A 55,399-nucleotide genomic window follows, 5' to 3' on the forward strand; every position below is an offset into this window, starting at 1 on the left:
CGCTACGCGCCGGGTTCCACGGGCGCGTCCGTGACGGGGTGCACCTGCAGGTCGCAGGCGTCGATGGTCGCCGGCACGGTGACAGTCGCGATAGTGCCCGGTGGGTTGACGGTCAGGTCTGTGTAGGCGGTGCATGCATTGCCGGTAGCGTCGACGGCCGTGCCCTCCACCACCGACTGCGCTCGGTGCGACGGCGACACGGTGACGGTTGGCGGGGTGGTCACGGTGCTCGGCAGCCCGCCCAGATAGCCGCGCAGTGTGGGCCGGGCATGAATCGAGTGGCTGCCGCCACCCGAATCGACCCCGGGATAGCCCCTCAGCGTGCACGGCGCGGCCCCGTCGGCCAGCGCGAACATCAAGCTCAGAGCGCGGTGGCCGACCCCGCCCTCGGTCCCCGACGCGGTAACCACGAGCTGATCCGCCGCGCACGGCGCCGGTGCAGGGTCCGCCATCGCCGGTGCGGCCGGCACCGCGACAACCGCCGCGGCGATTGCGAACACAGCAAGCCTCATAGGTAAGAAAATATCCGGAAGGTGGACCCCTGGTGACGGCAAAACGCAGGCGCACGTATGCCCCGCCGCAGGGACTAGGCTCACACGCGTGACCGAGACCACAACCGAACACCCCTCGTCGTACCCACCCCCCGAACACTTCACCCAGCAGGCCAATGCCGACGCCGAGCACTACCGCGAGGCCGAGGCAGACCGGCTGGCATTCTGGGGCAAGCAAGCCGACCGGCTTTCATGGGCGACACCGTTCACCGAAGTCCTGGATTGGTCGGAGGCGCCTTTCGCCAAGTGGTTCGTCGGCGGCAAGCTCAACGTCGCGTACAACTGCGTGGACCGCCACGTCGAGGCCGGCCACGGTGACCGGGTCGCCATCAACTGGGAGGGCGAGCCCGAAGGCGACCGCCGCACACTGACGTATTCCGACCTGCAGAACGAGGTTTGCAAGGCGTCCAACGCGTTGACCGACCTCGGGCTGGTGCCCGGTGACCGTGTCGCCATCTACCTGCCGTTGATCCCCGAGGCCGTGATCGCCATGCTGGCCTGCGCACGGTTGGGGGTCATGCACAGCGTGGTCTTCGGCGGGTTCACCGCCCATGCGCTTCGCGCCCGGATCGCCGATGCCCAGGCCAAGTTGCTGATCACCGCCGACGGACAATTCCGGCGTGGCAAGCCGGCTCCCCTCAAGGACGCGGCCGACGACGCGGTTTCCGATCCGGAGAGCCCGATCGAACACGTTCTGGTGGTGCGGCGCACCGGGATTGACGTGACCTGGAACGACGACCGCGACGTGTGGTGGCACGATGTCGTGGACTCGGCCTCCCCCGAGCACACCGCGGAGGCCTTCGACGCCGAACACCCGCTCTTCCTGCTTTACACGTCGGGCACCACCGGCAAGCCCAAGGGCATCATGCACACCAGCGGCGGCTACCTGACCCAGGCCTCCTACACCATGCACGCCATTTTCGACGTCAAACCGGAGCGCGACGTGTTCTGGTGCACCGCCGATATCGGCTGGGTCACCGGCCACACCTATGGCGTGTACGGGCCGTTGTCCAACGGCGTCACCGAAGTCCTCTACGAGGGAACGCCCAACACACCCGACGAGCACCGGCATTTCCAGATCATCGAACGATACGGCGTCACAATCTATTACACGGCACCTACCATGATCCGGACGTTCATGAAATGGGGCCGCGAAATACCCGACGCCCACGACCTGTCCAGTCTTCGGCTGATCGGGTCGGTCGGTGAGCCCATCAACCCCGAGGCGTGGCGCTGGTACCGCGACGCGATCGGCGGGAACCGCGTCCCGGTCGTGGACACCTGGTGGCAGACCGAGACGGGCTCGGCGATGATCTCGCCGCTGCCCGGAGTCACCGCCGCCAAACCGGGTTCGGCGATGACCCCTCTGCCCGGAATCTCGGCCAAGATCGTCGACGACCACGGCGAGCCACTGCCCGCCGACGCCGAGGGCGAGACGCATGCCACCGGGTACCTCGTCCTGGACCAGCCCTGGCCGTCCATGCTGCGTGGTATCTGGGGCGACCCCGAACGCTACCGAAACACCTACTGGTCCAAGTTCGCCGAGCAGGGCTATTACTTCGCCGGCGACGGCGCCCGCTTCGACCCCGACGGCGCCATCTGGGTGCTAGGCCGCATCGACGACGTGATGAACGTGGCCGGGCACCGGATCTCCACCGCCGAGGTGGAGTCGGCGCTCGTCGGGCACTCCGCGGTCGCCGAGGCCGCGGTGGTCGGCGTCACCGATGAGATCAGCGGTCAGGCGATCTGCGCGTTCGTCGTCCTTCGGGGCAACTACCAGGTACACGACGGCACCATCGACGAACTGCGCGGCGAGGTGGCCCGGGAGATTTCGCCGATCGCCAAGCCACGCGAGGTCCACGTGGTGCCCGAGTTGCCCAAGACCCGCAGCGGCAAGATCATGCGCAGGCTACTGCGCGACGTCGCCGAAAAACGCGAGCTGGGTGACACCTCAACGCTGGTCGACGCCAGCGTGTTCGACGCGATCCGCAACGCCAAGTAGCGACCGGCCGCCGGCTCAGGCCGGCACCGGTACGAATCCCGCGCCTGGCCGGTTCTTGGCGTTGACGTCGGCCAGGATGGCGTTGAAGTCCATCACCACGGCCGGGGTGTGCAGGGGGATGTATTTGATGACGCACTCCGGCAGGTTGTCGCTGAAGGCGCCGTGGATCATGCCGACCAGCAGGTTATCCACCGTCACCGGTGCACCGGAGTCACCCGGTCGCCCGCAGACCTGCATGAGGATGGTCCCCGGCGTCTGGCCCATCCCCCACGTCACGCCGCACGAATTGCCGGTGGTGCGGCCCTGCTTGCACGCGACCGCGCCGAACGTCGGATCGGGACCAACCCCGTTGATCACAAAGCCGTTGTAGTTGGCCACCGGCGCCACCTTGGCCGGGTCGAACTTGATGACCGCATAGTCCAGGTTGTCGTTGCCGGCGACCATGGTGCCCAGCGTGCCCCTGGCCTGCGCGGCCTCGGCGGCGACCTGTGCGCCCGGACCTCCGCAGTGTGCGCTGGTGAAGCCGATCAACTCCCCCGCGGTGTCGGTCCCAATGGTGGTCAGGGTGCACATCGTGTCGCCGTTGATGACGATCCCCGCGCCGCCACCCATCGGCAGCCTGTCGTCGGCCGCCGCCGTTTCGGCGGGCAAACCCACCAGGGCGTGGAGGGCGGCCACCATCACCGCCGCAAAGCACCGGTGTGCCCACTGCAAGGCAGTACTCCTGTCGAAGTGGGTCAAAGCGGGGGTCAGAGAACAGATCCGTCAGTCTACGGTCCGGGCGGAAACTGACCTCGTACCGCACCGCCGCGCATGGCAACATAAACCGCGACGATGAAAGGGAGAGGACCTCTGTGAGCAAAGCTGATCGCACGAACGGCGTACCGAGCACCTTGACCACGATCCCGCTGACCGATCCGCATGCCCGGGCCGGCGAGCCCTCGATCGGTGAGCTGATCAAGGACGCCACCACCCAGGCGTCAACTCTGGTGCGTGCCGAGGTCGAGCTTGCCAGGGCCGAGGTCACCCGTGACATCAAAAAGGGCCTCACCGGCAGCGTGTACTTCATCGCCGCGCTGGTGGTGCTGTTCTACTCCACCTTCTTCCTGTTCTTCTTTGTCGCCGAACTGCTCGAAATCTGGCTGTGGCGCTGGGCGGCGTACCTCATCGTCTTCGGCATCATGGTCGTGGTCACCGCCGTGCTGGGCCTGCTGGGTTACCTGAAGGTCCGTCGGATCCGTGGCCCACGGGAGACCATCGAGTCGGTCAAGGAGACGCGCACCGCGCTGACCCCGGGCCACGACAAGGTACCGACTGCCAAAGCCATCTCGGCCGAGTCCTCCTCCCCGGCCGAAGCCACGGCGCCCGCTGATCCCTCGGGTTGGTAGATGGCAGCACCAGATCCGTCCGTGACCCGGATCGCCGGGCCATGGCGCCATCTGGACGTGCATGCCAACGGCATCCGGTTCCACGTCGTCGAGGCACTTCCAGATGCCCCCGACGAAACCACTCCGGCCACGGCACGGCCGTTGGTGATCCTGCTGCACGGATTCGCTTCCTTCTGGTTGTCCTGGCGTCATCAGCTGCGCGGGCTGGGCGGGGCGCGGATGGTCGCGGTCGACCTGCGCGGCTACGGTGGCAGCGACAAACCTCCTCGCGGGTACGACGGCTGGACACTGGCCGGCGACACCGCCGGGCTCATTCGCGCGCTCGGACACTCGTCGGCGACGCTGGTCGGCCATGCCGATGGTGGGTTGGCCTGCTGGACCACCGCACTCATGCATCCGCGGCTGGTGCGTGCCATCGCCTTGATCAGCTCGCCGCATCCGGCCGCACTGCGACACGCAACGCTGATGCGCCGCGATCAAGGTCGCGCATTGCTGCCCACGTTGTTGCGGTACCAGTTGCCAATCTGGCCCGAACGCTTGCTGACTCGCCACAATGCGGAGGAGATCGAGCGCCTGGTCCGCAACCGGAGCAGCGCCAAATGGGTTGCCTCCGAGGATTTCTCGGCCACCATTGGCCACCTGCGTCAGGCGATCCAGATTCCGGGGGCGGCGCACTGCGCGCTGGAGTACCAGCGTTGGGCGGCGCGCAGCCAGCTGCGCGACGAAGGCCGTCGCTTCATGAGATCGATGTCCCAGCAACTGGCCGTCCCGCTGCTGCACCTGCGTGGGGACGCTGATCCGTACGTGCTGGCCGCACCGGTCGAGCGGACTCAGCGCTACGCGCCGCACGGACGCTACGTATCTGTCGCCGGCGCAGGACATTTCAGCCACGAAGAGGCGCCGGGCGAAATCAACAAGCACCTGAGGCGGTTCCTCGAACAGGTGCACGGACCCCGAGTCAGCTGACGCAGGCCCCCGTACCCACCGCCTGGGTAGCGCCGATTCGGGACATCTGGCTGGACACCTCGCCGGCGGTCAGCACGAAACCGGTATCCGCGTCGTCGACGGCCGCGCCGAACACCACGCCGAGCACCTTGCCGTTCATGTCGATCAACGGCCCGCCCGAATTGCCTTGCTCCACATTGGCTCTGATGGTGTACACGTCGCGGGTTACCGGCGCCGCGTCGCGGTAGATGTCGGGGCCGCTGAGTTTGATGGCCTCGCGAATCCGGGCCGGGGTCGCCGTGAAGTTGCCGCCGCCGGGGTAACCGAGCACCACCACGTTGGCACCCGATTTCGCCTCGGTCTCGGCGAACACCAGCGGCGGTGGCGGCAAGTTCGGGACGGCCAGGATCGCGATGTCCACCGACGGGTCGTAGGACACCACCGTGGCGTCAAAAGGCTTGCCGCTGGCGAACACCTGGACGCTGCCGGACCCGGCCACTACGTGCGCGTTGGTCATCACCCGGTCCTGTGCCACCACAAATCCGCTGCCCTCCAACACTTTCTGACAGCTGGGCGCCAGGCTGCGGACCTTGACGACGCTGGGCGCGGTGGCGTTCACCACCGGGTTGTTGGCCAGCGCCGGGTCCGGTGAGGCGACCGGGATCACCGGGGTGCGACTGAACGGCTCCAGCACGGCGGGCAGCCCGGAGGTGTTCAGCAGCGCCGAGAGCCGTTTGGGCACCGTCTTCAGCCACGGCGGCGCAACCTCGTTGACCTGAGCCAGCACGCGTGAACCCTTTACCGCGGAAGCCAATTCGGGTTGGTCCTTCGATTGTGTCAACGGCGTTGCCAACAGCCACGCCGCGGTCAGGACCACGACGAGCTGCACCGCCACCCCGATAACCGAGTCGATGGTGCGAACCGAGCGATTGCGGATCGCGCTGCGCACCGCCCGTCCCAGCACCACTCCGGCCACCTCACCCACCACGACCAGCGCGAGGATCAGGAACAGCGCGGTGAACAGTTTGGCGCGTGGCGCCGCGATGTGGGCAACGATGTGCGGGGCCAGCAGCACACCGGCCACCGCGCCGAGCAGCACACCGACGAACGACAGCAGCGAACCCAGCGCACCCGAACGCCAACCCGAGATGGCTGCGATGAAGGCGACCGCCAGCACCGCAATATCCAGCCACTGCGACGGGGCCATCGAATTCATCGCGGCTCACCCTTACCGACCAGCACCATCGCCTCGTCGAGTTCGCGAAGATCGGTGGCGTCCCAGGGCTTTGCCCAGCCCGCGACGTCGAGCACCGCGGAAATCACCTGGCCGGTGAATCCCCAAACCAGCATCTGGTTCAACAGAAACGCCGGGCCGGCCCAGCGGCTGCCGAGGTCGCCGCGGTACACCATCATCCGGTTGTCCGGATTGACGAAGGCGCGCACCGGAACCCGCGCTACTATCGCCGTTTCCGCCTCGTTGACGACGTACACCGGACCGGGATCCGACGAGTAGGCCAACACCGGGACGACATGGAACCGCGACGGCGCGATGAACGTCCGTTCCATCGTGGCAAGCGGACGCAGCCGAGACAGGTCGATGCCCGTTTCTTCGTGGGCTTCGCGGAAGGCGGTGGCCACCGGCCCGTCGTCGCCGGGATCTGACGCGCCCCCCGGGAAGGCCGCCTGGCCGGCGTGGTGGCGCAATGTCGAGGCCCGCACGGTCAGCAGCAGGTCGACATCGTCGGGCAGGCTGCCGTCGGTCGGACCGGACTCGGGTCCGGAGAACAGCACCAGCACCGCGGCCTCTCGATCGCTGCGGCGGACCGATGACAGAGCGCGAGCCGCGGTCACCATCGCCAGCACGTCGGCCGGCAGCCGACGCCGGTACGCGTCCGGTATTTCGCCGATGTTGTCGACCAGCGGACGCAACCAGGACGGGCCCAGGTCAGGCGTCAGGGGTACAGCGGTACTCACGGCGCCTCCCTCGCGTCCAGGCCGCTGCGCGGCGCTCATTTTCCGCGTCACTTCCTATTGCGCTTCTACCGCAGCCGCGACCTCGTCGGCATCGGCGAAATCCCGCGGCAGGATTCGGGCAACGCTACCGTCCGACCGCAGCACCACCGTCGCGGGCATCACATTTGGCACCCGTAGTGCTGCGGCCACCAAACGGCGACCATCCTGCAACGTCGGCAAGCGAACATTGAGGTCCGCCAGGCGAAGCAGTGCCGCCTCCTCGTTCTCGTCCTGGTGTACGGTCAGCACCATCGCGTCAGAGCCCACCCGACGCTGATACTCCGCCATCGCGGGTAATTCGGCCGTGCAGGCCGTACACCAGTACGCCCACAAGTTGAGCACCACCCGGCGTCCGGCCAGCGCGCTCGCGACATCCACGGCCGAGCCGTCCGCGGCGCATTCCACGACCACGCCGATCAATACCGCAGGGCCGGGTCCGTTACCAGCGCCGGGACACGACGGCAGGTTAGCGCGCTGCCGAGGCGCCTCCAGCGCCGCCGAGGTGTCGAAGTCGCGATGCCCGCGGGCGGTGGGCGGTGAGGGACCAGTGGTCCCGAAAATCCCGGCATCGTCGCGCAGCTGAGCCGCCAGCGCCACGATCAAGGCGACCACCACCGCCAGGACCGCGACGGTCCAGCGGGTCCTCGCGGTCAAGCTTTACCGTCCCGCTGTTAGAGCCCGGCCAGGGCCAGCAGGTGCTCGGTCTCCGGGCCCTGGACGAGAGGCGCGGCGAGCAGCGCTTCAGTGGGACCGAGACCGAAAGACGGGCAGTCCTTGGCCAGCACACAGACACCGCACGCGGGTTTGCGAGCGTGGCACACCCTGCGGCCGTGGAAAATTATTCGATGACTCAGCAAGGTCCACTCCTTGCGTTCGATAAGTTCACCCACCGCCTGCTCCACTTTGACCGGGTCCTCCTCGGCGGTCCATCGCCACCGCCGGACCAATCGTCCGACGTGGGTGTCGACGGTGATTCCGGGAATGTCGAAGGCATTGCCCAAAATGACGTTGGCGGTCTTGCGGCCCACCCCCGGCAGCGTCACCAGCTGTTCCATGGTGTTGGGCACCTCGCCGTCGAACCTCTCGACAAGGGCTTGGCCCAGGCCGATGAGCGCGGTCGCCTTATTACGGAAGAAACCGGTGGGACGGATCAGCGTCTCCAGTTCTTCACGGTCCGCCTTCGCGTAGTCCAGCGCGGTGCGGTATCTCGCGAACAGCGCGGGCGTCGTCAAATTCACCCGCTTGTCGGTGCTCTGCGCCGAAAGAATGGTGGCCACAGTCAGCTCCAGCGGCGACGTGAAATCCAACTCGCAGTAAACATGCGGAAACGCTTGCGCCAGTGTGCGATTCATCCGGCGTGCCCGGCGCACCAGGCCGGTGTGGGTCTCCTTGGACCAGCGCGCGGTGATCTTGACCCCAGGCGTGTCCGATATCGACTTAGAGCGCCCGCTCGACTTGGCCACCGTCACCTACGACAGAGTACTGATTTCGTGATCTCACTGAGACCTCGTGTTGATTCAAGGCCATGTTTACTCTCCATGTGTCGTGGTTGCTGGTGGCCTGCGTTCCCGGGTTGCTGATGCTGGCGACGCTCGGGTTGGGACGGCTGGAAAAGGAGTTGTCCCACAACACCGTCACACCGACGGACGTCGCCGAATTCCTCGAGCACGCCGAAGCCGTGGACATGCGCACACTGGCCCGAGCGGGCATGCCGGAGGCATTGGACAATCTGCACAGACGTCAGGCCCAGCGACTCGCCTCGGCCCCGCTGCCAGGGCCCAGGAGCGGGAGACATCACGCCGATCCGTTCGTTGCCGCGCAGTTCGCTGCACCCCGCACGGGCGGCCTGCCGACGCGAATGCCCTAGGGTTCTGGAGGGAATCCGCAGTTTACGGCGACTCGATACATCAATCGTGTGTAGCGTTGGCAGGTCGAGCTAATTGGCCTACCTTTAGACTCGTGTCACCTTCAATAGGTTGGCCTGCCGGTATCACATCTATCACATCGTTGGAAAGCTGAAGAGGCAACGTGGACGAGATCCTGGCAAGGGCAGGAATCTTCCAGGGGGTTGAACCCAACGCGGTCGCGGCCCTGACAAAACAGCTGCAACCCGTCGACTTCCCTCGCGGACACACGGTATTCGCCGAAGGCGAGCCCGGCGACCGCCTGTACATCATCATCGCGGGGAAGGTGAAGATCGGTCGCCGCTCGCCGGACGGCCGGGAGAATCTGCTGACCATCATGGGGCCGTCCGACATGTTCGGTGAGCTCTCGATCTTCGACCCGGGACCGCGGACGTCCAGCGCCACCACCATCACCGAGGTGCGCGCGGTGTCGATGGATCGCGACGCGCTGCGCGCGTGGATCGCCGATCGCCCCGAGATCGCCGAGCAGCTGCTGCGGGTCCTGGCCCGACGGCTGCGTCGCACCAACAACAATCTGGCCGACCTCATCTTTACCGACGTGCCCGGTCGGGTGGCCAAGCAGCTGCTGCAGCTCGCGCAGCGTTTCGGCACCCAGGAAGGCGGCGCGATGCGGGTCACTCACGACCTGACGCAGGAGGAGATCGCCCAGCTGGTCGGCGCGTCCCGGGAGACCGTCAATAAGGCGCTGGCCGACTTCGCCCACCGCGGTTGGATCCGGCTGGAGGGCAAGAGCGTGCTGATCTCGGACTCCGAACGCCTGGCCCGCCGAGCGAGGTAAGCGCGGGCGCAGTAAGCGCGGGCGCAACCGAGCGAGCGTGACGCCGAGATTGCCGTGAGGGCTGTGCATGCGGCCCCGACCACGACCACCACGGCAATCTCGCGGCGAGTTCAGCGGCGCAGGTAGTCCAGTTGCGCCTGCACCGACCATTCGGCCGCATCCCAGAGCTTCTCGTCAACGTCGACATAGACGTGTTCGACGATCTGCCGCGCACTGGCGTCGTCACCAAGCGTCCGCAGCGCCACCCGGACCTGGTCCAACCGCTGTTCCCGGTGCGCCAGGTACTCCGCCGTAACCGATTCGAGGTCGTCCAGGTCCGGCCCGTGCCCGGGCAATACGACACGGCTGCCCAGGCCGCGTAAGCGCTGTAGCGACTCCAGGTAATCGGCCAGGCTGCCGTCCTCGTTGTCGATGACGGTGGTGCCGCGGCCCAACACGGTGTCCGCCGTCAACACGGCGTCGTCGAGCACAAACGACAGCGAGTCCGCGGTGTGGCCGGGGGTCGCCATCACCCTGATCTTCAGACCGGCCGCATCGATCACCTCACCGTCGATCAGCTCACCGCTGAGACCACGCAAGAAGCCGCTGCCCGCCGAGCGCACGGGCGCCCCCGTCAGCTCGACGAGCTTGTCGATGCCGTCGGTATGGTCGCCATGCCGGTGGCTGATCAGCACCAGGGTTATACGGCCCAGCGCGGCGATTCGTCCGATGTGCTCGTCGTCGTCCGGTCCGGGGTCCACCACGACCAACTCGTCGCTGCCCTTGCCGCGCAGCACCCACGTGTTGGTGCCCTCCAGCGTCAGCAAACCGGGGTTGTCGCACAACAACACCGACGCACTGTCGGTTACCGCCCGCACCCGACCGTAGGCGGGGTGGGTCAGCGACTCGGCAGCCGCTGTCACGGCCGTCACTCGACCCTTACGATCAACTCGACTTCCACCGGCGCGTCCAAGGGCAACTCGGACACGCCGATAGCCGAACGCGCGTGCGTGCCGTTGTCACCGAACACCTCGCCGAGCAGCTCCGAGGCACCGTTGACAACGCTCGGCTGCCCGTTGAATCCCGGCGCGGAGGCCACAAATCCGGCGACCTTGACTACCCGGGTCACCGCATCGATCCCCACCACGGCATCTACCGCGGCCAAGGCGTTGAGCGTGCAGATCCGCGCCAAGGCCTTGCCCTCTTCCGGACTGACGGCGCCACCTACTTTGCCGGTCCGCGCCAGCCTTCCGGCCACGAACGGCAACTGGCCCGACGTGTAGACCACGTTTCCGCTGTGAACCGCGGGAACGTACGAGGCCAGCGGAGGCGCCACCTGCGGCAGCTCGATACCCAATTGGTCTAGCCGAGCCTTGATGGATCCAGCGCTCATTTCGGTCGCTTCAGGTACGCGACATGTTGTTCCCCGGTGGGGCCAGGCAAAACGGCCACCAGCTCCCAACCGTCAGCGCCCCACTGGTCGAGGATCTGTTTGGTGGCGTGCGTCAGCAACGGAACCGTGGCGTACTCCCACGTGGTCGGTTGGGTCATAAATGTGAGCTTATCTGGGAGCTTGTGACCGAGACGTGCACGGCTCTGGCCACGCCGCCCGACGGAGACAGCGGCCCAGATAGCATGCTGTGGTGGCAACCACACCTAGCGGGAACAGTTCCGTCGGCTGGCCCTCTCGTCTATCGAAGGCGCGCTTGCATTTTGTGACCGGTAAGGGCGGCACCGGGAAGTCGACGATCGCGGCCGCGCTGGCGCTGACGCTGGCGGCCGGCGGTCGCAGGGTCCTCCTGATCGAAGTTGAAGGGCGCCAAGGTATTGCGCAACTCTTCGACGTCCCACCGCTGCCCTACAAAGAACTGAAAATCGCCACCGCCGAGCGCGGCGGTCAGGTCAACGCCTTGGCGATCGACATCGAGGCCGCGTTCCTGGAATACCTGGACATGTTCTATAACCTGGGCCTGGCCGGTCGAGCAATGGGGCGCATCGGTGCGGTCGAGTTCGCGACGACGATTGCGCCCGGTCTGCGTGACGTGCTGCTCACCGGCAAGATCAAGGAGACGGTGATACGCACGGACAAGGGGGCCAAGAATCCGGTCTATGACGCGATCGTCGTCGATGCACCCCCGACGGGGCGCATCGCGCGCTTCCTCGATGTCACCAAGGCGGTTTCCGATCTGGCAAAGGGCGGACCGGTGCATTCCCAGGCCGAGGGTGTGGTCAAGTTGCTGCACTCCGACCAGACCGTCATTCACCTGGTGACCCTCCTGGAAGCTCTGCCGGTGCAGGAAACCCTGGAAGCGATTGATGAACTCGCGGAAATGAAGCTGCCCATCGGCAGTGTGATCGTGAATCGCAACATGCGTACCTACTTGGAACCGAAGGAGCTAGCCAAGGCAGCAGAGGGCGATGTGGACGCCGACGGGGTGAGAGCCGGATTAGCGCAGGTCGGGATCGAGCTCGCCGATGTCGACTTCGCCGGCCTGCTGACAGAGACCATCGAGCATGCCACCCGCATCGCGGCGCGCACCGAGACTGCTCAGCAGCTCGACGCCTTGCACGTACCGCGACTGGAACTGCCGACGATTTCCGACGGTGTCGATCTCGGCAGCCTTTACGAGCTCTCGGAATCACTTGCACACCAGGGTGTTCGATGAGCACAACACCGAAAACCCTTGACATGGCTGAGATTCTGGCTGACACATCCAACCGCGTCGTGGTGTGCTGCGGCGCCGGAGGCGTCGGAAAGACGACGACCGCCGCTGCGATGGCGTTGCGTGCGGCCGAATATGGGCGCACTGTGGTGGTTTTGACGATTGACCCGGCCAAGCGGCTCGCACAAGCGTTGGGCGTCAACGACCTTGGGAATACTCCGCAGCGCGTGCCGCTAGCCCCCGAGGTCCCCGGCCAGCTACACGCGATGATGCTCGACATGCGTCGCACCTTCGACGAGATGGTGTTACAGTACTCCGGATCTGAACGGGCACAATCGATTCTGGACAATCAGTTCTACCAGACAGTGGCCACTTCACTCGCTGGAACGCAAGAGTACATGGCGATGGAGAAGCTCGGTCAGCTGCTCGCCGAGGACCGCTGGGACCTGGTTGTGGTGGATACGCCTCCGTCGCGCAACGCCCTGGACTTCTTGGATGCGCCAAAACGGCTGGGCAGCTTTATGGACAGCCGACTGTGGCGGCTACTATTGGCGCCTGGACGAGGTATCGGTCGATTGGTAACTGGCGCAATGGGTTTGGCGATGAAAGCGATTTCCACCGTGCTCGGTTCGCAGATGCTTGGCGACGCCGCGGCGTTCGTGCAGTCCCTCGACGCGACGTTCGGCGGTTTCCGTGAGAAGGCGGATCGCACTTACGCACTGCTGAAGCGGCGTGGTACCCAGTTCGTCGTGGTGTCGGCAGCCGAACCCGACGCACTGCGCGAAGCAGCGTTCTTCGTCGACCGGCTGTCGCAGGAGAGTATGCCGTTGGCCGGCCTAATCTTGAATCGCACCCACCCGACGCTCTGTGGGCTACCGGTCGAGCGGGCGATCGACGCGAGCGAGAAGTTAGAGGCCAACAGCAGCGACGATGCGGCGGCCGCTTTGGCGGCGGCCGTGCTGCAGATACATGCCGACCGCGCCCAGACCGCGAAGCGGGAAATCCGGCTGTTGTCCAGATTCACCGGTGCAAACCCGAATGTTCCGGTCATCGGGGTTCCTTCGCTGCCGTTTGACGTGTCTGACATGGAGGCATTGCGCGCGCTCGCCGACCAGATCACTTCCGTCGGTGACGATGCGGGCCGAGCAGCGGCCCGCTGAGGAGCCGGCGCATCCGATCCCGTCGGTGACGATGCGGGCCGAGCAGCGGCCCGCTGAGGAACACCAGCCGTTTAGATCGCAAGAGCTGTAATGGTCGCGTAATTGGGAGGAAGGGAAACCCTGAGGTTTACACCCCTGCGGAAGCTAACGTCCGTCCTCGGCCAAATCAGCTGATGCCGCGCTGTTTGCGCCTTTCGAAGAAGGCCGACCAAGACACGACCTCGGGGTGCTGTTTGAGCAGCGCCCGGCGCTGACGTTCGGTCATCCCACCCCACACACCGAACTCGACCTTGTTGTCCAGGGCGTCCGCCCCGCACTCCTCCATTACGGGGCAGTGACGGCAGATCACAGCGGCCTTGCGCTGAGCGGCTCCCCGTACAAAAAGTTCATCCGGATCGGTCGTGCGGCACAGGGCCTTGGACACCCAGGCGATCCGTTCTTCGGTTCCAACGGCGCGAAGATTGCTGTTAACCGCAACAAGGTTCGTTCTGCGCGCTGCAGGTCGTGTTCCTGACACGAGCCGATCCCTTCCTTCCGGCCGCGACGGCGACCGCCCTCTTCGGGTACCAGCCGATGCTGAGAAGTACGCCACACTATGCACATCGGTGTTACCTGAATCTCACTGTCTGTCTAAGTTAGGTGGTCAGGTAGCAATTGCGCAACAGTCTGATAACGCTTTTTCTGGGACGCGCGTGCCGACTTTTGGTCTGGACGGGGCTCGAGACCGGGGCTTCGGACCCGTTTTATGGGCCTGACCTGTGATGCAGGCGCCAAATAACGGCGGCACGGTGAGAAACGCGCTGATCAGCGGCCGGCCAGGATTTTAGAGGTTACTTATGCGACTGGACGGCGTGGCCACGTCGGTCGAGGTGGCTACTGTAGTACGCATGTCCGAGCGCCCGCCGGCCGTACTCACGGTTCTCAAGCTTGCCGGGTGCTGCCTATTGGCCAGTGTCGTGGTCACCGCCCTGATGTTTCCGCTCGCTGGTGGCGTCGGCCTGATGTCCAACCGCGCTTCCGAGGTGGTCGCTAACGGCTCGGCCCAGTTGCTCGAAGGCCAGGTGCCTGCGGTGTCGACGATGGTCGATGCGAAAGGCAACGTCATCGCATGGCTGTACTCGCAGCGCCGGTTCGAGGTGCCCAGCGACAAGATCGCCAACACGATGAAGCTGGCCATCGTTTCGATCGAGGACAAACGGTTCGCCGAGCACAACGGTGTGGACTGGAAAGGCACGCTGACGGGATTGGCCGGCTATGCGTCCGGTGACGTGGAGACCCGCGGCGGTTCGACGATCGAACAGCAATACATAAAGAACTACCAATTGCTGGTGACGGCTCAGACCGATGCTGAGAAGCGCGCAGCCGTCGAGACGACTCCGGCGCGCAAGCTGCGCGAGATCCGCATGGCGCTCACGCTGGACAAGACATTCACCAAGCCCGAGATCTTGACCCGGTATTTGAACCTGGTGTCCTTCGGCAACAACTCGTTCGGCGTGCAGGACGCGGCACAGACCTACTTCGGCGTGGACGCCTCCGACTTGAACTGGCAGCAGGCTGCGCTGCTGGCCGGCATGGTGCAGTCCACCAGCACGCTAAACCCGTACATCAACCCCGAGGGTGCGTTGGCACGGCGGAACCTGGTGCTGGACACCATGATCGACAACATCCCGCAGGAGGCCGACGCGCTGCGCGTCGCCAAGACGCAGCCGCTGGGCATATTGCCGCAGCCCAACGAGCTGCCGCGCGGTTGCATCGCGGCCGGTGACCGCGCCTTCTTCTGCGACTACGTCCAGGAGTATTTGGCGCGCGCCGGGATCAGCAAGGAGCAGCTGGCCAAGGGCGGCTACCTGATCCGCACCACGCTGGACCCGGACGTACAGGTCCCGGTCAAGGCGGCCATCGACAAGTTCGCCAGTCCCACCCTGGCAGGCATCTCCAGCGTGATGAGCGTGATCCAGCCGGGCAAGACGTCGCACAAGGTGATGGCCATGGCCAGCAACCGAACCTACGGACTGAACATCGACGCCGGTGAAACCATGCGGCCGCAGCCGTTTTCACTGGTTGGCGACGGCGCCGGCTCCGTCTTCAAGATCTTCACCACCGCCGCGGCGCTGGACATGGGCATGGGGATCAACGCCACGCTCGAGGTGCCGGGCCGGTTCCAGGCCAAGGGCATGGGCAGCGGCGGGGCCAAGGGCTGTCCCAAGGACACCTGGTGCGTCATCAACGCCGGCACCTACCGCGGGTCGATGAACGTGACGGATGCGCTCGCCACTTCGCCCAACACCGCGTTCGCCAAGCTGATCCAGCAGGTCGGGGTGACACGCACGGTGGACATGGCGATCAGGCTGGGACTCAGGTCCTACGCCGATCCCGGCACCGCCCGCGACTACAACCCCGACAGCAACGAGAGCCTCGCCGACTTCGTCAAACGGCAGAACATCGGTTCGTTCACCCTCGGTCCGATCGAGGTCAATGCGCTGGAACTGTCCAACGTCGCGGCGACTTTGGCCTCCGGTGGGGTGTGGTGCCCGCCGAACCCCATTGACAAGCTTTTCGACCGTAACGGCAACGAGGTCGCCGTCACCACCGAAACCTGCGATCAGGTGGTGCCCGAGGGACTGGCAAACACCCTCGCCAATGCGATGAGCAAGGACGCACTCGGCAGCGGCACCGCAGCGGGTTCGGCCGGCGCGGCCGGCTGGGACCTGCCGGTGTCCGGTAAGACCGGCACCACCGAGGCGCACCGCTCGTCCGGGTTCGTCGGTTTCACCAGCCACTACGCGGCGGCCAACTACATCTACGACGACTCCACCACCCCCACGGATCTGTGCTCCAGCCCGTTGCGCCACTGCGGCGAGGGCGACCTGTACGGCGGCAACGAGCCGGCTCGCACCTGGTTCACCGCAATGAAGCCGATCGCCACGAACTTCGGCGAGGTGAAATTGCCGCCCACCGATCCCCGCTACGTTGAAGGCTCACCCGCGTCGCGCGTTCCCAGCGTCGCTGGGCTGGATATCGATGCCGCGCGCCAACGCCTGAAAGAGGCCGGTTTCCAGGTCGCTGACCAGCCGAACGCGGTCAACAGCACCGCCAAGTACGGCGAAGTGGTGGGTACTTCGCCCGGCGGGCAAACAATTCCAGGCTCAATCATCACGATTCAAATAAGCAACGGCATCCCGCCGCCTCCGCCTCCGCCGCCGGAGGGCGGCCCGCCACCGCCGATCGGATCGCAGGTCGTGGAAATTCCCGGCCTGCCGCCGATCACCATTCCGCTGCTGGCACCGCCGCCACCGGCGGCGCCGGCACCGCCGTAGTGACAGGTCGCACAAGAAGTGCGCGGTCAGGCCCCCTACGGCAGTAGGCTGCGTGCATGGCTGAAGTTGTGCCCGCCCTGATACGCACCAGCGCCGCGGCGCTGGGTTCGGCCGTCGCCGGGATCGGCTACGCCGCGCTTGTCGAACGCAACGCGTTCGTCCTGCGTGAGCTGACGCTGCCCGTCTTGACTCCGGGCTCCACGCCGCTGCGGGTCTTGCATATCAGCGATCTCCACATGCTGCCCAACCAGCGTCGGAAGCAGGCCTGGCTGCGCGAGTTGAGCAGCTGGGAGCCCGACCTGGTGGTCAACACCGGCGACAACCTGGCACACCCCAAGGCGGTCCCCGCCGTCGTCCAAACCCTGGGGGACCTGCTTTCGCGGCCAGGAGTGTTCGTCTTCGGCAGCAACGACTATTTCGGGCCGCGCCTGAAGAACCCCATGAACTATCTGACCAACCCCGAACACCGCGTCCGGGGAGAGCCGCTGCCATGGCAGGACCTGCGTGCAGCGTTCACTGAGCGCGGCTGGCTCGACCTGACCCATACCCGCCGGGAGTTCGAGGTCGCGGGACTGCACATCGCCGCTGCCGGCGTGGACGACCCGCACATCGACCGGGACCGCTACGACACGATCGCGGGGCCGGCCACCCCGGTCGCGAATCTCCGGTTGGGCTTGACGCACTCGCCGGAACCGCGGGTATTGGACCGCTTCGCCGCCGACGGCTACCAACTGGTGATGGCCGGCCACACCCACGGTGGCCAGCTCTGCCTGCCGTTTTACGGGGCGCTGGTCACGAACTGCGGCCTGGACCGTTCCCGCGCCAAGGGACCGTCCCAGTGGGGCGCCAATATGCGGTTGCATGTCTCCGCCGGGATAGGCACCTCACCGTTTGCGCCGGTGCGGTTCTGTTGCCGGCCCGAGGCAACCCTGCTGACACTGATTGCCAGCCCGATGGGCGGGCGGGACTCCAGCAGAAACCTCGGCCGTTCGCAGCCAACAGCGTCGATGCGTTGAACGAGCGGACCCGCACCGCGGTCCGCAGCCTGTCCCGAACCTGGACCGACAACGCGATCCGGCTGATCGAGGCCGACACCCGTCGCAGCGCCGACACCCACCTGCTGCGCTACCCACTGCCGTCGTGGCAGGGGCTTGACGTCCAAGTTGCGCTCTACCTCAAAGACGAGACGACCCACATCACCGGCAGCCTCAAACACCGGTTGGCCCGCTCGTTGTTTCTGTATGCACTGTGCAACGGGTGGATCGGCGAAGGTACCACGGTTGTCGAGGCGTCCTCGGGCTCCACCGCGATATCGGAGGCCTACTTCGCGGCGCTGCTGGGTCTGCCGTTCGTCGCGGTGGTGCCCGCGACTACCAGTGCCGCAAAGGTCGCACTAATCGAATCACAAGGTGGCCGTTGCCATTTCGTTGATAAGTCCAGCGAGGTCTACGCCGAGGCCGAGCGCGTCGCGCGCGAGACCGGCGGGCACTACCTCGACCAGTTCACCAATGCGGAGCGCGCCACCGACTGGCGCGGCAACAACAACATCGCCGAGTCGATCTTCCTGCAAATGCGCGAGGAGCAGCATCCCATCCCGGACTGGATCGTGGTCGGCGCGGGCACCGGCGGCACCAGCGCGACGATCGGCCGCTACATCCGTTACCGACGCCACGCGACACGGCTGTGCGTTGTCGACCCGGAAAACTCCGCGTTCTTTCCCGCCTACGCCGAACATCGTTACGACGTCGTCATTCCCGCGTCGTCCCGTATCGAGGGCATCGGCCGGCCACGGGTCGAGCCGTCCTTTTTGCCAGGCGTAGTCGACCGCATGGTCTCGGTTCCCGACGCCGCCTCGGTGGCCGCCGCCCGCCACGTCAGCGCCGTGCTGGGCCGCCGCGTGGGGCCGTCGACGGGTACCAACGTCTGCGGAGCCTTCGGCTTGCTTGCCGAAATGGCTGCCGCGGGCCGCAGCGGCTCGGTGGTCACCCTGCTTGCCGATAGCGGCGACCGCTACGCCGACACCTACTTTTCCGACGGCTGGGTCGCCGCCCAGGGCCTCGACCTGACCTGCCAGACCGAGGTGCTGGCCGAATTCGAACGTTCCTGTCGTTGGGGGTAGTGCGCGTTTGGCTTGGCGGCGTGCCGGTGCGATAGGCTGTCGTCGCTTCAAGCGGGGTGTGGCGCAGCTTGGTAGCGCGCTTCGTTCGGGACGAAGAGGCCGTGGGTTCGAATCCCGCCACCCCGACTGATCGATCAAGGACTTCGCAACGGTTCCCGCCAAAGAGGCGAATCAATATCCTCGGTTCGTAGTAGCGATCACGTCATGGATGGGTGACGAGATAGGTTTCGTTGTCTAAGCCGGAGGTGAGGTCCTCGACGTCGAAGGGGCGGGCGAGGCGGGCGCGAAGCTTCGCGGGATCGAGGAGAAGACTGATCTCAGCGGTCTGACGAGCAAACACACGCCCGAGTAGCGGGTAGAGCCGACGCATAATTGCCCGTTCAGCGGCGGTGCATCGGGAGGCGCAATACCCGACGTGGCCTATCTCGTCGGTGAGTATCTCGCTGTAGAGGCGCCCGATCCGTTGGCAGACTTCCGGCTCGTCGGCGAAGAGTTCCAACCCGGCGCGGCGCAGTTCGTCGAATATCACGCACCCGGCCATCTCTGCCGCACCGACGAACATGATCCCGAGCCGCTCGGGCATGAACACACTGGTTTTGACGAACTGGCGCATGACGAACGCCGGGGGCACCACTTGGAATGTCAAGTCGAAAACGTCCAACACGTATGCGAGAAGTCTTGTGTGGTAGTGCTCTTCGAGTTCGATGTAAACCCGTTCGGGCGGCACCTCCTCGTCACTGTTCATTCCGTAGGTTTCGCCGAGCCCGACTCCGAAACGCTCGGCCTGGTTCAATTTGGCAGTAGCCAGTAGGAACAACATCTTGCTGTCCGAGCCGGTTTCGGGTTTGCGGCGGCGCAGGTTTCGAAGAAACGTGGAACGGTCGGCAGGATGGATCGAACGGACTGGATTGGTCTCCAGGTCGCTGAAGAACTGTTCGCGATTCTGCAAGCGTCGATTGAGCAGGTCGGCCTCTCCGTCACGCCTGCGCAGAAAGTCGCGGTAGCCGTCAAGCCCTGTCGTTTTCATCGTGTCTCCATTCCTTTGACAATCGTTGTCACATAACGACTTAGTACGGCATCCGCAGTCGCGGAATCTTGAACGCCGGTGGCAAGCAGCGCGAACAATCCGGTCAAGAAGAACACTCCGAGTTCAACCGCGTCAGCTTCCACGGGGACCCGTCCTGCATGTTGTTCGTCGGTGATCGCGCTGGACAGAAACTGCGCCAACGGATGCTGCGCCACTTCGTCTTCGAGGGGTCGCGTTGACGAGAAGTGCAGTCCCAACATGTCTCGGAAGACGACGGGACCCAAACGGCGTTCGGCGGCGAGAACGTGATGCACCAGTGCTATAAGCACCGACGCCAAGTCGCCGGCGCCGTCGAGGGCGCCACTGAGTTCGGCGACGATCCTGGACTCTTCTCTTCGTTCCAACTCGACCAGGACGTGTTCTTTTGTCGGGAAGTGAAAGTAAAACGTTCCTCGCACCACGCCAGCCGTAGCGGCGATGGCGCTGACATCCGCGCCAGCCAACCCGCGCCGCGAAATCTCACCCAAGGCGGCGCCAAACAAGCGCGCCCGCGTTTCGAGTCGCCGCGCCTCCCGGACGCCTCCGGCTGGCGTTTCAGCCACAGACTGCATAGAGCCACACGGTACGCGAAGTCGCTGACACTCGTCAATGACGGTCGTCAATAAGCACGGGTGGCGCCATGGCAGCTATTGGAGCTAGCGGAGGCGGTGGGCGCCGTCGTCGGGCCGTTTGGGGCCGGCCTTGTGCAGCCAAGCGTTGGCACTCGCTCGACGAAATCCAGCTCCGCCCCGTGCGTTCCACGGCCCTTTCGCCGGCGAACGAGCATCGGCAAAGAAAAATGCTAAGAACGGTGCCAAGAATGGCGCGGCGCCAGCCTTGCACCAGCAGTAAATAACGGCAGCCATCAAAGGCTAGTAACCGCAGGCGGGCTTTACGCGCCTGCCGCTACCAACGTCAATCCATCGTTCCCGAAGATCGTGCCCGGAATAGATTCCTCGGCAAGTTCAGGGTCGATGGAGCGATGGCGTTAGAACCAGACTTTGCGCCCAGCGACCGGCCGCCCGACAGCTCCGAGGATCCACAGGATCACACCGATGACCAGCAGGATGCCACCGATGGTGTAAAGGATCCCCAGGTTGGTGACATACCCGACCACTAAGAGAATGATGCCCAGCACTATCACGGCGCGCCCCTTCTGTTGAACGCTGTCAAATTAACCGATCCAAGCTAATGTACCCGCTTCGTCCTTCTTTAATCGGGTAAACGAGATCACCGCCTAGACGCGGTGCCCGTGCAACAGCGCAAAAAACACGGTGCCCCAAATGGCCGAAAGCGCGAGAGCGGCGATCGCCTGCCCGCACCCTCCCACGGATTCCGAATCTGGATCAGCGCGAGACGCTATGCGCATCGAGTGGGCTCGGCCTCGCATAGTGGGGTCACGCCACGGAAGCGATGCCGATGCGCCGCCACCCAGCGGTAGATCGGGTTTTGTATCGCGCTGGTCAACCGGTAGATCCGTAGCGGCAGTGGCGTACCCAGCGCGGCCGAGAGCGCGGCGTTCATTGCCTTCGCCCCGGCGAAGACCGCCCCCGAGGAATCGAGCCACCAGGCAGAATCCGTCAACCGATCGGCGGGAACTCCGAGCCGCTCAGCCATCCCGGGAGCCTGCATCGGTTCGATACGCAGTCGCCCCGTCCGATTCCACGAGGCCAATCGGTTGCAGGCGCGCGTGCACATCCCACATCGGCCATCAAAAGCCAAAACGCCGTCCATGTACCCATTCTGCCTTGGTAAGCGAGAGGCCGGCACCCGCTTCCGCTTCACCCAAACGGGAGCGGATGCCTGCGGCGACCGCGCGATTACACGCAGTCGGCGCAGATTTGGCGTCCACCGCTAGTGCTGCGCAAACGGCTGCGGTGCTGCACCAAAAAACAGCTAGAGCAAGTGAATTCGTCGGCTCGCTTGGGAATGACCTGCACCGACAGCTCTTCGCCGGATAGATCCGCGCCCGGCAGCTCAAAAAAGGGCACGTCATTGGGATCCTCATCAACGACCGCTGTGGAAGTGCTGGGCAGCGCGGTTGCCAGCTCACGCAGACCCGATCCAACCTCAGCGTCGGCGTCCGCCACGCGACGTGCATCGTAATCGCTCACGATCGACATGGGCATTCCTTCCTGCCGAAGACCGGGCTAACACGCCTCTGTAGTCTCACCCGTTGGCTCTGGCATTACCCCGTTCGAGCAGCGGCCACACCTGGTCAGCTCAAGCAAATTCGACATGAGAGCGGCTTTGTACCAGAAGCTAATGTGGGTGGGTCGAGCGCTCACGAGCGCGTGAGACCAAAGCCAGGCCGAACCACGGCGCTGATACCGCGAACGTCAAGGCGGCGGTCCCCAGCAGAAATCGCCCGGCTGCCAGCGCTAACAGACCCGCCACCAAGGCCACCGCCCACGCCAGGGCAGCTACTACGCCGGGGATGCTGACACCCTCGTCGCCACCATTTACTTTGTCGCCGTATGGAATACGGTTCACATGCGCTGAACCGGTCTTCATCTTGGGTCACCCCCTATGAGGTCTACCGACGTGACCGATTCTCTTTGCGATACCCCGTCACGTATCTGGCAAACGTTTGGGATCAGAACGAAGTTCCGCAACCGCCGGGTTGGTAGCCGGGGGTTTGGGTATCCCGTGGCGAGTGAAGACCACCGACGCGGCCGCCATCCTGTTCGACGTGGACGGAACCCTGGTCGACTCCAACTATTTGCACGTGCACGCGTGGCTGCGCGCCTTCGAAGGCGAGGGCATACCGGTCGAGGCCTGGCGTGTCCACCGGCATATCGGGATGGACGGGTCCAGGCTGGTGCGCGAGCTAACCGGCCGCTCCGGCAATGAGGCGGGGGACGACCTGCTGGAACGGCTGAGCGACGCGCACAGCCGCCACTACAAAGAGTCGATTCCGCTGTTGGCTCCGCTGCCCGGCGCGCGCGCCCTGCTGCGCCACGTCGCCGATCTGGGACTTCAGGTGGTGCTGGCCAGTTCGGCGCCCGAGGATGAACTCGCCGTGCTGCGCAAAGTGCTGGCCTGCGACGACGTCATCACGGAGACGACGTCGTCGCGTGACGTCGATACCGCCAAACCCGAGCCGGGCATCGTGCAGGTCGCGCTCGACCGGGTGGGCGTGAGCGCCGAGCACGCCGTGTTCGTCGGCGACGCCGTCTGGGATGCCAAGGCCGCTTGGCGCACGGGGGTGCCGTGCATCGGAATGTTGAGCGGCGGCATCGGTCGCGCGGAACTGGAGGAGGCTGGTGCATCGCCGATTTTCGACAACCCACAGGACTTGCTGGAGCGGCTGGCGTCCTCGCCGATCGCGACGCTGGTCCGCAAGCGTTGAGTCAGCGGGCGCCGGGCACCTGCTCGCGGACCGCAACCGAACGACCGTCGCCGGTAGTGAACACCTCGATCACGACATCGTCGTCTCGGTAGCTGCCCAGCGACGCCAGCCCGGGTGTGCTCGCGATGACGTTGTTGGCCTGGTCGCCGGTCAGCGGGTAGTCGGCGACGGCGTGGCGCCAGTGCGCTGCCACGACGGTAGTTTCCGCCCGCAGTCGGGAGCACTCTCGTCGCAACACCGCCGCCAATGCCTCGGCTTGGCAGTAATAGGCGACCTCGCTGAGCACGACCAGGTCGAATGGGTCGGCCGGCCAAGCCCCGTCCAGCGACAACCGCGCCAGGTGCACCCGGTCGCGGCATCCGGCTTCCCGCAGTCGAATGTCGGCTGTGCGCAGCGCCGCGTCGGCCACGTCCACCGCCGTCACTCGATCGCAGCGCTGGGCCAACAACGCCGTCAGCATCCCGATGGAACAGCCCGGCTCGAACGCATGCCGGTAACGGCGATTCGGCAATAGGGCCAGCGTGATCGAGTACTTGCGCTGCTCATACCAGCGCGACGACAGCTGCCAAGGGTCGGCGGCAGCGGCATACATCCGCTCGAAGTAGGCGTCGGGCAGGCGCGCGGTCACCGAAACACCACCTCTCCGACCGCCAGCAGGCGCCGGAGCACGAACTGCGGCAGCACCGGCCCTTCGGAATCTCCGTCGAGCTGGCTGCGAAAGCCTTGTGCGGCATGGTGTTTGCGTTCACGCGCCCAGTCGGCCACCGGCACCGAGTACGCCCTTTCCCACGGGACCGCCGGATCGGCGGGCGTCGCCCAGTGCCACATCCAGACCGGATATTCCACGAGGGCAATGCCGGTGCGGACGCAGGCGTGGGCCGCGGCCCGGCCGACGGCCTCGTGGTCGGGATGCCCGTCACCCCGCCAGGTTGCGGCACACCAGGTACCGGGCGCCTCGCAGTCGAGAATCGCTGCCAGTGACTCGATGAGCTCGTCCTCGTGGTCGGCCAGTTGACCGTCCGGCAGACCGAGGAACGTCGGCGGAGCAATACCCAAAGCCTTTGTCGCGCCGAGCAACTCACGACGCCTCGCGGCCACCAGGCCGGACGCCGACGCACCGGCCGCGCCCCCGTCGCTGACGCAGACCACCTTGACCGCGACACCGGACGCGACGAGTTGAGCGATGGTGGCTCCCAGGCCCAGCGTCTCGTCGTCGGGGTGCGGTGCCACGACGACCAGGGCCGGGCAGGCGGTCAGGTCCAGCCGCGGCAGGGCGGGCGCGCCCAGCCAAACGCGAGCCGGGGTTCCGCCGCCGCTCAGCGGCATGGCGGCGAATCGGGCGCTGTTGCTCAAGACGTTGCTCATTGCCGTTGGTTCAGGCGCCGTGGCTCAGGTCGTTTCAGTGTGCCGACGCTCCGGCGAGCCGCCCGAGTTCGGCGAGATCCCGCTCGGCGTGGCTCTGCCGGATGTAGATGCTCAAGTCGGCGACGCGTTGGGCGTGCCGCCCGTCCTGACACAGCGGGCCTGGACCGAGCGCGCGGCCGGTGCGAGTGATGGCCTCGTCAACCGCATGTTCGACCACCGCGCGGGCACGCCGTGCCAGCAGTTCGGCGGTCCTGCTCCGGTCGAACGGATCGGCATCGATTTCGGCCGCCGCGGCCGCCAGGATCGCGTCCCCCGCGGCAATCGCGGCGTCGACGGCGCCCAGGTGCGCCAGCGAATACGCATCGGCCGATTCGCTGTTGGCGCAGCGATACAGCGGATCGGCGACCCTACGGGCGCCGCCGAGCCAACAGGCCGCCACGCCGATGGCCCCATGCCAGAAACCGGGCCGATTCAGATAGTCGCCGGGATCGCCGACGGGAACCGCGTGCGCGTTGCTGAACTGCACAGTCCGGGTGTCGCTGCCCGCCATCCCCGCGTTCCACCACGTACTTGGCAACGGCTTGACGGCCGGGCCGGTGACCGTCACCGCGAACAGACCCCGACTCCCGTCGTCGAGCCGGCCGGACACCAGAGCGTTGCTGCAGAAGCCGGCTCCCGAGCACCACACCTTGGTGCCGGACAGGGCGAACGCTCCACCTGGGAGCTGGCTCGCGGTTACCACCGCGTCGGACGACTCAGCCGCCCAGACGCCCCAGAGCTGACCGGGCTCCGGGGGCTTGCCGCCCAACTCGTCGAGGATCGCGACGGCGTCGACATGAGCTTCGGCGATCCGGGCTGCCACGATGTCGTCCTCGGCCAGCAGCGCCAGTTGCTGCCAGCGTTCGGCCGTGCGTCCGGAGGCCGGCAGGGGCAATTCCAGGCGCCCTGACTCGAGCCAGTGCTGTACCAGACCGGCCGTCATACTTAATCACCCGCCTCCGACGCAGCCAATTGATCCAGGTGTTCGGCAAACCCGCGCGGCGCCCTGGCGCGGGTGCGCGACGAGGTGCTGACCGAGAGCTCCGCGTCCCGATCGATGCGATAACCGGCGACCCGAAACCGCTTTACCAGGTCGACATCCTCGCCGGAGGGCAGTGCGCGAAAGCCGCCCACCCGCCAGTAGGCCTGAGAGCTGAAACCCATGTTGGCGCCGTGAATGTGGTCGTGTCCGTCGTCCACGCCTTGCTGATAAGCCTCCTCGTAGCGTTCGATGACGTCGACGGGATGGTGGCGCCAGTCGGCGACACGCACCACTCCCAGCACCACATCAGCGTTGCTGTTCAGCTGCCGGGTCAACCAGTCGGGGTCCACCTGGCTGTCGGCGTCCGTGCAGGCGTACCAGGCTCTGATGTGCTGGGGGTCTTGTGCGCGGAGCGAGCGCGCATATCGGAAACCCGCCGCCCGCGCCGCGCCGACGTTGCGGGCATCGACCGTAACGAAGTGCACATCGTCCCCGTACTGCCCGGCCAATCTCGTGCTGCCGTCCCGGCTGGCGTCCAACACCACCACGACGGTGACGGGGATAGGCGCGCACACGGCGGCGGCGAGCAGTGCGCGCAGGCACGCCGGCAAACTGAGGTGTTCGTTGTGAGCGGGGATCACGACAGCGGCCCAGTCGTACCTCTGCGCCGCGGCTGACATACCCCAGTGATGCCCGTTTGCCACCAATTCAATCCTCGCCGGCCTAAACCGGGTGGCCCGTTGCTAACCGCGCAGCCTCAGCGGAACGACTAACCAGAACGCCGTGAACAGCGTCAACGCGCACCCCCCGGCGATAAAACCCGCGTTACGCCCCGACACCGCGGCAAAGACAATGACCGTCACCCCGGTCAGTGCGCCGCCTAATAGCGCCAACCCCGCGTAGGTGCAGCGGTGCGCCGCCGACACCAGCTGCTGCAGGCGATGTCGCCGGAACAGCAGCCTGTGCATAGCTACCGGCGAGATCAAAAACACGGTCGCAGCAACCGAAAACCCCACCGTAGCCAGGTACACGTGGCGCATGTGTTGGCTGAGCACATCGAAGCGCTGCTGAAATGGCAGCGTCAGCAAAAACCCGGTGAGCAGCTGCACACCCGTCTGCACCACCCGGAGCTCCTGCAGCAGGTTGTTCCAATTGCGATCCAGCCGTTCGAGTTCCGTTTCGCCGCGCTCGCGGGAATCCCACTGCTGGTCGTCTTCGGGATGATCGACGTCCATGGCGCTAGATCATCCCACGGCGCCACCGGGTTGCTTCGTTTCTGCCCCGACCCCGAATCAGCAACAGTCCCATTCGTAATGGACCGCGGAGAAGTCGCATGCCAAGAGTTCGTCGGGCGCGATCGAGAACCGGCCGGTGCCGAGGTCACCCCAGATGATGCGCCAATCGGACTCTGGTTCATGGGGGTCCGAATCCAGCTGGAACAGCAGAACGTGTCCGTCGGGCAGGCTGCCGTCCTGGTTGAAGTTCGGGTAGCCTCCCACTCGATGGCCGCGGATGCCCTCATGCTCGCCTTCTTGGGGGCGTCGGCTCATGAGCCGGCCGACGAGACCAAACTCCGAGTCCGGATACACCAGCGGGCTGAATCCCGGTCTGCGCCGCAGCGCCGGAGGCGACGAGCGCCCGGGGGTGGCGCGTTTCGGGGTCCAGTTGGTGGTGACCGTGGGGTGATAGATCACCACACAATCGTCGTCTAATCCGGCGGTAATGAAGAACTGAAGCAAACCTTGGCCGGGGAAACCCAAAAGGTTGGGGAGTTCGCTGAAGTTCAGCTGCGCGATGAACGCCAGTGGTTTGCCGAACCGATCGAGCGGATGGTCTTGCGGCTGAACAAGGTACGGCGTGCCACCGACCTTTGATCCCCAGGGATCACTGGGCAGCCGGTGAGTCAGCTCGAGTTCGATTGAAGTCCGCTCCAGCAACATCACCGGCGCGCCTCCCCGCGGTTGCGAATCCTGTTATAGCGCACGAATGAGACGGTAGAGGAATGCCCGGCGGAACGTCTTGTCAGAAAACGCCTTCGGGGCTCAACGACCGGAGCAGCCTCGATGCGGCGCAGTGCTCAGCGGTTCAGCTTGCCGTCGCGCACGCCCGTCAATGCGTCGTCCAGCGTCGGGTAGAGCGGGAAGGTCTTGTCCAAGCCAGTGAGGTGAATTGGCCGCCTGGTCGCGGGGCCGCGTGCCACCACTCCGAACTCCGCGGAGCTGCCGAGCTTCTCGTAGGTCGCGGCCAGAATCTTGAGCCCGACCGAGCCGAGGAAGTCCACCGCGGAGAGGTCGACGACCAGCGCCGACGGACCTTCGGCAACCACTGCGCCGATCGCTTGCTCCAGAGCCGGAGCGGTGACCAGATCAATTTCGCCGCTGACACTGACGACGGCGACCCCATCGTGGTCTGCAACCAAGGTGGTGATCGAATCGGGAGCTGACAAGGGCGGTCCTTATGTCCGGGTGTTCACACGTGGTGCAAGCCTAACCTGCGCTTGCGAAGCATGGACAAGATATGCCCTCAACACCCCGCACGACCGGTGCCAGGCTAGTCTCCCCAATAGGAACTGCGTCCTGCGGAGCACGACGCGCACTCGGGGCGCACTTGTGAGGGCTTGGAGGACAGATGTCAGATTCGTCATCGGAGTTCGCCAGCACCAACGCCGCCGTCCAAACGGTTAGCGAAGGTTTGCTGCCCCAGCTGGTCCAACACCTGCGGCAGAACCGAACCGGTCTGCGTGAGGAGTGGGCGCGCAGGATCACCGAGGCGGAGCTGCTCACCGCGATGACGCCCGAGGAGATCTTCTCCGAGGCGACCGCCGTCTACGACAACTACGTCGAGGTGCTCGAAACCGGAAGCGTCGAGGCGCTGCAGGACTACGCGCGCGATCTGTCCGAACGCATCATTCCGCGGGGCGTGGAGACCGACGAGGTCCTCGGCATTGTGTTGCTGCTGCGCGACGTGCTGGCGCGCTCGCTGTTCGAGAAATACCAGACTGATTTCGAGATGCTCACCCGCGTGCTGGACGCCTACGAGCCGGCGGCCAACCGGATCGCCAACACCGTGGGTGTGAGCTTCGTGCAGGAGCGCGAGCGCATTATCCGCCAGCAGCAGGAGGCGATCCGCGAGCTGTCGACGCCAGTGCTGCAGGTTCGCGAGCAGTTGCTGATTCTGCCGATCATCGGCGTACTCGACAGTCAACGCGCCCGGCAGGTTACCGAGCAGCTGCTGCGCGCCATTCGGGCCAACCGCGCAAAAGTGGTGGTCATCGACATCACCGGTGTCCCCACCATCGACTCCACCGTGGCCAACCACCTGGTGCAGACCGTAGACGCGTCGGGGTTGATGGGTGCCAGCGTGATCATCACCGGCCTGTCCTCGGAAATCGCGCTGACGCTGGTGACGATCGGGCTGGACCTGTCGAAGATGAACGCGGTCGGCGACCTACAGGGCGGCATCGAGGAAGCCGAGCGGCTGCTGGGCTACGAAGTCACCCGTACCGGCGAGTAGCCGGCAAGCACAGCTAGCGCGAGCAGGCCATGCCGGTACCGATTCTGAAACAGGGCGCGATCCTGATTGCCACGGTGCAGGCCGCGCTCACCGACTCCGACACCGAGCGCCTGCGGTACGACCTGATGGAGCGGGTGAGCCGGTTCCGCGCACAAGGAATCATCGTCGACGTCACCGCCATCGACGTGATGGATTCGTTCGCGGCCCGGTCGCTGCGCACCATTGCGCACATGACCCGCCTGCGCGGCGCCGCCACGGTGATCGTGGGGTTGCAGCCCGAGGTGGCTTTCGCGATGGTCCAACTCGGACTGGCGTTCGACGACATGAACACCGCGCTCGACCTGGAAGAGGGCATAGCCCTACTGAATAAACAACTGGGCCTGGGGAGATCGACGATCGGGCGCGACGGTGCCGGGTGACGCCGTGGTCGCCATCAACAATTCCGACGACATCGTCGCAGCCCGCAAAGCCGGACATCAGCTCGCCCTTGACCTCGGATTCTCGCTGACCGACGTCACGATGATCGCCACCGCGATCTCCGAGGTTGCGCGCAACATCACCAGCTATGCGGGCCGTGGGGCCGTCCGGGTGACGGTGGCCGAACGGGAAGGCCGCGATGCGCTGGTGGTGCTCGCCGAGGACGACGGTCCCGGCATCGCCGACATCGAACGCGCCATGGAGGACGGCTATTCGACTGGTCGCGGCTTGGGTATGGGCCTGCCCGGGGCTCGGCGCCTGATGGACCGATTGATCGTCGAATCCACACTGGGCCGGGGAACGGTCATCGAGATGTGGAAATGGGTGCCGGGCCGTGGGTGATCACGGTCGACTCGGGCCCATCGAATGGGCGACGGCGGGGCGCCCACGGCCAGGCGAGCGCACCTCCGGTGACCAGCCGATCGCCGTCGGCGTCGACGGCGCCGCTCTGTTCGGCGTGCTGGACGGTCTCGGGCATGGCCCGGCGGCCGCGAGCGCGGCCCAGCGCGCGGTCGGGGTGCTCCAGGACTGCCCCGAGGAACGGCTCGACGTCTTGGTCCAGCTCTGCCACCGGGCGTTGGAAGGCACCAGAGGCGTCGCGATGACCCTGGCGCGGATCGACTTTGACGCCGGCAAGCTCAGGTGGACCGGGGTCGGGAACGTCACCGCTTATCTGGTCGCCAAAGCGGCGAGCGGACTGGAAATCCGCTCCAGTGCCGGCCTGGTGGGCGGGATCGTCGGTTACCGGATACCGGAAATCATGCCCACGCGGACGGTGTCCATCCGCGCCGGTGACCTGCTCGTTATCGCCAGCGACGGCATCACCGACGACCATTTGGACCACATCGATTTCGCTGCCCCAGCGGCGGTTATTGCCGAGCGGATCCTGGGTAAACACGCGAAGGAAACTGATGACGCGACAGTGCTCGCCGCGCGCCATCGGGGAATCTCGACATGACCACTACCGAAGACTTTCACGCACACTACGTCGCCGCGCTGCGCCGCTATCTCGACGCGCGCGACGAAGACAGCTTGGCTGTCGGCCACGAGCTCGGCCGCAGGGCCCTGCAGGAACGAGTCAGCATGCTCGACATCGTCGAGAATCATGTCCGATTCATCGACGAGCTGCGGGACGATTTGCCGGACAACACGCCCAGCACACTGGAATTCCTGTTGCAAACGCTGGCCCCGCTTGACGTCGCGACTCGGGGATTTCTGGATGGCACAAGGCGTTACGCGGAGCAACGGGCCCGCGCTGAGGGGCTGGCCGATCGCGACAAATTCCGCACCGCCCTGGTGAATTCCTTACAAGAGGGGTTCTTCGTCGCCGACGCCGAGGGGGCGGTGGTCGACATAAACGCCGCCTTCGCTGAGATCCTCGGCTATCCCGCCGCGGATCTGCCGTACAAGTGGCCCCATCCCTGGTTGGTCGACAAGAAGACCGCGGCCGAACAACAAGCCCGGGTACGGATCGAAGGCAGCGCCGACTACGAGACCCCGATCCGGCATCGCGACGGCAACCTGGCCTGGGTCGCGGTGAGCATCAACGCGGTGCGCGGATCCGGTGACGGCAAGGTGGACAAAAACGAAAAGGACGTCTATGTCGGAACGATCCGCGACATCACCGCCGAGCGCGCATTCGCGGCCCGGGAGAGCGCGGTGCTACGGCTGGCCACGGCGGTAGGCGTGGCCAAGAGCGTGACCGAGGTGCTTTCGATCACGCTCAACGAATGCCGAACCGCGCTCGACGTGCAGCGGGTGGTCGCGGCGATCTGGTCGGCGGGTGACGGCGAGCCGACGGTGCAGATGGCGGGTGAACCTACCGTGTCGACCTGGCGCGAACTCGATCCGTTGCTGCGCCAGACATTTCAGGATGCGCGTCATCAGCTGCCGTTGACGGCAAAAACGGTCGACTGGCCGGATGCTCCGGGTAAGGCCCGCGGCATGGTCGCGGTGCTGTCCGGGACCGGTGACCTCGCGTTGTGGTTGGAGTTGCGAGTTCCGCGTTTCGTGAGCGCGGAGGATCGGCTGCTGATCACGGTGCTCATCGGCCACCTGAGCCTGGCCATCCAGCATGTCCGTCAATTCGAGAGCGCCCGCGAAACGTCGCTGACACTGCAACGCGCGATGCTGCCGCCACTGGATCCCCCGCCCGGCTTCGCGGTGCGCTACGAGCCCGCGGTCCCGCCGCTCGAGATCGGCGGCGACTGGTATGACGTGTTGCCGGTCGGTGACGACCAGATCGGCGTCGTCGTCGGTGACTGCGTCGGCCGCGGTTTGCCGGCCGCCGCGATCATGGGCCAGCTGCGCAGCTCGGCGCGCGCGCTCCTGCTCACCGGCGCCCAACCCGCGGTGTTGCTCGAACAACTCGACGCGGCGGCGGCGTTCATTCCCAACGCGTACTGCACGACGGTGTTCCTGGCGATTCTGGACATCAAATCCGGGAACCTGCACTACAGCAACGCCGGGCACATGCCCGCGGTGCTTGCCGGACCCGCGTCCGATTCCGGGGCTGACACGACACTGTTGACGGACGCCAGTTCGGTGCCGCTGGCGGTCCGGCGGGGCGCGCCGCGCCCACAGGCGTGCCACGCGTTGCCGCCCGGCTCGACGCTGATGGTGTTCACCGACGGTTTGGTGGAACGCAGACACGAGTCGATCGACGAGGGGTTGGCGCGTGCCGCCGATGTCTTACTGGAGACGATGAAGTTGCCGCTGGACGCCGTCGCGGAGGCAGTGCTGAATGAGCTGGCCCCCGCGGCGGGATATGACGACGACGTTGCGATGGTGATCTATCGCCAGCAGCCGGCGCCGCTTCGGATCGAAAGCCCTGCCACCGCAGGGCAATTGGCGCCGGTTCGGCATCAGCTCGCCGACTGGCTGCGGGCGGCCGAAGTGCCTGCGACGCTTTCGACCGACGTCGTGCTCGTGCTCAACGAGGCATGCACCAACAGCATCGACCACGCGTACCGCGGTCAGTCCAGCGGCGGGATGCTGACCGAGATCGAAATTGTGGGGTGCGAGCTGCACGCCCGCGTCACCGATTCCGGTTCCTGGAAAACGCCGGCCGCTGACCCGGGCCACGGTGGGCGAGGTCTGCCGCTGATGCGGGCCCTCAGCGAGTCGATGGAGCTGGACAACACCGCCTCGGGAACGACCGTCAGGTTCATATTCCGACTGTCGGGGGCCGAGTCAGCTGAAGAAAGGGATGGCCACTGAACCGTTTGCCCAGTGGCGTTTCGGGAAAGCCACCTCAGTGACTCGCGCATCGACAACAGTCGAACCGGCCCTGCCGGCGGCACACGGACCGCTGTCGACGGCTGTCCGCCGCACGTTGGCCGGACCGGCGTCACACGACCACCTCAGCCGCATCGGCGCATCCGTGAGCGATTCAGATCCCTACGGTCTGGATCTGCAATTGGCCCTGCACATGTGTTACGAGTTGCACTACCGGGGTTTTGCCGGGGTGGACCCGATGTGGGAATGGAACCCCATGCTGTTGCAGCTGCGCGCCGAGCTGGAGCGTGTCTTCTTGGCAGGTGTGCGCCGCGACGTCGGCCCCATCGAAGCCGACCGCACCGCCGCGGCCGAAATGGCTTCGATCTCAATCGAACCCGCTAACGGCACCGGGCCATCTTACTATCTGCGCGACGCCGGGAGCTGGCAGCAGATGTGCGAATACTTCGTGCACAGATCCGTGTATCACTTGAAGGAGGGCGATCCCCACGCCTGGGTGATTCCGCGGCTGATCGGCGGCGCCAAGGCGGCTTTCGTGGCGGTCGAATTCGACGAGTACGGCGCCGGTCAAGGCTCCCGGGTGCACCAGCAACTCTTTGCCGATCTACTCACCGCCGCCGGGCTGGACGCGACGTATCTGGGCTACCTCGATGCCGTCCCGGCTGAATCGCTGGCCGTGGTGAACCTGATGTCGATGTTCGGTTTGCACCGCCGCTTGCGGGGCGCCGCGATCGGACACTTTGCGGCCACGGAGATCAGCTCGCCGCCCGGGTCGCGCCGCATGGTCGAAGCGCTACAGCGGTTGGGGGCGCCGGCCCCCTGCATCGCGTTCTACAGCGAACACGTCGAGGCCGACGCGGTGCACGAACAGGTGGTGCGGCTCGACGTCGTCAGCGATCTGGTTGCCCGCGAACCACAGCTTGACCCAGACATCGTATTCGGCATGCGTGCACACTCCGTCGTCGAAAACCGGTTGGCCGACACCATTATGGCGTCCTGGGGGCAGAACCGGACATCGTTGCGGCAACCTTCGGACTAGGCGGTCCGGCACCTGCGGTGGCTGGTGTCGCACAGCGGATACTCCTTGCTGCGGCCGCAGGTGCAGATGGCCACCATGAACCGGTCGGATTCGACCACCCGCCCGTCGGGCATCTCGATGTGCACTGGACCGGACACCAGCACCGGCCCTTTGGGGACCACCCGTACCCGAGTGCCGGTCATGGTTTGTCCGCTCTGATCACGACGAGTTCCTCCGTCCGGCATCCGCGTTGCACCAAGCCGACGCATTCCAGCCAGCCGGCCCGCGCCGACAACACCGGCCCGAATGGAATACGTTGGCTTGCAACGACATCAGCGCTTAGACCGCCGCGACGCAACGCGCTTAACGAGCGTTGCACACCGGCAAGCGTCGACTGTACCAGCAGCAGGGAACCGCCGTCGCACAGCAGAGTTGCCGCCGCTGCGCACAGCGGATCCAACACCAGACGCCCATCGACACCGGCATTCCATGCCCACGAAGGACCGGCAGTATCGCTCTCACAACCGGGCGGAGTGGGCACATAGGGCGGATTGGCCACGACAACCTCGAACGGCGCGCAATCGAGCGCCGCGACCCATGACCCGTGCCGCACATCGACATTCGCGCCAACATCGGCGACGTTTCCGCGCGAATACCGCACGGCGTGCGGACAGCTGTCGAATGCGGTGACACTAGCGCAGCCCATGCCGGCGGCGGCGATGGCAACGAAGCCCGATCCGGTGCAAAGGTCAAGTACCCTGCGGCGCGGAATCAACCCACTGCGGCGCATCGTTCGGACCAGCAGGCGTGAGTCGTACTGCGGCTGGTACACCCGCTCGGCGAACAGGGCATCGTCGGGAGCGGGCGAGATGATCGTCACATCTGACCTTTCTCGGCAGCTACCGCTCTGCCGCACCGGGAAGTCACTGGGATGAACCGAAACACGTTGTAGCCGAACGTTATTGCCGTGAGGCCGCCGCCGCTTGGGCGAATTGCCTGACGATCGTCGAACAGAACGCCTGAAGGTCTTTGGGCGAACGGCTGGAAATCAGGTTGCCGTCGACCACCACCTCCTCGTCTACTACCCGGGCTCCCGCATTACGGAGGTCGGTGCGAATGCTCGGATACGAGGTCAGCCTTCGGCCCGTTGCCACACCGGCCTCCACCAGCGTCCACGGTCCATGACAGATGGCGGCGACGGGCTTGCCTGAGTTGACGAAGTCACGCACGAAAGCGACGGCAGTCTCGTCAAGACGCAGCTTGTCCGGGTTCACCGTGCCCCCTGGCAGCACCAACCCGTCGTACTCGGCCACCGATGCGTCCGATACCGCGCGATCGACGGTAACGGTTCCGGCCGGTTCGAGGTCGTGATCACGCGCCTGAATCTCGCCGAGCTGCAGGGACAGTAGCTCGGTCTGCGCCCCGGCCTCCTGCAACGCCGCGCGCGGCTGCTCGAATTCCACCTTTTCCACGCCGTCAGCAGCAAGAAACGCAATCCTTTTGCCTGCCAGTTCATTCGACATCGCTGTACTCCTGTTGTCCGAGGATCCCGTGGCCCGCAAACGAAGACCGGCGGGCCGTGCACCAGGCGGCGTAGAGGTCGCGACCGCCAAGGCCCTTGACAAGGGTCACAGTTGCATTCGCTGCAACGTCATTCAAAGCCAAACTCCTTGCGCCGCCGGACAGCTGCCTGCCATAGCTACTTCAATGCGGCCTGCAGCGGATCGGACCCATCGTGGTTATTCACCCATACCCGTGCGGCTGTGGACCAAACGTGTCAGCCCGAAGCCGATCGCAGTGCCTCCAGCAATGGTCCCGCTGCTTCTTTGAAGAACAGCTCCTGCGACTCACCGCCGATCTGGATGACCGCGATGTCGGTGAAGCCCGCTTCCCAGTAGGGGCGCACCGCGTCGACGATCGCGTCCAGATCCGGCCCGCAGGGGATGCTCTCCGCGACGTCCTCGGGCCGCACGAACTGGGTCGCACCAGCAAAAGCCGCCGGTGTCGGCAGGTCGGCATTGACCGCCCAGCCGCCGGCGAACCAGCGGAACTGGTCGTGGGCGCGTTCGACGGCGGCGTCCCGATCGGGGTCCCAGCACACCGGTATCTGGCCGACTACACGTCCCCCGGGGAGCCCGGCGGCCTCGCGGGCGCCGTGCCAGCCGTCCACCAACCCGGAATCGGGTTGCACGGCGACCAGGTGGTCGGCGAGTTTGGCAAACTTCTCGATCGCCTTTTTCCCACCCATGGCCAGCGCGATGCCGACCGGAACCTCGGGTAAGTCCCATAACCGCGCCGAGTCGACCTGAAAGTACTCGCCGCGCCAGTTGACCAGCCGACCGCCGAAGAGCTCGCGGATGATCTCGATGCCCTCGCGCAGCATTTCCTGCCGGCGCTCGATGGCGGGCCAGCCCTGGCCGACGACGTGTTCGTTGAGGTTCTCGCCGCTGCCCAAGCCGAGGGTGAAACGCCCGTCGGCCATGATCTGCACGGTGGCAGCCTGCTGGGCGACGACGGCGGGGTGATACCGCATGGTCGGACAGGTCACGTAGGAATAGAGGTGCACTTTGTCGGTGACTTGCGCCACCGCGCCCAGCACCGCCCAGGCGTTGGGAGCGTGCCCCTGCGACGTCAGCCACGGCGAGAAATGATCGCTGCACACTTCGAAGTCGAAACCCAGCTCCTCGGCTGAAACCGCATGCCGGACAAGGTCTTTGGGTCCGCACTGCTCGGTCATCAGGGTATAGCCGAAATTCGTCATGCCCAGACGGGTACCCGGACGGTCCGGGGGCAAACTGTGCTACAGGCGTTCTTTGACCGCCGCGGACAGACGCGCGCCGTCTGCCTTGCCCGCCGCGATCTGCGTGGCGAGCTTCATGACCATCCCCATCTGCTTCATGCCGGGCCGTTGCCCGATGTCCTCGGCCACCTGGGCTATGGCGGTCTCGGCGACGTCGGCCAACTCGGCCTCAGTGAGCGGGGTAGGCAGGTACTCGTCGATGACCCGCGCCTCGGCGTGCTCGTTGGCGGCGAGCTCACCGCGGCCGTTCTGGGTGTAGATCTCGGCCGCCTCGGCACGCTTGCGGGACTCCCTGGCCAGCACCTTGATCACCTCGTCGTCGGTCAGCTCTTTGGCCTGCTTGCCCGAGACTTCCTCGGTCTGGATTGCGGCCAGCAACATGCGCAGCGTCGCGGTGCGCAATTTGTCCTGCGCCTTCATCGCCTGGGTCAGGTCGGCCCGGAGCCGGGGTTTGAGTTCCGCCATGATTGAGACGCTACAACGCGGGCAGGGCACGAACCGGTCGCGACCTGATGCAACCTGAAGCCAACGTGCAGCGACATTGAAGCCACATTGAGAAAAGCCCTGACCGTCGACAGGATGGAGGCCATGACGAACGACGACGGCGGCTCAAAACGGTGAGCACGCTGCCGCCTGGCCATCCGGATGACCCCAGCCACGGAACTCCGGCGTATGCACCTGTCGACTATCCCGGGCTGGGATACGGCGCGCCACCCGGGTACGGACCGCAACCGGGCTACGGCACGCCACCGGGGTACGGAGGGCCACCGGGCTACGGCGCGCAACCGGGCTACGGCGCGCCACCGGGGTACGGAGCGCCACCGGGCTACGGCGCGCAACCGGGGTACGGAGCGCCACCCGGATATGGGGCGCCTCCCGGCTACGCCGTGGGGCCGTTGGTCGGGCCGCCAATGACCCCAGGACTCGCCCTCGGACAGCTCAAACCCGGCATCATCCCGCTGCGTCCCCTGACACTGAGCGACGTCTTCAACGGAGCTGTCGGTTACATCCGGACCAATCCGAAGGCGACGTTGGGGCTGACCACCCTGGTGGTGGTCGTCATACAGGTCGTCACCCTGCTGGCCACGCTTGCGCCGCTCGAGACCGCCAGCCGACTCAAGTCCGACTCGTCCTATCAGCTGACCGGGGCCGAAGTCGGGTCCTGGCTGGTCTCCGCGAGCGGCGGCCTCCTGCTCAGCTGGCTGGGCAGCATGTTGCTGAGCGGCATGCTCACGGTCATCGTGGGGCGTGCGGTGTTCGGGTCGCCGATCACCATTGGCGAAGCGTGGGCCAAGATTCGTGGTCGACTGCTCGCGTTGATCGGCTTGGCGCTGCTGGAAGCCGTCGGCCTGGTGGCAATAATCGGGCTCGCAGTGGTGCTTCTGGTCGGCGTCGCGGTCGCCGCCAACGGAGCGGTCGCCGTCCTGGTGGGTCTGCCGCTGATGCTGGCGGTATTCGCGCTGCTGGTCTACCTCTACGCGGAGTTGATGTTCGCGCCCGTGCTCATCGTGTTGGAGCGGTTGCCGGTCCTCGACGCGGTCACCAGATCCTTTGCGCTGGTGCGCAACAGCTTCTGGCGCATCCTTGGCATCCGGCTGCTCACGGCGCTGGTGGCGAGCCTTGTCGGCAACGCGATCGCCGCGCCGTTCAGCATCGTGGGCCAGATAATGGTGATGGCGACCGGATCCAACGGTTCCACCGGCATGCTGCTCGCCGGGACCACGCTGTCGGCCATCGGCGGGGCGATCGGCCAGATCGTCACGGCACCCTTCACGGCCGGGGTTGTGGTGCTGTTGTATACCGACCGCCGGATGCGCGCCGAGGCCTTCGACCTCGTGCTGCAGACGGGCACCACCGCCGGCCCCAGCGCGGCGGCGTCCACCGACAACCTCTGGCTCACCCGGCCCTTCTAGGGATCAGGCAGGACTGACTGAACGTGCCGTCCATCGACATCGATCGCGATGCCGCCCACCAGGCGGCCCTAGACGAACTCAACAAACCGATCTATCCCAAACCGTCTGCGGGGGACCAATTCAACGAATGGCTCAACCACCTGCTCTATCGGCTGTTGGAGAAGTCCTCCGCCATCCATGGCGGGTGGTTCACCATTACCCTGCTGCTCATCCTGCTGGGCATCGCGCTGGCGGTCGCCGTGCGCATCGCGCGCAACACCATGCGCACCAGCCGCCGCGGTGATCACCGATTGTTCGAAGCCGCTCAACTGACCGCCGCCCAGCATCGCGCGACCGCTGAAAGCTATGCAGCGGAAGGAGATTGGGCTGCAGCGATCCGTCACCGGCTGCGCGCCGTCGCTCGCCAGCTGGAGGAGTCCGGTGTGCTCGATCCCGCGCCCGGCCGCACCGCCAACGAGCTGGCCCGCGACGCCGGCGCCGCGCTCCCCCACCTGGACCACGAGTTATCCAGGGCAGCAACGGCATTTAACGACGTCACGTACGGCGAGCAGCCGGGGACCGCGGAGGCCTACCGGATGATCGTCGACCTCGACGATCACCTCCGCTCGCGATCACCAGCCACGCCGTCGGGGCCGGGTCAACCCGTCGCGGCTGATTCGTGGGCACAGATCCGCTGATGGCAACGCGGACCGAATACGCGACCCCCTCGCCGGCGCAGCGCTGGCGATCGTGGCGGTGGCCGGTGTTCACACTGTTGGTGCTCGCGGTCGTCGCCGCGATCGCCACCTACCTGACGACGCCCCGCCCCGGCGACCGGATGGACCCGGAGGGGACCGGCCCCGACAGCGCGCACGCGTTGGTCACCCTGTTGCGCGACGCCGGCGTCGAGGTGATCGTCGCCCACGGCGTCGGTGATGTCGAGCACGCGGCGCGAGCGGACACGCAGATCCTCGTGGCGCAGAGCCAGTATCTGACCGACCGCACGCAGTTGGATCGGCTGGCGGCGGCCCCGGGCGACCTGTTGTTGGTGGACCCGGCGGCGCGAACCCGCGAAGCGCTGGCTCCCGGCCTGCGGCTGAAGGGCACCAGCAATCTGGATACCCAGCCGAATTGCACTCTGCGCGAGGCTAATCGGGCCGGCACAGTTCAGTTCGGGCCGAGCGACAGCTATGCGGCCACCGGTGGCCGCGTAATGACCAGCTGTTACGACGGGGTACTGATTCGCTTTCACGACGGTGGGCGGACCGTCACCGTGGTGGGCGACGCCGACTTCATGACCAACGGCGGCCTGTCGCAGGACGGCAACGCCGCGCTAGCGATGAACCTGGCGGGCGACAAGCCCCGCCTGATCTGGTTTGCCCCCAGCCACGTTGAGGGTGAAACCTCCTCTGCCACATCGATTTCCGACTTGATTCCGGAAAACGTGAGCTGGATCGTCTGGCAACTGTGGCTGGTAGTGCTGCTGTTGGCGCTCTGGAAGGGCCGTCGCGTCGGGCCGCTGGTGGCCGAGGAGTTGCCGGTCGTGGTGCGCGCCTCGGAGACAGTCGAGGGTCGCGGTCGCCTGTACCGCGCCCGCCGGGCCCGCGACCGCGCAGCCGAGGCCCTGCGCACCGCGACACTGCAGCGGTTGCTGCCGAGGCTCGGTCTCGGCAGCGCGGCCTCCGCACCGGCGGTGGCGGCGGCCCTGGCCGATCGGGCTCAACGCACCGGACTGGATGCTGAGTTCGTCCGCTACCACCTTTTCGGCCCGCCACCGGCCACTGACACCGACCTGTTACTACTTGCCCGAGCGCTCGACGACATCGAAAGGCAGGTCACACACTCGTGACAGAAACGGCACGTGATGCATTGCTCGCGCTGCGCACCGAGATCGGCAAGGCCGTCGTCGGACAGGATGGGGTGATCAGCGGGCTGGTGATCGCGCTGCTGTGTCGCGGCCACGTGCTGCTCGAAGGCGTTCCCGGCGTGGCGAAGACGCTGCTGGTGCGGGCGCTGGCCGCGGCGTTGCAGTTGGAGTTCAAGCGCGTGCAATTCACGCCGGACCTGATGCCCGGCGACGTCACGGGCTCGCTGGTCTACGACGCGCGCACCGCGGCTTTCGTGTTCCGGCGGGGCCCGGTGTTCACCAATCTGCTACTGGCCGACGAGATCAACCGCACCCCACCCAAGACACAGGCCGCACTGCTCGAGTCGATGGAAGAGAGGCAGGTCAGCGTCGACGGCGAACCGAAGCCGCTGCCCGACCCGTTCATCGTCGCCGCGACCCAGAACCCTATCGAATACGAGGGCACCTATCAGTTGCCCGAAGCTCAACTCGACCGTTTCCTGCTCAAACTGAACGTGCAGTTGCCGGCGCGCGACTCCGAGATCACCATCCTCGGCCGACACGCTCACGGCTTCGACCCGCGCGATCTGTCCGAGATCAAGCCGGTCGCCGGAGCGGCCGAGCTGGCCGCCGGCCGCGAGGCGGTGCGACAGGTGCTGGTCGCCGATGAGGTGCTCGGCTACATCGTCGACATCGTCGGTGCCACCCGCTCCTCCCCCGCCCTGCAACTGGGTGCGTCACCGCGTGGTGCGACCGCCCTGCTGGGCACCGCCCGGTCGTGGGCGTGGCTCTCCGGACGCAACTACGTGACTCCCGACGACGTCAAGGCCATGGCCCGCCCCACGCTGCGACACCGGGTGATGCTGCGACCGGAAGCCGAGCTGGAAGGTGCCACACCCGACGGTGTGCTGGAGGGCATCCTGGCCTCGGTCCCGGTGCCCCGCTAGTGATCCTGACCGGGCGCACTGCATTGGCGGCGCTGATCTGCGTCCTGCCGATCGCGGTTTCGCCTTGGCCGGCAAAGGCTTTCACGGGTCTGCTGGCGGCGTTGGGGCTGCTGGTGGCCGTCGACGTCGCGTTGGCCGCAAGCCCCCGCAGGTTGCGCTTCCTCCGTTCCCCGGACGGCTCAGCCCGGCTCGGCCAGCCCGTGGATGCCGCCCTGCTGGTGCACAACGAGGGCCGCCGCCGGTTCCGCGGCCAGATTCGCGACGCCTGGCCGCCGAGCGCGCGCGCCGAGCCGCGCACCCACGCCGTGGCGATCGCCGCCGGGCAGCGCGTCTGGATGGGTAGTGCGCTGCGCCCGGTTCGGCGCGGCGATCAGCGCGCCGCGGTGGTCACCGCCAGGTCGATCGGGCCGCTGGGTCTTGCGGGACGACAGAGTTCGCAGCCGGTGCCCGGCCAGGTCCGGGTGCTGCCGCCGTTCCTGTCGCGTAAGCATCTACCGTCGCGGCTGGCCAAGCTGCGCGAGATCGACGGGCTGTTACCGACGCTGATCCGTGGGCAGGGCACCGAATTCGATTCGCTGCGTGAGTATGTCGTGGGAGACGACGTCCGCTCGATCGACTGGCGGGCTACCGCGCGTCGGGCCGATGTCGTGGTCCGCACGTGGCGGCCAGAACGCGACCGTCGGGTGGTAATCGTGCTCGACACCGGGCGCATGGCGGCGGGCAGAGTCGGCGTCGACCCCACCGCCGCCGATCCCGCCGGGTGGCCGCGGCTGGACTGGTCGATGGACGCCGCGTTACTGCTGGCGGCCCTGGCCTCCCGGGCCGGTGACCACGTCGACTTCCTCGCCCACGACCGGGTGAGCCGGGCCGGCGTATTCGGCGCCTCGCGCACCGAATTGCTGGCCCAACTAGTCGAGGCAATGGCTCCGCTGCAGCCGGCACTCGTTGAATCCGATTGGCGCGCAATGGTTGCGGCGATCCTGCGGCGGACCCGTCGGCGCTCGCTCGTGGTGCTGCTGACCGACCTCAACGCCACGGCTCTCGAGGAAGGCCTGCTGCCCGTGCTTCCGGGGTTGTCGGCCAGACACCATGTGCTGGTCGCCGCGGTCGCCGACCTGCGGGTCGACCAGCTCGCGGTTGGACGCGCGGATGCGGCCGCGGCGTACGACGCGGCGGCTGCCGAACGGTCCCGCAATGACCGGCGCGCGATCGCTTCACGATTGCGTGGCGACGGGGTCGACGTTGTCGACGCAGTTCCCACCGATATTGCGCCCGCGCTGGCCGACCGCTACCTGGCGATGAAAGCCGCTGGGCGACTATAGGTTTGCGCGCGCAGGCTCTGCCGACTCAGCCGGTGGGGACGACGTCTGGCGCGTCTTCGATATCCCCTGTCTCTCCGGCCGTTACGGCGCGTCGGCCGAAGTACACGACATACGTTAGGAACGCCGCCTCGGCGAGGATCCCGATGCTCACTCGAACCAACGTCGGCAACGACGATGGCGTCACCAGCGCTTCGATCAATCCGGAGACCAACAACACGCCTACCAGCCCCACCGCGACCGACACCACGGCGCGACCCTGCTCGGCCAGCACCTGCCCGCGCGGGCGGTCACCGGGCGCGATCACCGACCAGCCCAGCCGCATTCCGGCCGCTCCGGCCAGGAATACCGCCGTCAGCTCCAGCAACCCGTGCGGGAGCAGCAGACCCAGCAGCAGGCCGCCCTTGCCGGCGTGAAACATCAGGCCACCGATCAGGCCCACGTTGGCGGCGTTGTCGAACAGCACAATCGGCACAGGCAGCCCCAGCAGAGTGGAGAACGCGATGCACTTGGCCGCGACCCAAGAGTTGTTCAACCAAACCTCAAGGGCGAACGACGCGGCCGGGTGGTCGCTGTAGTACGACGCGACATCGTGGTTGACCAGTTGGTCGATCTCGCTCGGCGTTCCGACTGCGGCCTGTACCTCCGGGTTGAGGGCCACCCAGGACCCGACGATGACAGCGACGGCGAAGAACAGCACCGCCGTCGCCAGCCACCACCGCCAGGTCCGGTAGGCCACAACGGGGAATGACACGGTCCAGAACCGGACGAAGGTGCTGCTCAACGGCGCGTGCGCGCCAGTCACCGCGGACCGGGCACGCGCCACCAGGCTCGACAACCGGCCGATCAGCAGCGAGTCCGACGATGCCGACCGCAGCATCGACAGATGGGTGGAGACCCGCTGGTAGAGCTCGACGAGTTCGTCCACCTCGGACCCGGTCAGTGACCGACGCCTTTTGATCAATTGGTCGAGCCGGTCCCAGGTACCGCGGTGGGTCAGCACGAACGCGTCGACGTCCACGTTGCGCAGCCTACCCAGCGGTCGAGCGGGCAGTAGCGGTGACAATATCGCCGGTTCTCGCAACGCGCTGCCGTCGGGCGAGTACCAGAACGCGAGGGCGTGCCTAGTAGCGTTCGGTGGTATGTCGGAGGTGGTGACCGGCGACGCCGTGGTTCTCGACGTGCAGATCGCCCAGTTGCCGGTGCGCGCCGTCAGCGCGCTAATCGACATCGCGGTCATTTTCGTCAGCTACATACTCGGGCTGGTCGTGTTGGCGACCGCGCTGCGGGAGTTCGACGACGCGCTTATCGCGGCCTGCGCCGTCATCTTCACGGTCCTGGTGCTCGTTGGCTATCCGCTGGCATTCGAAACCGCGACGCGCGGCCGCTCGCTGGGCAAGATGGCCCTGGGCCTGCGGGTGGTGTCCGAGGACGGCGGCCCGGAGCGTTTCCGCCAGGCGCTGTTTCGCGCGTTGGCGTCGGTGGTCGAGATCTGGATGCTGATGGGCAGCCCGGCGGTGATCTGCAGCATGTTCTCACCGAGGGCCAAGCGGATCGGCGACGTCTTCGCCGGCACGGTGGTCGTCAGCGAACGCGGGCCTCGGTTGGGACCCCCGCCGATGATGCCTGCCTCGCTGGCATGGTGGGCATCCTCGTTGCAACTGTCGGGACTAAGCCCGGGCCAGGCGGAGGTGGCCCGCCAATTCCTCTCCCGGGCAGCACAACTCGATCCCAGGTTGCGTGATCAGATGGCCTACCGAATCGCCGGTGACGTGCTATCCAGCATCGCGCCGCCGCCACCGCCGGGGGCCCCGCCGCAGCTGGTGCTGGCCGCCGTGCTCGCCGAACGACACCGCCGCGAACTGGCGCGACTGCGTCCCACCACGGGCCCTGTCGGAGGAATCCCCGCGCCCGCCCTGGCGTCGGCGCCGTGGCCCTCAGCGCCCTGGCCGGTCCCGGGGCCGCAGCCGGTCCCGGGACCGCAGCCGGTCCCGGGGCCGCAGCCCTCGCCCACCCAGGCTGAGGCCTGGCCACAGCCAAGCGAGCAAAGCGGCGGATTCTCGCCTCCGCAGTGACTACTGCGCGACGGTAAGCGCCAACATGGCGACGTCGGCTACCAAGAGCGCCAAGCCGACCAGCGGAACGGCGATACCGCGGGGCCGCTTGGCGGTAAAAAACGAGACGGCAATCACCGCCAGCGCCACCACGGGCGCGCCATAGAACAAGACGCCGAAATCTATTCCCCCGAAACCGAGGTTCGGACATTGGTGGCCGCTACACCCATCGGTGCTCATCACGGCGCCAAGCGCAAAAAGCATCACGATCGCAGCGCCGGGCACCGTCAGCAGCGCCAACACCCAGTTGATTGTGGACCGCCCGGGCCCGCCACCAGCGCTGCCGCCCCGCCGGGGTTCGGTCGCGCTGCCGGGGCCCCCGTCGATCGTGAGGTGGCGGTTGTCAGGATTCATCAGTCAGGTCCTACCCGGCCGCAGCGTGATGCAAACAGGCCTTCAGTCGGGTTCAGCGTCGGTCATGTCGGCGGGTCCCCCCTCCGGCAGCGTCCGAGCATACCTATGGGTCCCGACGGATGAAACCGCAGACGGGAATCAATTGACCGTTGCATCGCGTTAGTTCACGATATATCGTGATATTCCGTAAGGCCGGGGAGGCTTCCTTAGCGCCTCCCCCGAGAAACACAGAAGGACATACAGAAAATGAGCAACCTATTCACTCCCCCCGGCGGGCCCTTCGCCCGACCGGGATTCGGAACCGGCTTCGGGCCCGGCCCAGTCGGTCGTCGTGCCGTGCACGAGGCCAAGCGGCAGGCCCGCCGGGAATTCCGCGAACACCTGCGCGACCACGCGCCCGACCACGGAGGCCCCGGTTTCGGCGGTTTCGGCCCCGGCTTCGGCGGTGGTTTCGGTCCGGGCTTCGGCTTCGGCTTTGGCCCCGGCGGGCCGCGCGGCGGTAGGCGACGTGGCGGTTTCGGCCGCGGACGTCGCGGTGACGTGCGTGCGGCCATTCTGGTTCTGCTGGCCGAGCGACCGATGCACGGCTACGAGATGATCCAGCAGATCGCCGAACGCAGCAACGGAATATGGAAGCCCAGCCCCGGTTCGGTGTACCCGACACTGCAGCTACTCGACGACGAGGGCCTGGTCACCGCCGGTGAAACCGATGGCAGCAAAAAGCTCTACGCGCTGACCGACGAGGGTCGCGCGGCGGCGGAGAAGGTCGAGACCCCACCGTGGGAGCAGATCGCCGAAGGCGTCGACGCGGGCCAGATCAACTTGCGGGCCGCGGCGGGCCAACTGTTCGGGGCGGTCGCGCAGTCCGCGCACACCGCTACCTCCGAGCAGCAGCAGCGCATCGTCGAGATCCTTAACAACGCGCGACGCGAGGTCTACGGCATCCTCGGCGAGGACTGACCCCTTTCGCCGCGGGCTTTTCAAACCGCGAGCGTGCGCAAATGTACTGCCGCACCGGCGTGTCGGCGTACAGACGCGCACGCTCGCGGTTAACGGGGGCCAGAGCTAGGAGACGTCGACCCAGTCCAGGGTGCGTTGGACGGCTTTCCGCCAGCCCGCATAACCCGCGGCGCGTTGCTCGTCGTCCCAGCTGGGCGTCCAGCGCTTGTCCTCTTGCCAGTTCGCCCGCAGCTCAGACGGGTCGTCCCAAAAGCCCACCGCAAGACCCGCGGCGTAGGCCGCACCCAACGCGGTGGTTTCGGCTACCACCGGGCGCACCACGTCCACACCCAGCACGTCGGCCTGAATCTGCATGCACAAGTCGTTGCCGGTGATACCACCATCGACTTTCAAAACCTCAAGGCGTACACCGGAATCCGCTTTCATCGCGTCTACCACGTCGCGGCTCTGGTAGCAGATCGCCTCGAGCGTCGCACGGGCCAGGTGCGCGTTGGTGTTAAACCGCGACAGTCCGACGATCGCGCCGCGCGCATCAGATCGCCAGTACGGGGCGAACAACCCCGAAAACGCCGGCACGAAATACACGCCGCCGTTGTCGCCGACTTGGCGCGCCAGGGACTCGCTCTGCGCGGCACCGCTGATGATGCCCAGCTGATCGCGTAGCCATTGCACGGCCGAGCCCGTCACCGCGATCGAACCCTCGAGCGCGTACACGGGTTTGGCATCCCCGAACTGGTAGCAGACGGTGGTCAGCAGACCGTTGTCCGATCGCACGATCGTCTCACCGGTGTTGAGCAGCAGGAAATTGCCTGTACCGTAGGTGTTTTTCGCCTCGCCGACGGCCAGACACACCTGACCCACCATCGCCGCATGTTGATCACCGAGCATTCCGGTAATCGGGACCTCGCCGCCGACGGGTCCGGTATCGGTGGTGACGCCGTAGGGCTGCAGCGGTGACGACGGCGCGATCGCCGGCAGCATGGCTCGGGGGATGGAGAAGAACGAGAGCAGCTCGTCATCCCAATCCAAGGTCTCCAAGTTCATCAACATGGTCCGGCTGGCGTTGGTCACGTCCGTGACGTGCACCCCGCCCCTTGCTCCGCCGGTCAGGTTCCACAACACCCAGGTGTCGGGCGTGCCGAACAAGGCATCACCGCGTTCGGCGGCATCGCGCACCCCGTCGACGTTCTCCAGGATCCACTGCAATTTCCCGCCGGAAAAATAGGTGGCCGGCGGCAAGCCCGCCTTGCGCCGGATCACGTCGCCGTGGCCGTCCCGGTCCAGCGCCGTGGCGATCCGGTCGGTGCGGGTGTCCTGCCAGACGATCGCGTTGTGGTACGGCCTGCCGGTCTTCTTGTTCCACACCAGCGTCGTCTCGCGCTGGTTCGTAATACCAAGCGCAGCAATATCTTTCGGTGTAATGTCGGTCGCGTTCAGCACGGACATCAGCACGGAGGCGGTGCGCTCCCAAATCTCCACCGGGTTGTGCTCTACCCACCCGGCCCGCGGCAGGATCTGCTCGTGTTCGAGTTGGTGGCGGGCGACCTCGGCACCGTCGTGATCGAAGATCATGCAGCGGGTGCTGGTTGTGCCCTGGTCGATGGCGGCTATGAAGTCAGCCAACTGCGCTCCTAGCGTCGGACACTGCGTGCCGGCCTCCATGATTGCCTATCGGGGTGACCCTCACCCCACGAAGGGGTCGCGCACCGTGATGCCCTCAAACTTCCGGAAGTCGCGATCGTGACTCCAGATCGTGGCGATGCCGTGCTGGCGCATGAGGGCCACAAGATGGGCGTCGGGAACCAGATTGCCCCGGGGCTTGACGGTATCGGCCACTCCTCGATATACCCGCCAGAAGCCGTCGCCCTCGCCGACCAGGCGCACATGCGGCCGGGCGACCAACTGTTCGATGTTGTCGGTGGCGACACGCGGCGTCAGCGGCGCCTCCAGTAATGCCGGGTGGGTAACGATGCGCAGGTAGCCAAGTGCGACCGGCCACAGCAGGTAGACGAGACCAGGTCCGGCCAGGAATTGCTCCACGAGCGCCTTCGCCATCTCATGAGACGGACTGCCCCGGTGGGTCGCATATACCAGGACGTTGACGTCGAAGGTTTCGCTCACGTCTCGTTTTCCCGGTCCAGGACCGCCCAGACGGCGTCCTTATCGTCAAGATCGACGCGAGGCCGCAGGTCGGCCGTCGCCCAGCGAACATCCACTCTCGCGCGGGGTTTGGCTGCCAGCGCTTGCGCCAGCAGCTCCGAGACGAGCCGGCCCAACGTCTTGCCCTCGTCACGCTGACGCAGTTTCAACGCGCGCAAAATGTCGTCGTCGATGTCGATCGTGGTACGCATGCATCAGATGCTATCGTGCTGAGCATCTGATGCGTCTCGTGTCGGGCCGGTTGCGCACGCGACCGTAACCCTGTTGCATCGGCCGTGTGGGCGAAGAGGTCAAGCGCACCACCTATAACCGCGGACACCGCCGGGAATACCGGCGCAAGGTGCAGCTTTGTCTGGACGTCTTCGAGACGATGCTGGCCCAGTCCAGGTTCGATGCGGACCGCCCGCTCACCGGCATGGAAATCGAATGCAACCTAGTCGACTCGAATTATCAGCCCGCCATGTCAAACCGCTTTGTGCTGGACGCGATCGCGAATCCGGCCTACCAGACCGAATTGGGCGCCTACAACATCGAATTCAATGTGCCGCCTCGGCTGCTTTCGGGCCGCGCCGCGCTGGGCCTGGAGGCGGAAGTCCGCAAAAGCCTCAACGACGCCGAAACCAAGGCCAGCTCCACCGCCGGCCACGGCGGGGCGCACATTGTCATGATCGGCATCCTTCCGACGCTGATGCCCGAGCATCTCACCGACAACTGGATGAGCGAGTCGACGCGATACACGGCACTGAACGATTCGATTTTCTCCGCCCGTGGCGAGGACATCCCGATCAACATCTCCGGCCCCGAGCCGCTGAGCTGGCGCGCGGCGTCCATCGCGCCCGAATCCGCGTGCACCAGCATGCAATTGCATCTGCAGGTAGCTCCGGAAGATTTTGCCGCCAACTGGAATGCGGCTCAGCTGGTCGCGGGCCCGCAGCTGGCGCTCGGTGCCAACTCGCCCTTCTTCTTCGGCCACCAACTCTGGTCGGAAACCCGCATCGAGCTGTTCGCGCAATCCACCGACACTCGACCCGAAGAACTCAAAACTCAAGGCGTACGCCCGCGGGTGTGGTTCGGCGAGCGGTGGATCACCTCGGTGCTCGACCTGTTCAAGGAGAACATCCGCTACTTCCCCTCGCTGTTACCCGAGGTTTCCGACGAGGATCCCGTGGCCGAACTGGCCGCCGGACGCAACCCGCAGCTTGCCGAATTGCGGTTGCACAACGGCACCGTCTACCGGTGGAACCGACCGGTGTACGACGTAGTCGAAGGGAGGCCGCACCTGCGGCTGGAGAACCGGGTGCTGCCGGCCGGACCGACCGTCGTCGACATGCTGGCGAATTCGGCTTTTTACTACGGCCTCCTGCGCTACCTGTCCGAAGCCGACCAGCCGCTGTGGACGATGATGAGTTTCTCTGCGGCACATCGCAATTTCCTGCATGCGGCCCAGCACGGCATGGACGCCCCGTTGCATTGGCCGGGTCTGGGTGAGGTGACCGCGCGGCAACTGGTGCTGGGCACGCTGCTGCCGATGGCGTACGAAGGGTTGCGGCGACATGGCGTGGACACCGAGGTCCGCGACCGGTTCCTGGGCGTCATCGAGGGACGCGCCGACACGGGCCGCAACGGCGCGTGGTGGCAGGTATCCACCGCACGCGACTTGCAGGAACGCGGGATGAGCCGGCCGGCCGCGTTAGCCGAGATGCTGCGCCGGTACTGCGAGCACGTGCACGCCAACGAGCCGGTGCACACCTGGTAACCGTGGGTAGGTTTGGAAGCATGGCTTCGGAAGTAATGGACTGGGACGACGCATACAAGGGTCAGGGCTTCTTCGAGGGGCCACCACCGTGGAATATCGGGGAGCCGCAGCCCGAACTGGCCGCGCTGCTGCGCGCCGGAAAGTTCCGCAGCGACGTGCTGGACGCCGGTTGCGGGGTCGCCGAGCTGTCCTTGGCGCTGGCCGCCGAGGGCTACACCGTGGTCGGCATCGATCTCACGCCCACCGCCGTCGCGGCGGCGGCGAAGGCGGCCGAACAGCGCGGCCTGACCACGGCCAGCTTCGAGCAGGCCGACATCACCACCTTCACCGGCTATGACGGCCGGTTCAACACGGTCGTCGACAGCACGCTTTTCCACTCGTTGCCGGTCGAGGGACGCGACGGCTATCTGAGCTCGGTGCACCGCGCGGCCGCCCCTGGGGCCGGCTACTACGTGCTGGTGTTCGCCAAGGGCGCCTTCCCGGCCGAGTTCGAGGGCGGCCCCAACGAGGTCGACGAGGACGAACTGCGCACCGCGGTGAGCAGGTACTGGGAGATCGACGAGATTCGGCCAGCCTTCATCCACGCCAACATGCCCGCCGTTCCCGGCGGTGGGACATGGCCGCATCCCCGCGACGACAAGGGGCGGGTGATGATGCCGGCGTTTCTGTTGAGCGCGCACAAGGCAGCGTGATGGCCGGCGAGCGTCATGCGGTGCGCCCTCACCGTCCACGGCGCCCCGGCGTGACGCTCGGTATCCGCTAGGTGCCGGTCGCCGCGGTTGCGGCGATCAGCGCCTCGGCGAACGTCTCCAGGTCTTCGACCGTGGTGTCCACGTGCGGCGAGATGCGCAGTGCCGGAGTGGTCATCTCCAGGGGTGCCCGCTGCACACCGGCGTAGGTGGTCAGGATCCGCCGCTCGGTGAGCAGCCACTGGCGTACCGCCGATGGGTCGGCACCGTCGACCGGAGCAAGCGTGGTGATCGCGCTCGGCTCTTCGACCTCTTCGAGCACGCGCCAACCGGGCACATCGGTCAGGGCGCTGCGGCTTGCGGCGCCCAGCTCGGCCAGGCTGGAGCGAACGGCCTCCGGTCCATAACCGAGGTGTTCGCCCAGCGCAACCGAAAAACCTACTCGCGCGGCGACATTGGCTTCACCGAACTCGAGCTGGCGGGCCACCGTGAGCGGCCCGGCCCATTCGGGAGCCGCCAGCCGCGGCGACAACCGCTCCAATAGCTCGGGGCGCACGGCGAGCACGCCGACGCCCCGCGGCCCGGCGATCCACTTGCGCGACGACGAGTAGCTGACGTCGGCTCCCACGGCGCAGTCGATCTGGCCCAGCGCCTGCGCCGCGTCCACCACCAACGGCAACGCCAGCTCTCGGCAGAGCTGTGCGACCATCGGCAGCGGTTGCACGATGCCGCTGTGGCTGGCCACCGGGGTGAAGTGGACCAGGGTCGGGGGGTCGTCGGCGAGCACCAGTGCCGCGTCGTCGAGGGCCAGCCGACCGTCGCCCAGCGTCGGCAAGGGGCGCACGTCGAATCCGTGCGCGGCCATCACAGCCAGGTTGGGGCCGTATTCACCGGGAAGGCAGGCCAGCGTCCGATTTGCCCCGTCTTGAATCGGCCACCCACCCAGCAGCAGGTCCAGCGCGTTCAGCGAACCGGTGGTGAACAGCACCTCGGCGTCGGGCATGCCGCATAGCGCGGTGACCGCGGCGCGCCCGGCGTCGAGCACAGGCGCCGCGGCTTCGGCCGCCACGTATCCCCCGACCTCGGCCTCGTGTAGGGCGTGCCGGGCGGCGGCGTCGAGCGCGGCAAGGCTCTGGCGCGAGCACGCGGCGTTGTCCAGGTGCAGACCGGCAAACGGTGGCCGCGCCGCCCGCCACCGGTCGGCCAGGGCCTCGCTCACTTGGCGGGCTTCAGTGCCAATGCCAGCCCAAAGTCGCCTGCGTCGTCGGTCCACCATCGGGTGCGCCGCAGCCCGGCGCCGGCCAGTTCGGCGCTGACTCCGTCCGGGCGGAACTTGCACGACACCTCGGTGAGCATCTCCTCGCCGGCCGCGAAGTCGACGGTCAACTCCAGCGCACCGATGCGGACCCGCTGGCCGCGGTCGGCCCGCAGCCACATTTCGATCCGCTCCTCGTCGGTATTCCAGCGGGCGACGTGCTGGAACACCTCGACATCGAAATCCGCGTCGAGTTCCCGGTTTATCACCGCGAGCACGTTGCGGTTGAACCTCGCTGTCACCCCGGCGTCGTCGTCGTAGGCACGCACCAGCCGGCCGGGGTCCTTGACCAGGTCGGTGCCCAGCAACAGGCTGTCACCGGGCCGCATCACCTGGGCCAGGGTCCGCAGGAACTGCGCGCGCGGGCCCGGCGTGAGGTTGCCGATCGTCGACCCCAGGAACACGAACAGGCGCCGGCCGCCGTCGGGGATCTCAGTGAGGTGTTCCTCGAAATCGCCGCAGACAGCGTTGATTTCGATGCCGCTGTACTCGTGCTGGATGGCGTTCGCGGTGGCGGACAGCACGCCGGCATCGACGTCGAACGGCACGAATCCGCGTAGCGATTTACGGTCGCGCAGCGCGTTCAACAGCAGCCGAGTCTTCTCCGAGGTGCCCGCGCCCAATTCCACCAAGGTGTCGGCCTCGCTCACCGACGCCACCTCGGCCGAACGCGCACGCAGGATCTCGGCTTCGGCACGGGTTGGGTAGTACTCGGGCAGTCGGGTGATCTGGTCGAACAGGCCGCTGCCGACGGAATCGTAGAACCATTTGGGCGGCAACGATTTTGGCGTATTCTGCAGCCCCACGGAGACGTCGTGGCGCAGCGCGTGGTAGGCCGAGTCGGCGGCGAGGTGGTTCGACAACGACAGCGTCATCAAGGTCCTTTCGGGTGGTCCAGCGCGGTCAGCGTGACGTGTTCGGCGGTCACTTCGACGAGATGGCGGTCCGGCACGTCTTCCCATTCGGAGTCGTTGTCATAGGGCTCGCTGGCCACCACCACGCCGTCGGCGCGGCGCAGGATGGACAGCGTTTCGTTCCAGGTGGTTGCCAGCAGCCGAGAACCGTTGCCGGCCAACACGTTCAGCCGGGCATCGGGATCGGCAGCTCCAAGCTCGAGGATGGTCTCACCCAACACGTCCAGGCCGCGCTCGAAGATCGTGGCCGCCAGCATCGCGCTGTCGCAGACCGATTCGGCCTTCGCGGTGAGCGGCAGCACGGCGCGGTCGATGACGCCGTTGTGCGACAACAGCCAATGGCCGTCGGTGAACGGCGCGGTCGCGCTGATTTCGATCGGCATGCCGATGGTCGCCGAGCGCACCGCGGCCACCACGCAGTGGCTGCGCAGGGCCGGCGCGACCGAGTCGAATGAGGTGTCGCCCCACAGGGGTGCCGAACTGCGCCAGCGACGGGGTGCGGCGCCCGCCGAAGGGCTCTCGAAAAACCCCACACCCCACCCGTCGGCGTTGAGCAGTACGCGTTTCTGCCGGCGCGGGGCGTAGGACTGCACCCGCAGGCCGTGCGGCGGGTCCAGCACCAGCGAGGAAAGGGTGACCTCGCGCCCCAGCCAGCCGAGATGACGGCACATCAGACGTCCTCGACCGACCAGGCCAACCGGACACCGGAGAAGATCTGCCGACGGTAGGGGTGATCCCAATTGCGGAAGCTGGGCCGCAGGATGGCGGGCTCGACCGCCCACGACCCGCCGCGCAGCACCCGGTAGTCGCCGTCGAAGAAGGGCCGCGAATAGCGCTCGTAGATCATCGGGACAAAACCCGGCCACGGCCGTAGCGGCGAAGAGGTCCACTCCCACACATCGCCCAGCAGCTGCTCGACCCCGTACGCGGACGCTCCGGCCGGGTAGGCGCCGACGGGCGCGGGCCGCAGCGCGGTGCCACCCAGGTTGGCCAGCCCCGCGAGGTTTTCGGCGGTGCCACCCGCATTCCCCCACGGGTACCGGCGGCGGCTACCGGTCACCGGATCCCACGCGCAGGCCTTCTCCCATTCCATTTCGGTGGGCAGCCGCGCGCCGGCCCAGGCCGCATACGCCTCGGCCTCGAAATAGCTGACATGCTGGACCGGCTCGTCGGCCGGGATGTCCTCGACATAGCCGAATCGGGTTCGCGTTTGCCCGTCGGGATTCCAGAACTGCGGCGCGGTGAGGCCCGCCTGCAGGCGGTGCTGCCAGCCGCGCGCCGTCCACCACCGCGACTCGGTGTATCCCCCGTCGCCGACAAAGTTTCGCCATTCGCCATTGGTGACCGGAACCCGGCCGATCCGGAACGCCGGCAGGTCGACGGTGTGGGCGGGGCGTTCGTTGTCCAGTGAATAGGGCTCGGTCGCGGCGTCCACGCCGAGCACGAATGGGCCCGCGGGCACCAGTACCGACGTCCCGGCCAGGCCCGGCCGGCCCGCGGGCAAGGCGGGGGGGTCGCGCAGCAGCGGCGCGCCGGTACGCAGGTTCAGCGCCTGCAGCATGGTCTCGTCGTGTTGGTTTTCGTGGCTGATGACCAGCCCGAACCGAAAGAGGGTCTCGTTCCCGGGTGATTCGTCCGGCAGCGCGTCCAGCGCGTCTAAGGCCGCGGACCGGACCGTCCGGCAATACGACCGCGCTCGTTGCGGAGACAACAGCGGCAGGTCGACCCGGCTGGCGCGGGAGTGTTCGAACGCGTCGTAGAGCCCGTCGACCGCGAGCGGCAGCATGCCCGGCCGGCCCGGGTCGCCGTCGCGCAACAGCCACAGCTCCTCCTGCTGACCGATGTGCGTCAGATCCCACACCAGCGGGCTCATCAGCGGGTCGTATTGCCGGAGCAGCTCCCGGTCGTCGAAGTCGACCAGCCGTAACGTCCGCGTCCGCGCCCGGGTCAGGCCGTCCGCAAGCTTTTGCCGTGAGGTCACGTCGCGCCCTGCGCCGAGCGCGCGAGCCGCGAGACCCGCGAGACCGTAGCCGCGACGCCGTGCTCGATGACCTGGTCGGAAAAGTCGTCCGCCGGACAGCGACCACGCTCGACGTTTTGCAGTAACCGCTGCATCGCGTCGGTGAGCCTGGCCGGTGCGCGCTCGGCAGCCGCGGCCAGACATCGGTTGGCAGCGGTGTGCAGGTGCCGGTCCTGCAGGCCGACCCGGGCCGCGGTGTCCCAGGCCGTGGCCACGGATTCGACAGCCTCGGCCGCGATGTCAGCCGCACCCGGGTCGTCGAGAAGCGTCACCATGGTGAACGCCACGGCGGGCCACACGTCGTACGCGACGGTGTCCAGATAACGGATCTCCAGCCACTGCCGTGGCCGCACCGGCGGGAACAGGGTGGTCAGGTGGTAGTCGAGGTCGGCCAGGGTGGGACGACGATCGCCCAGTAGCACCC

Annotated in this window: 64 protein-coding genes and 1 tRNA gene (1 of these 65 cut by a window edge); 27 read left to right on the forward strand and 38 right to left on the reverse strand. The window is 66.4% G+C overall.

Translation table 11 applies throughout. The features are described from left to right. Positions 1 to 2 precede the first annotated feature (2 nt). Positions 3 to 512, reverse strand: a complete 510-nt coding sequence (locus JO236_RS12950) for a DUF4232 domain-containing protein (protein ID WP_416362233.1) — start codon at positions 510 to 512, stop codon at positions 3 to 5. 88 nt (positions 513 to 600) lie between these two features. Here JO236_RS12950 and acs point away from each other — a divergent pair, with 88 nt between their 5' ends. Continuing rightward, entirely contained in the window at positions 601 to 2,553 is a 1,953-nt protein-coding gene (acs, locus tag JO236_RS12955; protein ID WP_293330481.1) for an acetate--CoA ligase, read from the forward strand. A gap of 15 nt (positions 2,554 to 2,568) precedes the next feature. Here acs and JO236_RS12960 read toward each other — a convergent pair whose 3' ends face one another. Then, on the reverse strand, positions 2,569 to 3,267 hold the full coding sequence (locus tag JO236_RS12960) for a serine protease (RefSeq protein ID WP_293330484.1): 699 nt from the start codon (positions 3,265 to 3,267) through the stop codon (positions 2,569 to 2,571). Between the two features lie 140 nt (positions 3,268 to 3,407). On the opposite strand from JO236_RS12960, the gene JO236_RS12965 reads away from it, so the two are divergent. Both JO236_RS12965 and JO236_RS12970 read left to right on the forward strand, forming a co-directional pair. Next, positions 3,408 to 3,941, forward strand: a complete 534-nt coding sequence (locus tag JO236_RS12965) for a phage holin family protein (protein WP_293330487.1) — start codon at positions 3,408 to 3,410, stop codon at positions 3,939 to 3,941. Beyond that, positions 3,942 to 4,907: an alpha/beta fold hydrolase gene (locus tag JO236_RS12970; protein WP_293330490.1), complete on the forward strand. Its 966-nt coding sequence runs from the start codon at positions 3,942 to 3,944 to the stop codon at positions 4,905 to 4,907. On the opposite strand, the gene marP is transcribed toward JO236_RS12970, so the two are convergent. From marP to nth, 4 genes are read right to left on the reverse strand one after another with little or no spacing between them, the layout of a single operon-like run. After that, the gene (gene marP / locus JO236_RS12975; RefSeq protein WP_293330715.1) at positions 4,900 to 6,093 is read right to left on the reverse strand and encodes an acid resistance serine protease MarP; all 1,194 of its coding nucleotides are present in this window, start codon (positions 6,091 to 6,093) and stop codon (positions 4,900 to 4,902) included. The genes JO236_RS12970 and marP overlap by 8 nt on opposite strands. Before the next feature lie 5 nt (positions 6,094 to 6,098). Continuing rightward, on the reverse strand, positions 6,099 to 6,899 hold the full coding sequence (locus JO236_RS12980) for an NUDIX hydrolase (RefSeq protein ID WP_293330493.1): 801 nt from the start codon (positions 6,897 to 6,899) through the stop codon (positions 6,099 to 6,101). A 15-nt stretch (positions 6,900 to 6,914) separates the two neighbouring features. Further along, on the reverse strand, positions 6,915 to 7,553 hold the full coding sequence (locus tag JO236_RS12985) for a TlpA family protein disulfide reductase (RefSeq protein WP_293330496.1): 639 nt from the start codon (positions 7,551 to 7,553) through the stop codon (positions 6,915 to 6,917). A gap of 17 nt (positions 7,554 to 7,570) precedes the next feature. Next, positions 7,571 to 8,308, reverse strand: a complete 738-nt coding sequence (nth, locus tag JO236_RS12990) for an endonuclease III (RefSeq protein ID WP_293330717.1) — start codon at positions 8,306 to 8,308, stop codon at positions 7,571 to 7,573. A gap of 116 nt (positions 8,309 to 8,424) precedes the next feature. Here nth and JO236_RS12995 point away from each other — a divergent pair, with 116 nt between their 5' ends. Continuing rightward, a complete protein-coding gene (locus tag JO236_RS12995; RefSeq protein WP_293330499.1) occupies positions 8,425 to 8,766 on the forward strand; it encodes a hypothetical protein in 342 nt (113 codons plus the stop codon). Between the two features lie 161 nt (positions 8,767 to 8,927). Continuing rightward, positions 8,928 to 9,602: a cAMP-activated global transcriptional regulator CRP gene (gene crp / locus JO236_RS13000; RefSeq protein ID WP_293330502.1), complete on the forward strand. Its 675-nt coding sequence runs from the start codon at positions 8,928 to 8,930 to the stop codon at positions 9,600 to 9,602. A gap of 110 nt (positions 9,603 to 9,712) precedes the next feature. Here the strand turns inward: crp and JO236_RS13005 are convergent, their stop codons facing one another. The 3 genes from JO236_RS13005 to JO236_RS13015 are packed head-to-tail and all read right to left on the reverse strand — an operon-like array spanning position 9,713 to position 11,132. Continuing rightward, positions 9,713 to 10,504 carry an MBL fold metallo-hydrolase gene (locus JO236_RS13005; protein ID WP_293330505.1) on the reverse strand — a complete coding sequence of 264 codons (792 nt, stop codon included), beginning with the start codon at positions 10,502 to 10,504 and terminating at the stop codon, positions 9,713 to 9,715. A gap of 5 nt (positions 10,505 to 10,509) precedes the next feature. After that, positions 10,510 to 10,974 carry a RidA family protein gene (locus JO236_RS13010; RefSeq protein ID WP_293330508.1) on the reverse strand — a complete coding sequence of 155 codons (465 nt, stop codon included), beginning with the start codon at positions 10,972 to 10,974 and terminating at the stop codon, positions 10,510 to 10,512. Next, entirely contained in the window at positions 10,971 to 11,132 is a 162-nt protein-coding gene (locus tag JO236_RS13015) for a DUF4177 domain-containing protein (protein WP_011741883.1), read from the reverse strand. The genes JO236_RS13010 and JO236_RS13015 overlap by 4 nt, the downstream gene beginning before the upstream one ends. Positions 11,133 to 11,221: 89 nt before the next feature. On the opposite strand from JO236_RS13015, the gene JO236_RS13020 reads away from it, so the two are divergent. Both JO236_RS13020 and JO236_RS13025 read left to right on the forward strand, forming a co-directional pair. Beyond that, positions 11,222 to 12,247, forward strand: coding sequence for an ArsA family ATPase (locus tag JO236_RS13020; protein WP_293330520.1), 1,026 nt, complete (start codon positions 11,222 to 11,224; stop codon positions 12,245 to 12,247). Next, the gene (locus JO236_RS13025) at positions 12,244 to 13,404 is read left to right on the forward strand and encodes an ArsA family ATPase (RefSeq protein ID WP_293330523.1); all 1,161 of its coding nucleotides are present in this window, start codon (positions 12,244 to 12,246) and stop codon (positions 13,402 to 13,404) included. The genes JO236_RS13020 and JO236_RS13025 overlap by 4 nt, the downstream gene beginning before the upstream one ends. A 166-nt stretch (positions 13,405 to 13,570) precedes the next feature. On the opposite strand, the gene JO236_RS13030 is transcribed toward JO236_RS13025, so the two are convergent. Next, positions 13,571 to 13,921 (reverse strand): WhiB family transcriptional regulator, encoded by a 351-nt coding sequence (locus tag JO236_RS13030; RefSeq protein WP_293330526.1) that lies wholly within the window; start codon positions 13,919 to 13,921, stop codon positions 13,571 to 13,573. 370 nt (positions 13,922 to 14,291) lie between these two features. Here JO236_RS13030 and ponA2 point away from each other — a divergent pair, with 370 nt between their 5' ends. The 4 genes from ponA2 (at position 14,292) to JO236_RS13050 (ending at position 18,966) form a co-directional block, all read left to right on the forward strand. Further along, positions 14,292 to 16,721, forward strand: a complete 2,430-nt coding sequence (gene ponA2, locus JO236_RS13035) for a transglycosylase/D,D-transpeptidase PonA2 (RefSeq protein WP_293330529.1) — start codon at positions 14,292 to 14,294, stop codon at positions 16,719 to 16,721. Positions 16,722 to 16,777: 56 nt separating this feature from the next. Then, a complete protein-coding gene (locus JO236_RS13040; protein ID WP_293330532.1) occupies positions 16,778 to 17,737 on the forward strand; it encodes a metallophosphoesterase in 960 nt (319 codons plus the stop codon). After that, positions 17,734 to 18,840 (forward strand): PLP-dependent cysteine synthase family protein, encoded by a 1,107-nt coding sequence (locus JO236_RS13045; protein WP_293330535.1) that lies wholly within the window; start codon positions 17,734 to 17,736, stop codon positions 18,838 to 18,840. Before JO236_RS13040 ends, JO236_RS13045 begins: the two co-directional genes overlap by 4 nt. Positions 18,841 to 18,892: 52 nt before the next feature. Further along, positions 18,893 to 18,966: transfer RNA gene (locus JO236_RS13050), tRNA-Pro, on the forward strand. Positions 18,967 to 19,042: 76 nt separating this feature from the next. Here JO236_RS13050 and JO236_RS13055 read toward each other — a convergent pair. The 6 genes from JO236_RS13055 to JO236_RS13080 all read right to left on the reverse strand — a co-directional run bounded on the left by JO236_RS13055 (position 19,043) and on the right by JO236_RS13080 (position 22,420). Continuing rightward, positions 19,043 to 19,867, reverse strand: coding sequence for a hypothetical protein (locus tag JO236_RS13055; RefSeq protein ID WP_293330538.1), 825 nt, complete (start codon positions 19,865 to 19,867; stop codon positions 19,043 to 19,045). Then, a complete protein-coding gene (locus JO236_RS13060) occupies positions 19,864 to 20,478 on the reverse strand; it encodes a TetR/AcrR family transcriptional regulator (RefSeq protein ID WP_293330541.1) in 615 nt (204 codons plus the stop codon). Before JO236_RS13060 ends, JO236_RS13055 begins: the two co-directional genes overlap by 4 nt. A 416-nt stretch (positions 20,479 to 20,894) precedes the next feature. Then, on the reverse strand, positions 20,895 to 21,050 hold the full coding sequence (locus JO236_RS13065; protein WP_293330544.1) for a hypothetical protein: 156 nt from the start codon (positions 21,048 to 21,050) through the stop codon (positions 20,895 to 20,897). A 215-nt stretch (positions 21,051 to 21,265) separates the two neighbouring features. Continuing rightward, the gene (locus JO236_RS13070) at positions 21,266 to 21,640 is read right to left on the reverse strand and encodes a thiol-disulfide oxidoreductase DCC family protein (protein ID WP_293330547.1); all 375 of its coding nucleotides are present in this window, start codon (positions 21,638 to 21,640) and stop codon (positions 21,266 to 21,268) included. 86 nt (positions 21,641 to 21,726) lie between these two features. After that, positions 21,727 to 22,029, reverse strand: coding sequence for a DUF4193 domain-containing protein (locus JO236_RS13075; RefSeq protein WP_293330550.1), 303 nt, complete (start codon positions 22,027 to 22,029; stop codon positions 21,727 to 21,729). 139 nt (positions 22,030 to 22,168) lie between these two features. Next, positions 22,169 to 22,420, reverse strand: a complete 252-nt coding sequence (locus JO236_RS13080) for a hypothetical protein (protein WP_293330553.1) — start codon at positions 22,418 to 22,420, stop codon at positions 22,169 to 22,171. 142 nt (positions 22,421 to 22,562) lie between these two features. On the opposite strand from JO236_RS13080, the gene JO236_RS13085 reads away from it, so the two are divergent. Beyond that, complete coding sequence (locus tag JO236_RS13085; protein ID WP_293330556.1) at positions 22,563 to 23,258, forward strand: HAD family hydrolase; 696 nt, start codon at positions 22,563 to 22,565, stop codon at positions 23,256 to 23,258. Position 23,259: 1 nt separating this feature from the next. Here the strand turns inward: JO236_RS13085 and JO236_RS13090 are convergent, their stop codons facing one another. The 7 genes from JO236_RS13090 to JO236_RS13120 form a co-directional block, all read right to left on the reverse strand. Beyond that, complete coding sequence (locus JO236_RS13090) at positions 23,260 to 23,886, reverse strand: SAM-dependent methyltransferase (protein ID WP_293330559.1); 627 nt, start codon at positions 23,884 to 23,886, stop codon at positions 23,260 to 23,262. Beyond that, on the reverse strand, positions 23,883 to 24,623 hold the full coding sequence (locus tag JO236_RS13095; RefSeq protein ID WP_293330562.1) for a PIG-L deacetylase family protein: 741 nt from the start codon (positions 24,621 to 24,623) through the stop codon (positions 23,883 to 23,885). Before JO236_RS13095 ends, JO236_RS13090 begins: the two co-directional genes overlap by 4 nt. A gap of 34 nt (positions 24,624 to 24,657) precedes the next feature. Then, on the reverse strand, positions 24,658 to 25,605 hold the full coding sequence (locus tag JO236_RS13100) for an acyl-CoA dehydrogenase (protein ID WP_293330565.1): 948 nt from the start codon (positions 25,603 to 25,605) through the stop codon (positions 24,658 to 24,660). A 2-nt stretch (positions 25,606 to 25,607) separates the two neighbouring features. Next, complete coding sequence (locus JO236_RS13105) at positions 25,608 to 26,324, reverse strand: glycosyltransferase (RefSeq protein ID WP_293330719.1); 717 nt, start codon at positions 26,322 to 26,324, stop codon at positions 25,608 to 25,610. A 63-nt stretch (positions 26,325 to 26,387) separates the two neighbouring features. After that, positions 26,388 to 26,879 (reverse strand): DUF6328 family protein, encoded by a 492-nt coding sequence (locus tag JO236_RS13110; protein ID WP_293330568.1) that lies wholly within the window; start codon positions 26,877 to 26,879, stop codon positions 26,388 to 26,390. 57 nt (positions 26,880 to 26,936) lie between these two features. Continuing rightward, entirely contained in the window at positions 26,937 to 27,584 is a 648-nt protein-coding gene (locus tag JO236_RS13115) for a YwqG family protein (RefSeq protein ID WP_293330571.1), read from the reverse strand. 137 nt (positions 27,585 to 27,721) lie between these two features. Continuing rightward, entirely contained in the window at positions 27,722 to 28,090 is a 369-nt protein-coding gene (locus JO236_RS13120; RefSeq protein WP_293330574.1) for an STAS domain-containing protein, read from the reverse strand. A gap of 182 nt (positions 28,091 to 28,272) precedes the next feature. Between JO236_RS13120 and JO236_RS13125 the strand changes: the two genes are divergently transcribed. Genes JO236_RS13125 through JO236_RS13150 form a run of 6 tightly spaced genes read left to right on the forward strand, consistent with a single transcriptional unit; the run spans position 28,273 to position 33,910 of the window. Continuing rightward, complete coding sequence (locus JO236_RS13125) at positions 28,273 to 29,157, forward strand: STAS domain-containing protein (RefSeq protein ID WP_293330577.1); 885 nt, start codon at positions 28,273 to 28,275, stop codon at positions 29,155 to 29,157. A gap of 29 nt (positions 29,158 to 29,186) precedes the next feature. Then, a complete protein-coding gene (locus JO236_RS13130) occupies positions 29,187 to 29,576 on the forward strand; it encodes an STAS domain-containing protein (RefSeq protein WP_293330580.1) in 390 nt (129 codons plus the stop codon). Then, on the forward strand, positions 29,566 to 29,976 hold the full coding sequence (locus tag JO236_RS13135) for an anti-sigma regulatory factor (RefSeq protein WP_293330583.1): 411 nt from the start codon (positions 29,566 to 29,568) through the stop codon (positions 29,974 to 29,976). Before JO236_RS13130 ends, JO236_RS13135 begins: the two co-directional genes overlap by 11 nt. Next, the gene (locus JO236_RS13140) at positions 29,969 to 30,592 is read left to right on the forward strand and encodes a SpoIIE family protein phosphatase (RefSeq protein ID WP_293330586.1); all 624 of its coding nucleotides are present in this window, start codon (positions 29,969 to 29,971) and stop codon (positions 30,590 to 30,592) included. The genes JO236_RS13135 and JO236_RS13140 overlap by 8 nt, the downstream gene beginning before the upstream one ends. Next, positions 30,589 to 32,853 carry a SpoIIE family protein phosphatase gene (locus JO236_RS13145; protein ID WP_293330589.1) on the forward strand — a complete coding sequence of 755 codons (2,265 nt, stop codon included), beginning with the start codon at positions 30,589 to 30,591 and terminating at the stop codon, positions 32,851 to 32,853. Before JO236_RS13140 ends, JO236_RS13145 begins: the two co-directional genes overlap by 4 nt. A 37-nt stretch (positions 32,854 to 32,890) precedes the next feature. After that, positions 32,891 to 33,910, forward strand: coding sequence for an iron-containing redox enzyme family protein (locus JO236_RS13150; protein WP_293330721.1), 1,020 nt, complete (start codon positions 32,891 to 32,893; stop codon positions 33,908 to 33,910). On the opposite strand, the gene JO236_RS13155 is transcribed toward JO236_RS13150, so the two are convergent. From JO236_RS13155 to JO236_RS13175, 5 genes are all read right to left on the reverse strand, one after another. Next, complete coding sequence (locus JO236_RS13155) at positions 33,907 to 34,092, reverse strand: CDGSH iron-sulfur domain-containing protein (protein ID WP_293330592.1); 186 nt, start codon at positions 34,090 to 34,092, stop codon at positions 33,907 to 33,909. The genes JO236_RS13150 and JO236_RS13155 overlap by 4 nt on opposite strands. Beyond that, positions 34,089 to 34,769, reverse strand: coding sequence for a class I SAM-dependent methyltransferase (locus JO236_RS13160; RefSeq protein ID WP_416362234.1), 681 nt, complete (start codon positions 34,767 to 34,769; stop codon positions 34,089 to 34,091). The genes JO236_RS13155 and JO236_RS13160 overlap by 4 nt, the downstream gene beginning before the upstream one ends. Positions 34,770 to 34,848: 79 nt before the next feature. After that, positions 34,849 to 35,412, reverse strand: coding sequence for a type 1 glutamine amidotransferase domain-containing protein (locus JO236_RS13165; RefSeq protein ID WP_293330595.1), 564 nt, complete (start codon positions 35,410 to 35,412; stop codon positions 34,849 to 34,851). A 254-nt stretch (positions 35,413 to 35,666) separates the two neighbouring features. Continuing rightward, complete coding sequence (locus tag JO236_RS13170) at positions 35,667 to 36,650, reverse strand: LLM class F420-dependent oxidoreductase (RefSeq protein ID WP_293330598.1); 984 nt, start codon at positions 36,648 to 36,650, stop codon at positions 35,667 to 35,669. 39 nt (positions 36,651 to 36,689) lie between these two features. Next, positions 36,690 to 37,154, reverse strand: a complete 465-nt coding sequence (locus tag JO236_RS13175; RefSeq protein WP_293330602.1) for a GatB/YqeY domain-containing protein — start codon at positions 37,152 to 37,154, stop codon at positions 36,690 to 36,692. A gap of 86 nt (positions 37,155 to 37,240) precedes the next feature. On the opposite strand from JO236_RS13175, the gene JO236_RS13180 reads away from it, so the two are divergent. From JO236_RS13180 to JO236_RS13200, 5 genes are read left to right on the forward strand one after another with little or no spacing between them, the layout of a single operon-like run. Next, positions 37,241 to 38,602 carry a hypothetical protein gene (locus tag JO236_RS13180; protein ID WP_293330726.1) on the forward strand — a complete coding sequence of 454 codons (1,362 nt, stop codon included), beginning with the start codon at positions 37,241 to 37,243 and terminating at the stop codon, positions 38,600 to 38,602. A gap of 23 nt (positions 38,603 to 38,625) precedes the next feature. Further along, positions 38,626 to 39,279, forward strand: coding sequence for a DUF4129 domain-containing protein (locus JO236_RS13185; RefSeq protein WP_293330605.1), 654 nt, complete (start codon positions 38,626 to 38,628; stop codon positions 39,277 to 39,279). Beyond that, entirely contained in the window at positions 39,279 to 40,430 is a 1,152-nt protein-coding gene (locus JO236_RS13190; RefSeq protein WP_293330608.1) for a DUF4350 domain-containing protein, read from the forward strand. The genes JO236_RS13185 and JO236_RS13190 overlap by 1 nt, the downstream gene beginning before the upstream one ends. Continuing rightward, positions 40,427 to 41,374 (forward strand): AAA family ATPase, encoded by a 948-nt coding sequence (locus JO236_RS13195; protein WP_293330611.1) that lies wholly within the window; start codon positions 40,427 to 40,429, stop codon positions 41,372 to 41,374. Before JO236_RS13190 ends, JO236_RS13195 begins: the two co-directional genes overlap by 4 nt. Next, positions 41,374 to 42,696 carry a DUF58 domain-containing protein gene (locus tag JO236_RS13200; RefSeq protein ID WP_293330614.1) on the forward strand — a complete coding sequence of 441 codons (1,323 nt, stop codon included), beginning with the start codon at positions 41,374 to 41,376 and terminating at the stop codon, positions 42,694 to 42,696. Before JO236_RS13195 ends, JO236_RS13200 begins: the two co-directional genes overlap by 1 nt. Positions 42,697 to 42,721: 25 nt before the next feature. Here the strand turns inward: JO236_RS13200 and JO236_RS13205 are convergent, their stop codons facing one another. Next, positions 42,722 to 43,714 carry a stage II sporulation protein M gene (locus JO236_RS13205; protein ID WP_293330618.1) on the reverse strand — a complete coding sequence of 331 codons (993 nt, stop codon included), beginning with the start codon at positions 43,712 to 43,714 and terminating at the stop codon, positions 42,722 to 42,724. 121 nt (positions 43,715 to 43,835) lie between these two features. Here JO236_RS13205 and JO236_RS13210 point away from each other — a divergent pair, with 121 nt between their 5' ends. Beyond that, a complete protein-coding gene (locus JO236_RS13210; protein ID WP_293330621.1) occupies positions 43,836 to 44,768 on the forward strand; it encodes an RDD family protein in 933 nt (310 codons plus the stop codon). Here JO236_RS13210 and JO236_RS13215 read toward each other — a convergent pair whose 3' ends face one another. Further along, positions 44,769 to 45,161, reverse strand: a complete 393-nt coding sequence (locus tag JO236_RS13215) for a hypothetical protein (protein WP_293330624.1) — start codon at positions 45,159 to 45,161, stop codon at positions 44,769 to 44,771. Between the two features lie 246 nt (positions 45,162 to 45,407). On the opposite strand from JO236_RS13215, the gene JO236_RS13220 reads away from it, so the two are divergent. Continuing rightward, the gene (locus tag JO236_RS13220; protein ID WP_293330627.1) at positions 45,408 to 46,121 is read left to right on the forward strand and encodes a PadR family transcriptional regulator; all 714 of its coding nucleotides are present in this window, start codon (positions 45,408 to 45,410) and stop codon (positions 46,119 to 46,121) included. A 105-nt stretch (positions 46,122 to 46,226) separates the two neighbouring features. Here the strand turns inward: JO236_RS13220 and glpK are convergent, their stop codons facing one another. The 3 genes from glpK to JO236_RS13235 are packed head-to-tail and all read right to left on the reverse strand — an operon-like array spanning position 46,227 to position 48,472. Then, entirely contained in the window at positions 46,227 to 47,783 is a 1,557-nt protein-coding gene (gene glpK, locus JO236_RS13225) for a glycerol kinase GlpK (protein WP_293330630.1), read from the reverse strand. Between the two features lie 21 nt (positions 47,784 to 47,804). Beyond that, positions 47,805 to 48,242, reverse strand: coding sequence for a type II toxin-antitoxin system VapC family toxin (locus tag JO236_RS13230; protein ID WP_293330633.1), 438 nt, complete (start codon positions 48,240 to 48,242; stop codon positions 47,805 to 47,807). Beyond that, positions 48,239 to 48,472, reverse strand: a complete 234-nt coding sequence (locus tag JO236_RS13235) for an antitoxin (RefSeq protein WP_293330636.1) — start codon at positions 48,470 to 48,472, stop codon at positions 48,239 to 48,241. Before JO236_RS13235 ends, JO236_RS13230 begins: the two co-directional genes overlap by 4 nt. A gap of 86 nt (positions 48,473 to 48,558) precedes the next feature. On the opposite strand from JO236_RS13235, the gene JO236_RS13240 reads away from it, so the two are divergent. Both JO236_RS13240 and JO236_RS13245 read left to right on the forward strand, forming a co-directional pair. Continuing rightward, entirely contained in the window at positions 48,559 to 50,037 is a 1,479-nt protein-coding gene (locus JO236_RS13240; protein WP_293330639.1) for a glutamate--cysteine ligase, read from the forward strand. A 20-nt stretch (positions 50,038 to 50,057) separates the two neighbouring features. Continuing rightward, on the forward strand, positions 50,058 to 50,729 hold the full coding sequence (locus JO236_RS13245) for a class I SAM-dependent methyltransferase (protein ID WP_293330641.1): 672 nt from the start codon (positions 50,058 to 50,060) through the stop codon (positions 50,727 to 50,729). 67 nt (positions 50,730 to 50,796) lie between these two features. On the opposite strand, the gene egtE is transcribed toward JO236_RS13245, so the two are convergent. The 5 genes in view from egtE to egtA are tightly spaced (each overlapping or abutting the next) and all read right to left on the reverse strand, a layout consistent with a single transcriptional unit that may run on beyond the window. Continuing rightward, complete coding sequence (gene egtE / locus JO236_RS13250; RefSeq protein ID WP_293330643.1) at positions 50,797 to 51,945, reverse strand: ergothioneine biosynthesis PLP-dependent enzyme EgtE; 1,149 nt, start codon at positions 51,943 to 51,945, stop codon at positions 50,797 to 50,799. Then, positions 51,942 to 52,916 (reverse strand): L-histidine N(alpha)-methyltransferase, encoded by a 975-nt coding sequence (egtD, locus tag JO236_RS13255; protein ID WP_293330645.1) that lies wholly within the window; start codon positions 52,914 to 52,916, stop codon positions 51,942 to 51,944. Before egtD ends, egtE begins: the two co-directional genes overlap by 4 nt. Further along, on the reverse strand, positions 52,916 to 53,626 hold the full coding sequence (gene egtC / locus JO236_RS13260; RefSeq protein WP_293330648.1) for an ergothioneine biosynthesis protein EgtC: 711 nt from the start codon (positions 53,624 to 53,626) through the stop codon (positions 52,916 to 52,918). The genes egtD and egtC overlap by 1 nt, the downstream gene beginning before the upstream one ends. Next, a complete protein-coding gene (gene egtB / locus JO236_RS13265) occupies positions 53,626 to 54,936 on the reverse strand; it encodes an ergothioneine biosynthesis protein EgtB (RefSeq protein ID WP_293330651.1) in 1,311 nt (436 codons plus the stop codon). The genes egtC and egtB overlap by 1 nt, the downstream gene beginning before the upstream one ends. Further along, positions 54,933 to 55,399, reverse strand: the 3' portion of a protein-coding gene (gene egtA, locus JO236_RS13270; protein WP_293330654.1) for an ergothioneine biosynthesis glutamate--cysteine ligase EgtA. Its footprint extends 841 nt past the window's final position; the window shows 467 of its 1,308 coding nt (coding positions 842–1,308); its start codon lies beyond the right edge, outside the window — the gene reads right to left on this strand; the stop codon is at positions 54,933 to 54,935. Before egtA ends, egtB begins: the two co-directional genes overlap by 4 nt.

It is taken from the genome of Mycobacterium sp. (assembly GCF_019247635.1).
Classification (GTDB): Bacteria; Actinomycetota; Actinomycetes; order Mycobacteriales; family Mycobacteriaceae; genus Mycobacterium.

Coding starts and splice junctions, on each gene's coding strand:
- ponA2 (WP_293330529.1), top strand. CDS start 14,292: ATGTCCGAGCGCCCGCCGGCCGTACTCACGGTTCTCAAGCTTGCCGGG.
- JO236_RS12970 (WP_293330490.1), top strand. CDS start 3,942: ATGGCAGCACCAGATCCGTCCGTGACCCGGATCGCCGGGCCATGGCGC.
- egtC (WP_293330648.1), bottom strand. CDS start 53,626: ATGTGCCGTCATCTCGGCTGGCTGGGGCGCGAGGTCACCCTTTCCTCG.
- JO236_RS12995 (WP_293330499.1), top strand. CDS start 8,425: ATGTTTACTCTCCATGTGTCGTGGTTGCTGGTGGCCTGCGTTCCCGGG.
- JO236_RS13095 (WP_293330562.1), bottom strand. CDS start 24,623: ATGAGCAACGTCTTGAGCAACAGCGCCCGATTCGCCGCCATGCCGCTG.
- JO236_RS13080 (WP_293330553.1), bottom strand. CDS start 22,420: ATGAAGACCGGTTCAGCGCATGTGAACCGTATTCCATACGGCGACAAA.
- glpK (WP_293330630.1), bottom strand. CDS start 47,783: ATGGAGGCCGGCACGCAGTGTCCGACGCTAGGAGCGCAGTTGGCTGAC.
- JO236_RS13070 (WP_293330547.1), bottom strand. CDS start 21,640: ATGGACGGCGTTTTGGCTTTTGATGGCCGATGTGGGATGTGCACGCGC.
- JO236_RS13175 (WP_293330602.1), bottom strand. CDS start 37,154: ATGGCGGAACTCAAACCCCGGCTCCGGGCCGACCTGACCCAGGCGATG.
- JO236_RS12980 (WP_293330493.1), bottom strand. CDS start 6,899: ATGAGCGCCGCGCAGCGGCCTGGACGCGAGGGAGGCGCCGTGAGTACC.
- JO236_RS13105 (WP_293330719.1), bottom strand. CDS start 26,324: ATGTCAGCCGCGGCGCAGAGGTACGACTGGGCCGCTGTCGTGATCCCC.
- JO236_RS13155 (WP_293330592.1), bottom strand. CDS start 34,092: ATGACCGGCACTCGGGTACGGGTGGTCCCCAAAGGGCCGGTGCTGGTG.
- JO236_RS13125 (WP_293330577.1), top strand. CDS start 28,273: ATGTCAGATTCGTCATCGGAGTTCGCCAGCACCAACGCCGCCGTCCAA.
- JO236_RS13210 (WP_293330621.1), top strand. CDS start 43,836: ATGTCGGAGGTGGTGACCGGCGACGCCGTGGTTCTCGACGTGCAGATC.
- JO236_RS13040 (WP_293330532.1), top strand. CDS start 16,778: ATGGCTGAAGTTGTGCCCGCCCTGATACGCACCAGCGCCGCGGCGCTG.
- JO236_RS13165 (WP_293330595.1), bottom strand. CDS start 35,412: ATGTCGAATGAACTGGCAGGCAAAAGGATTGCGTTTCTTGCTGCTGAC.
- JO236_RS13145 (WP_293330589.1), top strand. CDS start 30,589: ATGACCACTACCGAAGACTTTCACGCACACTACGTCGCCGCGCTGCGC.
- JO236_RS13015 (WP_011741883.1), bottom strand. CDS start 11,132: ATGACCCAACCGACCACGTGGGAGTACGCCACGGTTCCGTTGCTGACG.
- JO236_RS13025 (WP_293330523.1), top strand. CDS start 12,244: ATGAGCACAACACCGAAAACCCTTGACATGGCTGAGATTCTGGCTGAC.
- JO236_RS13075 (WP_293330550.1), bottom strand. CDS start 22,029: ATGTCGATCGTGAGCGATTACGATGCACGTCGCGTGGCGGACGCCGAC.
- JO236_RS13115 (WP_293330571.1), bottom strand. CDS start 27,584: ATGTTGCTGGAGCGGACTTCAATCGAACTCGAGCTGACTCACCGGCTG.
- JO236_RS13215 (WP_293330624.1), bottom strand. CDS start 45,161: ATGAATCCTGACAACCGCCACCTCACGATCGACGGGGGCCCCGGCAGC.
- JO236_RS12950 (WP_416362233.1), bottom strand. CDS start 512: ATGAGGCTTGCTGTGTTCGCAATCGCCGCGGCGGTTGTCGCGGTGCCG.
- JO236_RS13220 (WP_293330627.1), top strand. CDS start 45,408: ATGAGCAACCTATTCACTCCCCCCGGCGGGCCCTTCGCCCGACCGGGA.
- JO236_RS13010 (WP_293330508.1), bottom strand. CDS start 10,974: ATGAGCGCTGGATCCATCAAGGCTCGGCTAGACCAATTGGGTATCGAG.
- egtD (WP_293330645.1), bottom strand. CDS start 52,916: ATGACGCTGTCGTTGTCGAACCACCTCGCCGCCGACTCGGCCTACCAC.
- JO236_RS13235 (WP_293330636.1), bottom strand. CDS start 48,472: ATGCGTACCACGATCGACATCGACGACGACATTTTGCGCGCGTTGAAA.
- JO236_RS13245 (WP_293330641.1), top strand. CDS start 50,058: ATGGCTTCGGAAGTAATGGACTGGGACGACGCATACAAGGGTCAGGGC.
- JO236_RS13190 (WP_293330608.1), top strand. CDS start 39,279: ATGGCAACGCGGACCGAATACGCGACCCCCTCGCCGGCGCAGCGCTGG.
- JO236_RS13110 (WP_293330568.1), bottom strand. CDS start 26,879: ATGGACGTCGATCATCCCGAAGACGACCAGCAGTGGGATTCCCGCGAG.
- JO236_RS13130 (WP_293330580.1), top strand. CDS start 29,187: ATGCCGGTACCGATTCTGAAACAGGGCGCGATCCTGATTGCCACGGTG.
- JO236_RS13060 (WP_293330541.1), bottom strand. CDS start 20,478: ATGCAGTCTGTGGCTGAAACGCCAGCCGGAGGCGTCCGGGAGGCGCGG.
- JO236_RS13055 (WP_293330538.1), bottom strand. CDS start 19,867: ATGAAAACGACAGGGCTTGACGGCTACCGCGACTTTCTGCGCAGGCGT.
- marP (WP_293330715.1), bottom strand. CDS start 6,093: ATGGCCCCGTCGCAGTGGCTGGATATTGCGGTGCTGGCGGTCGCCTTC.
- JO236_RS13100 (WP_293330565.1), bottom strand. CDS start 25,605: ATGACGGCCGGTCTGGTACAGCACTGGCTCGAGTCAGGGCGCCTGGAA.
- JO236_RS13170 (WP_293330598.1), bottom strand. CDS start 36,650: ATGACGAATTTCGGCTATACCCTGATGACCGAGCAGTGCGGACCCAAA.